Source organism: Photobacterium kagoshimensis (assembly GCF_050337045.1).
In the GTDB taxonomy this organism is placed as follows: domain Bacteria; phylum Pseudomonadota; class Gammaproteobacteria; order Enterobacterales; family Vibrionaceae; genus Photobacterium; species Photobacterium kagoshimensis.
The window spans coordinates 1-55,822 of sequence record NZ_JAKJSO010000027.1 but is presented as its reverse complement, the minus strand read 5'-3'; the positions used below and the strand labels follow the sequence as shown (position 1 = coordinate 55,822).

Genomic DNA, 55,822 nt, shown 5'->3' with positions numbered 1-55,822 from the left:
CAATAGTTGTTACCGTACTTAACGGTGAATATAAATCGGACGCGGGATGGAGCAGCATGGTAGCTCGTCGGGCTCATAACCCGAAGGTCGTAGGTTCAAATCCTGCTCCCGCAACCAATTTACTTGTTGAAATACAAGCATGCGACACTAGCTCAGCTGGTAGAGCGCAACCTTGCCAAGGTTGAGGTCACGAGTTCGAACCTCGTGTGTCGCTCCAAATTGAATCTCATGACGAAAGTGATGAGATAGTGAAACACAGGTAAAGCTGGTAGAGCGCAACCTTACCAAGGTTGAGGTCACGCCTAGCTCCTCGAAGATCGGGAACCTCGTGTGTCGCTCCAAATTGAATCTCATGACGGAAGTGGTGAGAAAGTGAAACACAGGTAAAGCTGGTAGAGCACAACCTTACCAAGGTTGAGGTCACGCCTAGCTCCTCGAAGATCGGGAACCTCGTGTGTCGCTCCAATTTGAATCTCATGATGAAAGTGATGAGATAGTGAAACACAGGTAAAGCTGGTAGAGCGCAACCTTACCAAGGTTGAGGTCACGCCTAGCTCCTCGAAGATCGGGAACCTCGTGTGTCGCTCCACTCTTTCTCTTTATGAAAGAGCGTTTTTTCAGTCACGGACTGAGAGAATAATAGTTATTACCGTACTCAACGGTATCCTACTACTGTGAAGTAATAGTCCCTAGCTGCATCAGGTTTCCAAGTGTGAAAACCACCTGCATGTTGCTCCAAAAATTCCTAACGTTGGTTAGGATGCATAGAAGTGATCAGCTTCAAACATCATTAAAAATTCACATTGCAACCTCTATGAGGTTGTTCTTGTTATCTGTTGATTTTAATGCTCTGTGACGATTAATGGCTGTGTAGCGTTACCCTAGTGAATGCTCATACAACGAGCTAGACGGGTAAACTAAGCTTCAAACATACCTGCTCTCTTATCCAGCACTGTTTTTCATCTAAGGGCTTATATTACTTGGCCTCACAGTGATATTAACAGGGGATCTCCGATCTTAATTAACAGAGTTATCCACATTATGGTTTCTGTGGGTAAGTTAGTTGATTACGTGTGCTGATGCCGTGTGAATAACTTTTATACCTTTCTTTTTATACCCCACCACAGATCTATCTTAATAACTTTACTCACAGTTTAAGCTTATGTTTTTTATTGCTTTATGTGTTTTACTCCCAACTTTATATACAGCTTGATCAGTATCTATTCTTGTGGAAAAAAAGCATTGATGCTGATTAAACGCATCTGTGTTTAATTGTTTGGTCTATAGGCGAAAAGTCACAAACTGCAAATGTTTTCCACATATACACGGAATGCTGACCTAGCTCGCATTTTGTATAGGAATAAACGTTTAACTAAAGCTGAAGCGATAGTGCCGTCATACCACCGATGATAGCAGTATAGCTAGGCATCACGTGGTAAGCCTTTTTCTATAATGCGTACTAAGCGTTTTGTTTTAGTAGGGATAACATCGATGCTGGTGTCATTACGTTTTTTACTTTGCATCTCAAGTGCCCAGTGAAGGTGGATATCCAGTACCTCATCATTAAGTGCTAACTTATCGTTAAGTGCATCAATGATTTCTGGTTGATATGGGGCGTTCCCGAGTGCGATAGCAAGATTGCGGAGCCATTGAATATGACCAATTCGTCGGATTGCCGATCCTTCAGTGTTCTTCAGGAACGTAGCCTCGTCCCATGCAAAGAGCGTGAGAATATCTTGTTGATAGAGACTATTACGGCAATGGTAGTCTTCTTCCTCTGTGATATCAGAGAAGCGATTAAATGGGCAAACTAATTGGCAGTCATCGCAACCATAAATACGATTGCCAATCTTTTCACGAAACTCTTCTGGGATCACTCCATCAAATTCAATAGTGAGATAAGAGATGCAACGCCTTGCATCAATGACGCCTTCCTCAACGATTGCTCCTGTTGGGCAGCTTGTTATGCAAGCGACACATTTACCACATTGATTTGTCTCTGGGATATCGACAGGGAGTGGCAGGTCAATCAGCAGTTCACCTAAGAAAAACCATGACCCTGCATCTTGATTCAAGATCAGAGAATGTTTTCCTGTCCAGCCCAGACCTGATTTTTCAGCCAATGGGCGTTCTAATATCGGCGCGGAATCGACAAAAGGGCGATGGCCAAATTGACCAACGACTTGTTCGATATTTTGCCCAAGCTTCTTGAGTCGATTACGGATCAGTTTGTGGTAGTCGCGACCTAATGAGTAGCGGCTTATATAGGCTTTATCTGGATTTTTTAATGTTTGAGCGAACTCGGCATTCGGAGGTAAATAGTTCATACGCACGCTAATGACTCGAACAGTGCCGGGCAGAAGTTCATGCGGGCGTGCGCGCATCATGCCATGACGTGCCATCCAGTCCATATCACCATGGTATCCAGCATCTAGCCAACGCTGTAGCTGTGCTTCGTGTTGGCTTAGATCAACATCGCAAATTCCAACATGCTGGAAGCCTAGCTCTTTTCCCCACTGTTTAATTTGTAGGGCTAGGGCGTTGTAGTCGATGCTCATGGTGTTGCTCGCTCAAAATTGGGGGGCGAAGTGTAGCATAGAATAATGCAGTTATTTCGTGAAAGTATTCGGCTTCCATGTATTGATGCGTTAGGTGTAAGGGGATTAAAAGGGGGAAGAGGTAAGATAACAAGAAGAAGCATGTCGGCACCTTCTTGTTATTCATAGGCTTGCTATAAGAACCAGGCGGAAAACTACGGCTAGGCTGCCCCATCTTTTTCTTTACGGCGATAGCCCATAGCACCAAACATTAACAATCCTGTCCCGAAGATTGCCATGATTGATGGCTCAGGTACGATACCCCATGAGTCGATGCGAATATCAATGGCATCCCCATCACCAATAAAGCCCCATGACATTGCACTTATCTTGGTGAAATCTACGCCCGCGAAGTTTTCAAAGCCAAGGAGAACTTGTCCAACGCTCCCCATGTTGCTTCCCGTAAACATCGCCATGCCTCCCATTGTGTCGTAGAGACTAAAGTAATAATCAAAGTTATTTGCCCCATCATTACTGGTGACATTAAAGAAGAAGTCGGTGAATGTTGAGATATCAGTGGCACCTAATCCATCTTTATCAATATTATTGGTTAAGCCTTCAGTGGTGGAATATGGACCTTTAGTATCATGCGCATTGGTGGTGCCATCGTAAACCATTTCAACCCAAGATACGGCACCACTGGCATTACTCCAGCTCAGTTGTGAAGCCATTGGATTTGCGCCCGCTTCAGCAAGTGCATCGGAGGAAACACCAGATGAGGTGACAATATGTAAGCGAATATCCCTTTCACCACCTAAAATATTGCCATCTTGCACTGCTGCATCTTTGGTTTGTTGGCTATCGTATTTCCCTAAGCTCAGTGGGCCATGATCAACATTAAAATCATCGAAAATCACGGATGTCGCATTGGCATTAAATGCAAAGCCAAGTAATGCAGTTGCGAGAACTAACTTATTCATATGTATCTCCCTGGACTTCTGATGGCGTTAGTCAACGTGCTAGCGCTTTGTTATGTAGTGAATAAAGCAAAGGGAGTGCCAATTAATTAAAGGCATTTTTATTATAAGGTTATGAAAGCGAGTGTTTGTCCGCATGCAGAGAATGTAAATAAAGCTGACACTTTGTTTGTTGTTTCTTGGTTTGGCGTCTAGGTGGATTACAGCGCGGTATTTTATTTATATAGTGATATTACACTGTGAAGTGTGTACTCGCTGTCGGGGGGCGCTTCTTTCATCACCATAATAAGGATAACGAGATGGTGACTTCAATATTACCGCTTACACTTTATCAAGCTGATACGGTAAGGAGGGGTGAACAATTAGCGGCTGAGGCTGTGCCGGTTTCGATGTATAGCTTGATGGAGCGCGCAGGAGCGGCTGTTTTTGAGTGTCTTCAGATAGCGCCTTTTACTACGCAATCCGTACTTATTTGTTGTGGTGGTGGAAATAATGGTGGTGACGGCTACGTTGTTGCAAGGTTAGCGCTAGCGGCTGGGATCGCTGTTGAAGTTTGGCATCTAGGTAATAGTCATCAATTAATGGGTGATGCCGCAGCCGCCCGTGATGCTTGGCTGGCGGCTGGAGGGGAAATTATCGCCCCTAAAGCGGAGATCCCTCATGGTATTGATGTTGTTATTGATGCGCTATTAGGAACGGGGTTGTCAGGTATGGTGCGCGATGACGCCAGCAAGCTGATTAATATTATTAATCAAGCGCATAAGCCTGTTATTGCGGTCGATATACCTTCTGGTTTGTGTGCAGACACTGGACGAATACTTGGCTGCGCGATACAAGCGGATAGAACGGTGACGTTTATTGGTGTGAAGCAAGGGTTAGTGACGGGGCAAGCGCACAATGTTGTGGGGGAGCTTTATTTTGCAGGCCTTGGCGTTGACGATATTTTTGATAGTCAGCAGCAACCGAATGCCACAGCACTTACTGATGCAATCATTCCTGCCTTGCTATCACAGCGCAAGCGAACAGCACATAAAGGCGATCATGGTCGGGTGACTTGTTTTGGTGGCAACTTGGGTATGGCTGGGGCGATTCGGTTAGCCGCAGAGGCCTGCTTACGGACTGGTGCAGGCTTAACCGCGGTTGTGACGCAACCTGACAATGTCATGTCAATTGTTGCTGCTCGCCCTGAGATAATGGTGCAAGGCTGGCAAGAAAAAGCACATGAAATCAGACAACAACGTGATTGGAGTGATGTTATTGTTCTGGGGCCTGGTTTAGGCACCAATGACTGGGGGCAGGCGCTTTATTTCCATTTGGCCGATAGCGAAAAAAAGATGGTGTTAGATGCAGATGGATTGAACTTATTAGCCCTTTCCCCTGACTATAGAAATAATCGTATAATCACCCCTCACCCAGGTGAAGCTGCTCGATTACTTGCGTGTAGTGTTGCAGAAATAGAAGCAAATCGCTTTCTAGCTGTGCAACGTTTGCAAAATAAGTATGGCGGTGTGGCAATACTTAAAGGTGCAGGAACATTAGTTTTTGATGGTGTGCAGCTTTATGTATGCCGAGCTGGTAACCCAGGAATGGCAACTGGCGGTATGGGTGATGTGTTATCTGGTATTATTGGTAGCCTATTAGGGCAAAATTTATCATTATCAGATGCCGCGATACTGGGAGTGTTTATTCACAGTAAAGCTGCCGATCTTTGCGCTCAAGAGGGAGAGCGTGGGATGATAGCCAGTGATTTATTCCCGTATATTCGACAATTAGTCAATTCAAGATAATAAGACCATGCAAACAATTGAAATTCAACTTGCTGATGAGCAAGCGACGGTAGAATTAGGCCTGCAACTAGCACAAGCCTGCGAGCGTCAAACAACGATTTACCTTCATGGTGATTTAGGAGCAGGAAAAACAACGTTTAGTCGTGGTTTTATTCGAGCGCTCGGTCATCAAGGGAATGTCAAAAGTCCAACTTACACTTTGGTTGAACCGTACGAGTTACCACCTTGGCAGGTCTATCACTTTGATCTGTACCGCTTAGCTGATCCTGAAGAGCTTGAGTTTATGGGGATCCGTGATTATTTTTCAGCCGATGCAATTTGTTTAGTTGAGTGGCCTGAAAAAGGACACGGCTTATTGCCTCAACCCGACCTAGAATTAGATATGCGCTACCATGGCGAACAACGTACAGCCACTTTAACGGCGAACAATGAGTACGGTATGGCGTTAGTTAAACATTTGGAGTTGTGTCGATAGGATGTCTGTGCGGACTTTTTTTCAGATTGTAATTTTAGGGGCTGGGTTATTTAGCACTATGGCGGCATGGGCCAATGAGCTAAAGAGTATTCGTGTATGGCCAGCGCCAGACGAAACCCGCGTTGTTCTCGACATGCAAAGCGAGGCGGTATATTCCTACTTTACCCTAACTAAACCTAACCGTTTGGTGGTGGATTTAAAGAAGACAACTTTAAAAACTAAGCTGCCAGTTGTGGTGAAAGATAGTGAGGTTTTGAAAAAAATTCGCAGCAGCGGAGCGCCAGATAAAGGTTCCTTCCGTTTGGTGTTTGAAATTAAAACCGGCATGACACCTAAATTGTTTACGCTGGCTCCAACACATGATGGACATTATGGTCATCGTTTAGTGCTGGACTTGCCTCATGGTAAAAAAGCCACAGTAGTCAAACCGAGCAAGCCGAAACCTGCGGTTGAAAATCAGGCGGCGCAGCTCCCTTCGGGTAATGACGATATCATTATTGCCATTGACCCAGGTCACGGTGGTGAAGACCCTGGCTCGATTGGTCCGACTCGAAAATATGAGAAAAATGTCACCTTAGATGTGTCGAAGCGTGTTGCGGCAAAAATTAATGCAACGCCGGGTATGAAAGCAGTATTAACCCGCGGTGGTGATTATTTCGTTAATTTGAATAAACGCTCTGAAATTGCCCGTAAAAATAAAGCGCACTTACTGGTGTCGATTCATGCGGATGGCTTCCATAAACCGCAGCCGCGTGGTGCATCAGTCTGGGTACTGAATACGCGTCGAGCGAACTCTGAGATTGGTCGCTGGATCGAACAAACCGAGAAGCAGTCGCAGTTGCTCGGCGGTGGAGATGTATTGTCGGGTGACAACGATGACCAGTATCTGAGTATGGCCGTCCTTGATTTGCAATTTAGCCACTCACAGAAAGAAGGCTACGATGTGGCATCTCGGGTATTAAAAGAATTAGGCCGAGTGACCACGTTACATAAAAGTCGTCCTGAACATGCGAGTTTAGCAGTATTAAAATCGCCAGATATTCCATCCTTGTTGGTTGAAACTGGCTTTATTACCAACCCGAGAGAAGAGCGTTTACTTAACTCCGCATCGCACCAGAATAAAATCGCCAATGCGGTCTACAAAGGTGTGTTGCAATACTTCAACGAAAAGCCACCCGAAGGCACCTTGTTTGCGTCGCGTAAGCACGGTATCAAACACAAGGTAACCTCAGGGCAATCGCTGAGTATCATTGCTAAGCGTTACAACACCTCGGTCAGTGCGATTAAGCAAGCTAATAACTTAAAATCTAACACGGTTAGGATCGGGCAGGTTCTGTCGATTCCAGGCGGTAAAGCGCCGTCATCAACGACAGTTGCTGTGAATAAACCTGCGCCAGCAAAGGCGAAAATCGTGACGCACACAGTGCAGCGCGGTGAGTTTCTTGGCAAGATTGCGGATAAGTACAGTGTGACTGTGGCGAGTATCCGAAGTGAGAACAAGTTACGTTCGGATTCATTGGCCGTTGGCCAAAAGTTGAAAATTAACTTAAGTAATCGTAAAGCATTGAATCACACCGTTAAACGCGGTGAGTTTTTAGGAAAAATAGCCAGCCAATATGGTGTCAGTGTCGATAGTATTCGAAGTGCGAATAAGCTAAGCTCTGATAACTTGGCCGTCGGTCAGAAATTAGTCATACCTAGAAGTTAATTATGCCCATTCAGATATTACCTGCCAGACTGGCAAACCAGATTGCAGCAGGTGAGGTAGTGGAACGCCCCGCTTCAGTGGTTAAGGAGTTGGTCGAAAACAGCCTCGATGCTGGCGCAACCCGAATTGATATTGATATCGATAAAGGGGGGAGTCGGACAATCCGAATTCGGGATAATGGCAAAGGGATCGTGAAAGATGAGTTGGGTTTGGCGCTAAGTCGTCATGCCACCTCGAAGATCTCTTCGTTAGACGATCTAGAGGCCATTGTAAGTTTGGGTTTTCGTGGTGAAGCACTGGCGAGTATTAGCTCGGTGTCGAGACTAACCATTACTTCGCGTACCCAAGACCAAGAGGAAGCTTGGTCGGCGTATGCCGAGGGGCGTGATATGGATGTGCAGCTTAAACCTGCTGCGCACCCAGTGGGAACGACACTGGAAGTGTTGGATCTGTTTTTCAATACGCCTGCGCGTCGTAAGTTCTTACGTACCGAGAAAACCGAATTTAACCATATTGATGAATTGCTTAAGCGTATTGCGCTGAGCCGTTTTGATGTCGCGATTAATCTTCGTCATAACGGTAAGCTCATTCGCCAGTACCGCGCCTCAGAAACACAGGTGCAGAAAGAACGTCGTTTAGCCGCGGTGTGTGGTGGGCCATTTTTGAAGCATGCATTGGCCGTTGAACTTGAACATGGCGACCTAAAACTGTCTGGTTGGATTTGTAATCCGCATGGTGCGAGGGCGCAAAACGATATTCAGTACTGCTATGTGAATGGCAGGATGATGAAAGATAAACTCATCAACCATGCGATTCGTCAGGCTTATGAAAGCAGTTTACCGTCTGATCAGTATGCTGCCTATGTCTTGTTTATTGAAGTGGACCCGCATCAGGTCGATGTGAATGTGCACCCTGCAAAGCATGAAGTGCGTTTTCATCAAGGACGCTGGGTGCATGATTTTATTTATCAGGCTGTGCAAAGTGCCTTGCAGCAGAGCATGGCGGAAGGTGAGGTGATGTATCAAACGCCTCAACGTGCCAGTGCCTCGGCTCAACATTACGCAGAACCTAGCGTTCACTCTGACCAGTCAACGCATCAGATTGCTGAAGCGGCCCCCTCATCTGCAGCGATCGCTAATACGCCAGATTACCCCAATAAAGCCGATGCCAATGATTGGCTTCATGCGGACGCGAGAACATCGGTAGAATCAAAGCACAGTGATGGCCGAGGCTGCTCGCAGGATGCGTATTATAGTGCTCCTCGATCATCGTCATCTCGATCTTCGACTGGGGGGGTGTCATCTCATTCTGGAAATGGGCGACAATTTGGTGGTGATACGCCTTCAAAACAAGAGGTTGCTGCGTATCAACAGTTAATGCAAACCACGACGAGTGATCATCTTCACTTAGGCGATCGCAATGATGATCAATGTGCTGCGCAAGATAAATCTGTGTTATCGCCGGTGTTACCGCAAGGGACCCAAGGTGTCTCATCACCAGCGGGACTAAACTCGCGTAATGAATGGCAGCAAAGCGCCGCCATCGCGCCTACGCCTCGCTCAGCGAATATGCCTGTTGGGGGCGCAAGCTCTATTGGGTTAGGTAAGGCGTTATCGCTTATTGCCCAGCGTTATTTATTATTAAGCCGAGAAGATGGGATTTATTTGCTGTCTTTAGATGTGGCGCAGCGTTTGCGCCATAAAGGTCAGCTTAAACTAGCGCAAAGCGAAGGCTTGAAAGCACAGCCATTATTGATCCCACATTCAGTGCCCGTTGAGCCTGAATTGATCGCATGTGCAGAACAACATGCGTTGCTGTTAAAACAGCTGGGTATTCAGTTGAAAAAGAAAAACAATACTGGCCTGATTATTTTGTCGGTGTGTATGCCGCTACGGCAACAAAATTTACAGCAACTGATCCCGAATTTATTAACGTATTTACTTTCGGTTGCAGAGGATCAACAAGCCCAAGGTTGGGATAAATTATTAGATTGGCTGGCAACACAATGTGTGATGCCAACAGACGCTTTTAGTCTGTCCCAAGCGATTCAGTTAGTGGCTGAGCTTGAGCATTTATGGGCCAATGATCTTGAACTTTATTATCAGAGTTTGCTGCGTCCGGTGAATACTGACGAAGCAATAGAAGCATTTAATCATGAGTAAGCCATTACCACAGGCCATTTTTTTAATGGGCCCAACCGCATCAGGTAAAACTGATTTAGCAATTCGTTTACGAGAACAGCTACCTGTAGAGTTGATTAGTGTCGATTCAGCCCTTATCTATAAAGGTATGGACATTGGTACGGCGAAGCCAGATGAGCGAGAACTCGCCTTAGCGCCGCATCGACTGATCGATATTCGTGATCCAGCGCAAAGTTATTCGGCTGCAGACTTCAGAGCCGATGCGTTAAAAGAAATGGCTGATATAGTTGCAGCAGGGCGTATCCCACTTCTAGTGGGCGGCACCATGTTGTATTTTAAAGCATTACTGGAAGGGCTATCACCATTACCGGCTGCAGACTACGATGTGCGAGCGCAGATCGAACGTGATGCTGCTGAGCAAGGTTGGCAAGCGCTCCATGATGAATTAGTGCGTATTGACCCTGTTGCAGGTGCTCGAATTCACCCAAACGATCCACAGCGTCTTTCTCGTGCATTGGAAGTTTTTCGTATTTCGGGTAAAACTTTAACAGAGTTAACACAAACTCAAGGTGAACCTCTGCCATATAAGGTTCACCAATTTGCAATAGCTCCCATGGATAGGGCTGTACTGCATCAACGGATCGAACAACGTTTTGGCAAAATGATGGAAGCGGGTTTTGAACAAGAAGTTCAAGCGCTGTATGAGCGTGAAGACCTGACGCCGGATTTACCCTCTATTCGTTGTGTTGGTTACCGTCAGATGTGGGACTATTTGGACGGGCAGTGTGATAAGGACGAAGCAATTTTTCGCGGAGTCTGTGCTACTCGTCAATTAGCGAAGCGTCAAATTACTTGGCTGAGAGGCTGGGAAAATTTGACCTGGTTGGATAGCAGTAACGTAGATATAGCGTTACAAACAGTCACAAACTCAGTTAGATGTGATGTTTGATAAACGTGTATACTCATTACTGTTTTGCGTATTTTTAATTTTTGTTCGTTGCTAATACAACTACAAACTAATAAGGAAAAGAAATAATGGCTAAGGGGCAATCTTTGCAAGACCCGTTTTTGAATGCGCTACGTCGTGAACGAATCCCGGTTTCAATTTACCTGGTAAACGGCATTAAATTGCAAGGTCAGATCGAATCATTTGACCAGTTTGTGATCCTACTTAAAAACACTGTAAACCAAATGGTATACAAGCACGCAATTTCTACTGTTGTTCCTGCTCGCCCAGTGAATCATCATCACACAGGTGAGCGTCCAGCAGGTGACCGTCCTCAAGAGAAAACAGAAGAATAATATTCTTTGTTAAGGAGTTGGTTGCTTGTTTGACCGTTATGAAGCCGGTGAGCAGGCAATTCTTGTTCATATCAACTTCACGCAAGAAGGGGAATGGGAAGATCTAAGCGAATGTGAAATGCTGGTCTCCTCTGCGGGAGTCAATACACTGCGTGTGGTAACAGGCAGCCGTAAGACTCCCCACCCTAAATATTACGTTGGAGAAGGTAAGGCGCAAGAAATTGCTGATGCGGTACGAATGGAAGGGGCTGAAATAGTCATCTTCAATCATGCCCTCTCTCCCGCGCAAGAGCGCAATTTGGAATACCTTTGTAAATGTCGGGTATTAGACCGTACTGGCCTGATATTGGATATTTTCGCCCAACGTGCGCGTACTCACGAAGGTAAGCTGCAAGTTGAGTTGGCGCAATTGCGTCATATCTCTACGCGTTTGATCCGAGGCTGGACGCACCTTGAACGCCAAAAGGGTGGGATAGGTTTACGTGGTCCTGGTGAAACTCAGTTGGAAACCGACCGTCGCTTATTACGGGATCGTATTAAGGCGATTTTACGTCGTTTAGAGAAAGTCTCGAAACAACGTGATCAAGGTCGTCGAGCGCGTAATCGTGCTGAAATTCCAACAATCTCACTTGTTGGCTATACCAATGCGGGTAAATCAACACTATTTAACCGTATTACCGATGCTGGGGTGTATGCAGCGGATCAGCTGTTTGCAACCCTCGATCCAACACTTCGCAAAATTGAAGTTGCCGATGTTGGTACTTCTATTCTTGCGGATACCGTTGGCTTTATTCGTCATTTGCCCCACGACTTAGTGGCAGCATTCAAAGCCACACTGAAAGAAACCCAAGAAGCGAGCTTGCTACTTCATGTGGTCGACGCCAGTGATGATCGTTTCCGTGAAAATATTGAAGCGGTTGACGATGTGCTTGAAGAGATCGATGCCGGTGAGGTACCGATGCTGATAGTGATGAATAAAATCGATAACCTAGAAAATGCTGAGCCACGCATTGAACGTGATGACGAGGGCGTTCCTCGCCGCGTGTGGGTATCAGCAATGGAAGGGATCGGTATCGATTTACTATTCCAAGCGCTAACAGAGCGTTTAGCTGGCACTATGATTTGCCATACCTTGCGGTTACCACCGCAACATATTGGTCGTATTCGTAGTAAGTTTTGTCAGCTGGACTGTATCTTGCGTGAAGAATATGAACCGGATGGCAGCCTGACGATTGACATTCGCTTACCGCAGGCTGATTGGTCGCGGTTAGAAAAAAGAGACAGTGCATCACTGGATGACTTTGTTGTCAGTTGAGGATGTATTGTTAAGAAAACTGTCGTCATATCACATTGATGGAGTTCTATAATGGCGTGGAATGAGCCTGGAAACAACGGCGGCCGTGATAAAGACCCTTGGGGTAATAATAATCGCGGTGGACGTGAACAAGGCCCGCCCGATCTAGATGAGGTTTTTTCAAAACTGAGTCGTAAGGTTGGCGGTATTTTTGGGAATAAGAAAGGTGGTTCTTCAACGGGTGGCGGTGGTGCTGCTGGTTTAGGAGCTATTGCGGTGCTGGCTGTTGCTGTGTGGGGCTTCTCGGGTTTCTACACTATCGGTGAAGCAGAGCGCGGTGTGGTACTTCGTTTCGGTAAGTTTTATGAAATGGTCGATCCAGGTCTGAACTGGAAACCCACTTTCATTGATGAAGTGGAAGCTGTCAACATTCAAGCAATTCGTTCACTACGTAGCTCTGGTCTTATGCTGACCAAAGATGAAAACGTACTGAAAGTAGAAATGGATGTTCAGTACCGTGTCTCTGATGCACAAAAATATCTGTTTAGCGTGACTAACGCTGACGATAGTTTGCGCCAAGCAACTGATTCAGCATTACGTGCTGTTATCGGTGACTCAAAGATGGATGAAGCACTAACAACAGGTCGTCAAACGATTCGTGCCAATACTCAAGAAGCAATTGATAAGATCATTGCGAAGTACGACATGGGTATTTTGGTTGTTGATGTGAACTTCCAATCAGCGCGTCCACCTGAAGCGGTGAAAGATGCATTCGATGATGCAATCGCAGCGCGAGAAGATGAAGAGCGTTTTGTTCGTGAAGCTGAAGCCTACAGCAATGATATTTTGCCAAAAGCGACAGGCCGTGCAGAACGTCTGAAGAAAGAAGCGGAAGGTTATTCGGAAAAAGTGGTTAACGGTGCATTGGGTGAAGTTGCTCAATTCGAAAAACTACTGCCTGAATATCTAGCAGCACCAGAAGTAACACGTAACCGTCTGTACCTAGATACGATGGAACGTGTTTACTCAAGTACAAGTAAGGTGATGATCGATTCTGAATCGAGCGGTAACTTACTGTATTTACCACTGGATAAGCTGATGAACCAAGGTGATGCTCAAGCTAAACCGAAGAAATCATCAAGCAGCTCTTACGGTATCGAGCTAGAGAAAGTGGCAACACCGACTCCAGCGACAACACCACGTAATGACACTGGTCGTCAGGGGAGATATTAATAATGCGTAAGTTAATTATCCCAGTAGTAGTGATTTTTATTGCTTTACTACTGATGTCGATCTTTGTGGTTAAAGAAGGTGACCGCGGTATTGTGGTACGTTTCGGTCGTATTATTAAAGATAATAATACCGAAGTCGCACGTATCTATGAGCCAGGCCTGCACTTTAAAGTGCCAGTGTTTGACCGTGTTCGTACGTTAGATGCGCGTATCCAAACTATGGATGATCAAGCTGACCGTTTCGTAACAGCAGAGAAAAAAGACGTAATCATTGATACTTACGTTAAGTGGCGCATCAAAGACTTTGGTGCTTACTACCTAACAACAGGTGGCGGTGATAAGTCGACAGCTGAAGCGCTATTGAAACGTAAAGTGGTTGATAGTTTACGTGCCGAAATCGGTGCGAAAGAGATCAAGCAAATCGTTTCAGGTCCTGATCGTGGCGAGAAAGTTGATCCAGGTGCCGTCATCGCTGATGACACAGCGCCAGCAACCAATATCGTTGCAGAAGTTGTGCCGCGTAAAGAAGTTGAAGGCCAACGTGATCAAATCATGGCTGATGTATTGGTTGAAGCGCAAGAAAGTGCAAAAGACCTAGGCATTGAAGTGGTTGATTTCCGTATGAAGAAAATCAACCTGCCGGATGAGATCAGCGAATCTATCTACCGTCGTATGCGTGCTGAGCGTGAATCTGTTGCACGTAAGCACCGCTCTCAAGGTCGTGAGAAAGCCGAAGTGATTCGTGCTCAATCTGAGCTAGAAGTCGCGAAGATCCTGGCTGAGGCAGATCGTGAAGCGCGTGTGGTTCGTGGTTCGGCGGATGCGACATCAGCGAAGATTTACGCTGATGCATTCAAAGGCCATGCCGAGTTCTATAACTTTGTACGTTCTCTTAAAGCGTACGAAAATAGCTTTAACTCGAAGAACGACATGTTGGTTGTTGACCCGAACTCCGATTTCTTCCGTTACATGAAGCAGTCAGACGGTATCAACTAAGTTAGCGATGCTAGTGATAATAAAGACAAGGCTCAGGCCTTGTCTTTTTTTTGGGAGTAACACAGTGAGTAATGCAATTTGGTTAGCCTTAGGGCTGGTTTTGGTATTTGAAGGGTTAGGGCCATTATTCGCCCCAAAAGGTTGGCGCGAGATGGTGGGGCAACTGGCCCAGCAAGATGATAATACTTTACGTCGGATTGGTGGGTGTTTGGTGGTTGCAGGTTGTACGATTGCCTATATGATGTATCGAAACCTGTAAATTATGCTAGCAGCTGCTTGTGACAATCTTCTTGCAAAAATAATTGCTATGGTCAAAAAATGACTGCAACCCGCACGCTAAGGTGCTAGAATCCTTTTTTAACTACTGATAGACGAAGAAAGATGGCAAATAATGTAGTCGTTCTTGGCACCCAATGGGGTGACGAAGGTAAAGGTAAGATCGTTGATCTATTAACCGAAGATGCAAAGTATGTAGTACGCTACCAAGGTGGCCACAATGCAGGTCATACCCTTGTCATTGACGGTGAGAAAACTGTCCTTCACCTGATCCCATCAGGTATCCTGCGTGACAACGTTAAATGTATCATCGGTAACGGTGTTGTACTTTCTCCAGATGCTCTGATGAAAGAAATGGGCCCACTAGAAGAACGTGGTATCCCTGTTCGTGAACGTCTGTTCCTGTCAGAAGCTTGTCCGCTAATTCTTCCATACCACATTGCACTTGACCAAGCGCGTGAGCTTGCTCGCGGTAAGAAAGCGATTGGTACAACAGGTCGTGGTATCGGTCCTGCGTACGAAGATAAAGTTGCTCGTCGCGGTCTACGCGTTGGTGACCTATTCGATAAAGCAGCATTCGCTGAGAAGCTAAAAGAAGTCATGGCTTACCATAACTTCCAGCTTGAGCACTACTACAATGCTGAACCTGTAAGCTACGAAGATGTACTAGCGGGTGTAATGGCACAAGCTGATATCCTAACTTCTATGGTTATCGACGTAACTAAAGAGCTTGATGACGCGCGTCTACGTGGCGACAAAATCATGTTCGAAGGTGCGCAAGGTACGCTGCTAGATATCGACCACGGTACTTACCCGTACGTAACTTCTTCTAACACGACTGCTGGTGGTGTTGCTGCAGGTTCTGGTTTTGGTCCTCGTCACTTAGGTTACATCCTAGGTATCGCGAAAGCATACTGCACACGTGTAGGTGCGGGTCCATTCCCAACAGAGCTATACGACGGTCTAGACAAACAAGACCCAGTTGGTAAGCATCTTGGTGAAGTGGGTAACGAGTTCGGCGCAACAACTGGCCGTCTACGTCGTACAGGTTGGTTCGATGCAGTGGCTATGCGCCGTGCTGTACAAATCAACTCAATCTCAGGTTTCTGCCTAACTAAGCTAGACGTTTTAGATGGCTTAAAAGAACTTAAGATTTGTACGGGCTACAAAACTAAAGATGGTGAAATTCTAGAAGTATCTCCAATGGCGGCTGACGCTTACGAAGATCTAGAGCTAATCTATGAAACGATGCCTGGCTGGTCTGAAAATACTTTCGGTGCTAAGTCTCTAGACGCGCTTCCACAAGCGGCACTAGATTACATCGCTCGCATCGAAGAGCTAACGGGTGTGCCAATTGATATCGTATCAACAGGTCCAGACCGTAACGAAACTATCATCAAGGTTCACCCATACGGTGAATAATTGCTGATGTTTTGTCAAAAGCCAACCTAAGGGTTGGCTTTTTTATGCCTGCTATATACCGTTATATAAAATATAAATCTGGCATTTCTCTTAGTGTCAAAAAAGAGGAATTGTTTTTGTGATACTGCGGCAAAAAAATGCCGTTTTCACGAAAAGTTATTAAAGAGTTTGCCGCGGTCGCCGATACGTTTTGTACTGCCAGAAATTTATCTGGTAAAACGGTACAGCGCTTTGGTGGCGTTGTGATTTAGGGAATACGAGCTAGTGTGATGAAACTGCGTACGTTACTTCTTTCAACAGTGTTGGTTGCAACCCCCGTACACGCCCTTGAAAGCGTGGGTGAAGCGGTAGAAGTGTACACAGAATCTGAGCTATTTCGCTTATTCGACACCAATAGCCACCTTGAACGTGTAAAAGCAGACGATTGTCAGCTAGTACAAGATATTGAAGCGCGTGCCCAGCGTGTAGAATCACCCGCCTATGAGTTTTTGTACGGCGATATGCTCGCATGGGGGGTGTGTGTTGATCGCGATGTTGAGCTGGGGATTGATTACATGCAATCTGCTGCGCATCAGGGGTCGCCAGCAGCACTCGAACAATTAGGGCGTTATTTCGCACGCGGTATCTTAGTTCAGCAAGACAGAGAACGTGCAATTCCTTATTTGCGTGAAGCTGCCGCTATGGGAAATGTGGCTGCTCGTATTCAACTGGCCGAATTGCTACTTAGCAATTATGGTAGCCCGCTTGATTTTGAAGATGCTTACCGCTGGCTGTATAACACAGTCGTCGCCAATAAATCGACCCACCGTAAAATCACCACATTAAGGCGCAATCTTGAAACGCATATGCCAGCCAATGTGATCGCACGGGCGAAACGCCGCGATACGTTTTGGTGAGCCTTTAAGCGAACCTTTAGCTAAAATTGCAGACATAAAAAAGAGCGCCGATGCGCTCTTTTTCAGTATTTGGGGCTCTAATTGTTCACTAGAGTACTTTATGCGGACCAAAGCATTCGTAATGAATACGATCTTCGCTTACGCCTAGTGCGATAAGCTGCTTCGCAACATGCTGCATGAAGCCTATAGGGCCACAGAAGTAGTACTCCATTTCTGGGTGCATGATGGTTTCTTTTACTTTATTGAGATCAATTAAGCCTGAAAAATCAAAATCTTCAGCTGGACGATCTGTTGCCAATGGTTCACGGTACCAGGTTGTGGCTGCGATATGATCATATTGATCAACTAACGCGTTAACATGATCCTTGAAAGCATGGTGATCGCCATTTTCTGCCGCGTGTAACCAGTTAACCGCAGCTTGGTGCGAGGTTAGCGTTTCTAGCATGGATAGAGTTGGAGTTAAACCTACCCCCGCAGACACTAAAGTAACCGGTGTTGTCGGTGCGGCTGCTAAGAAAAAATCACCCGCAGGGGCTGCTAGTTGGACCTTATCACCCACTTGTAATTGAGTGTGTAGGTAGCTAGACACTTTGCCACCTTGCTCGCGTTTTACTGAAATTCGGTAGGTATCAGCCTGAGGCGAAGAAGATAAACTGTACTGGCGAATTTCTTGGTTATCAAACTCTTCTGGTGTGAGGTAAATGCCTAAATATTGCCCCGGCTTAAAACTTGATACGGGGTTACCATCGGTTGGCTTGAAGGTGAAGCTAGTGATCACGCTAGACTCTTGCTGTTTCGCAATCACTTCAAATTCACGGGTACCACGCCAGCCGCCATCTTTCGCTGCATTTTCTTGGTAAATCGCTTCTTCACGTTGAATAAAGACATTTGCAAGCACACCATACGCTTCGCCCCATGCATCCAGCACAGCCTGTCCTGGTGATAAAAGTTCATCGATAGTTGCTAGTAGGTGACCGCCGACAATTGCGTATTGCTCGGCAGTGATCATAAAACTGGTGTGTTTATGGGCTATTTTTTCAACCGCAGGCAACAAGGCGGCAAGGTTATCGATATTATTTGCGTATGCACAAATAGCATTAAACAACGCCTCACGTTGATCGCCATTGCGCTGGTTACTCATGTTAAAAATATCTTTTAGCTCAGGGTTATGACTAAACATACGGTCATAGAAGTGAGCGGTCAGAGCAGGACCTGTTTGAGCGATAACAGGCGCTGTTGCTTTGACGGTATCAATGGTTTGTTGGCTAATCATTACGACTTTCTCTTGAAGTTGTATTTATAATGTATGTTATAAGTTGTATCTGATCTGTATCTTTTAGTCAATAACAAGATTAGAATACTTGCTAGGAGGAGCTATTGTGCAGTTAACCAGTTTTACCGATTTTGGCTTAAGGGCGTTGATCTATCTTGCCACCTTGCCTGAAGGCGAATTAGCCAGCATTACGAAAGTGACAGACGTTTACAGCGTATCGCGTAACCACATGGTCAAGATTATTAATAAGCTTGGTCAATTAGGCTACGTTGAAACTGTGCGCGGTAAAAATGGTGGTATTCGATTAGGTATGGCAGCGAAAGACATTGTTGTCGGCGATGTTGTACGTGCCATTGAGCCACTTCAAATTGTCAATTGCAGTGAAGATTTTTGTCACATCACCCCTGCTTGCCGTTTGAAAGGCATTTTGTCGACAGCACGCGAGGCGTTTTTGCATGAGCTTGATCAGCATACGTTGGAAAGTTTAATTGATGATAACCCACCCCTGCGTGTGTTATTAGATGTGCCAACCGAGCCGCTGAACTAATTGTTGTACAATCTCTCTTAAAGGCACGTTTCTGTGCCATCCTCAAATTCTGTGGAGTGGAGTACTTAGGTTGATGACCTTAAATTTGTACTTGGCTCCCATCTGTTCACCTATGGTCTGGATATACTAATGTTATGTCCTCGCCAATATGGATCTATTTATGCCTAAAGGTACTACCGATTTACCGGTCGATCCTTTCCGCGATCGCGAAGCGTCAAACTACGAAAATCCTATCCCAAGCCGTGAAATGTTGCTTGAAGTTATCCGTGGTTTCAGTACGCCTGTGAGCCGCGATCAACTGTTTGCTGAGTTGAAATTGGAAGGAGATGACCACTACGAAGGTCTTCGTCGCCGCTTACGCGCGATGGAGCGAGATGGTCAGCTTATATTTACACGTCGCCAGTGCTACGCCTTGCCTGAGCGTCTTGATTTGATCAAAGGCTATGTTATCGGCCACCGCGATGGCTTCGGGTTTATTCGCCCAGAAGGCAGCGTAGGTAAAGATAACGACTTAATGTTACCGAACCACCAGATGCGTGGTGTTTTACATGGTGACTACATTCTTGCTCAAGCTGATGGCGTTGATAAGCGTGGCCGTCGTGAAGGCCGCGTGGTACGTGTACTACAAGAACGTACCGGCCAAATTGTGGGTCGCTTCTTTGTTGAAGACGGTATGGGCTATGTGGTACCTGATGATTCGCGCATTGCACAAGATATCGTGATCCCACAAGACCATCGTATGGGTGCCCGTATGGGTAATGTCGTGGTTGTCGAGATCAGTCAGCGTGCTACCCGTCAATACAATGCTATTGGCAAAGTGGTTGAAGTACTTGGTGAGAATATGGCACCAGGTATGGAAATTGAAATTGCACTGCGAACCCATGACATTCCGCATGAATGGCCAGCTGAAGTAGAAAAGCAGATTAAAGGTCTCGGCGAGCATGTGCCAGAAGAAGCCAAGCAAGGCCGTGTTGATTTACGTGATTTACCGTTAGTGACCATTGATGGTGAAGATGCACGTGACTTCGATGATGCGGTTTTCTGTGAGCGTAAAAAGTCTGGTGGCTGGCGTTTATGGGTCGCGATCGCTGATGTGAGTCACTATGTTCGTCAAGGAACAGCACTGGATAAAGAAGCGGTTAACCGTGGTAACTCGGTGTACTTCCCATCGCAAGTGATCCCAATGCTGCCGGAAGTGTTGTCGAACGGTCTATGTTCGCTTAACCCGCAAGTTGATCGCTTGTGTATGGTGTGTGAAATGACGATTTCAGACACAGGTAAGCTATCAGGTTACAAGCATTACGAAGCCGTAATGAACTCACATGCGCGTCTGACTTACACCAAAGTGAGTAAGATGTTGGATGGTGATGAAGTGCTACGTGAGCGTTATCAGCCGCTTGTTCCTCATCTTGAAGAGCTGTTTGCGATGTACAAAACGATCAAAAAATCACGTGAAGAACGTGGTGCGATCGAATTTGAAACTATCGAGACTCAGTTTATCTTCAATGCTGATCGTAAGATCGACCGCATTGTACCGGCAGAGCGAAACGAAGCGCATAAGATCATCGAAGAATGTATGATCATGGCGAACGTTGCTTCGGCCCGCTTTGTTGAAAAAGCCAAAGAGCCAGCACTGTATCGTGTCCACGATAGCCCTGGTGAAGAGCGCCTAACAGGTTTCCGTGATTTCTTGGGTGAGCTGAGCTTAAATCTATCGGGTGGTTTAGCGCCGTCGCCAAGTGATTACGCAGCGTTAGCGGCGATGATCCAGGATCGTCCAGATAAAGAACTGATCCAAACCATGCTGCTACGCTCAATGAAGCAGGCGGTTTATCAGGGCGATAATATTGGTCACTTTGGTTTGGCGCTTAAGCAGTATGCGCACTTTACCTCGCCAATTCGTCGCTACCCAGATTTAACGCTGCACCGTGCACTTAAATATTTAATTGCTAAGCAGAACGGTACCAATACCGATCGTTGGACACCAACAGGTGGCTATCATTACTCGTTTGATGATATTGATGCACTGGGCGAGCAATGTTCGACGACCGAACGTCGTGCAGATGATGCAACCCGTGATGTAGCAGATTGGCTCAAGTGTGAGTACATGCAAGATCACCTAGGGGATGAGTTTGAAGGTGTGATTGCCAATGTCACAGGCTTTGGTTTCTTTGTTCGTTTAACGGAACTGAATATCGATGGCTTAGTGCATATCTCGAACCTAGCGAATGACTATTATCAGTTTGATCCTGTCGGCCAGCGTTTAGTGGGTGATAGCTCAGGTCAAATTTATCGTTTAGGCGATAGCGTGAAAGTAAAAGTTGCGGCAATTAATCTTAATGATCGCCAGATTGATTTTGATATTGTGGGCACGTCACGCAAAGCACGTGGTGCGGGTAAAACAGCGAAAACCCGAGAAAAGCAACAGCGCATGCGTAAAGCGCAAGGCTTACAGCGTCAAAACCTGAAATCTTACCGCGTGGAAGGTGGTGAAGCGCAGGCGGATGCTGAGCAAGAACACCGTGCTAAATCGAAGAAAGATCGTTCGTCGGTTCGTCAGAAGCTAAAAGCTGGCGCGATCCCTAAAGAAGGTGATGATAAAAAGCCTAAGGGACGCCGCAACGACGATACCAAACCGAAAACGAAAAGCAGAAAGAAACCATCGGCTGCTGCTCGTAAAAAGAAAAAGCAACGCGCGGGCAAAGCTGAACGCGCCGCAAAGAAGAATTAAGTAATGAGTAATGAAATGATTTTCGGCATTCATGCCGTCAAAGCTGTATTAGCGTCAGATCCTGCACGCTTTATTGAAGTCTTCGTCCTGAAAGGCCGCGAAGACGACCGCCTTCAGCCTGTGCTGGACGAGCTCAACATGCTAGGCATTACTGTCCAGCAAGCGGGCCGTAAAGCATTGGATGACAAAGCGAAAGGTGCTTCTCACCAAGGTGTCATTGCACGTGTTAAAGCGGGTAAGCAGTACAACGAAAATGACCTCGATACGATCCTCGCGGGTAAAGAAAATCCGCTATTGTTGGTGCTAGATGGTGTGACGGATCCGCACAACCTTGGCGCGTGTCTGCGTAATGCTGATGCTGCCGGTGCGGTTGCTGTTATCGTTCCTAAAGACCGTTCAGCACAACTAAATGGTACGGCTTCTAAAGTGGCGTGTGGTGCTGCTGAAGTTGTGCCATTGGTACGTGTGACCAACCTTGCTCGTACGCTACGTGCGCTACAAGAGCACGGGGTATGGGTGGTAGGCACCGCAGGTGAAGCCACGCATGATGTGTACCAAAGTAAGCTAACAGGGCCATTAGCGATTGTGATGGGTGCGGAAGGCGATGGTATGCGCCGTCTAACGCGTGAAACCTGTGATGACTTAATTAAAATCCCAATGGCGGGTACGGTTTCAAGCTTGAATGTCTCGGTTGCGACCGGTATTTGCTTGTTTGAAGCTGTGCGTCAACGTCAAAGCTAATCGTGAGTGATTAAGGCTGGTTTCAGCCATAATTCTCAGTAAAAATGCTAATGAGAGGGTTGCTATTACGGCAACCCTTTTTATTTGGTGGTATTTACAGGAATGGACGTAAAAAGCCTTGCGAAAATTGCCCATTCTCTATACTATTCTGCCTCCAAATTCTCGGTTCTTTTTTAGTTCCTTGCTTCCTCTGGATAACCGAGCCAATTCAGGAAGCTGATTAATCCGTAAGGAGCAACCAATGCGTCATTACGAAATCGTATTCATGGTGCACCCTGATCAAAGCGAACAGGTTGCTGGCATGATCGAACGTTACACTGGTTCAATCAAAGATTCTGGTGGTCAAATTCACCGTCTAGAAGATTGGGGTCGCCGTCAAATGGCTTACCCAATCAACAAACTGCACAAAGCACACTACGTTCTTATGAACGTTGAAGCTGAGCAGTCTGTAATTGACGAGCTTGAGTCTAGCTTCCGTTTCAACGATGCAGTGATCCGTAACATGATCATGCGTGCGAAAAACGCTGTTACTGAGCCATCTCCAATGATGAAGGCTAAAGAAGAGCGTACAGAGCGTTTCTCTAAGCGTGACGAGCGTTCAGAAGCTCCAGCAGAAGCTCCAGCGAAAGCTGAAGGTGAAGCAGCAGCTGAGTAATTTGTAAATGACCAATCGTCTGGTGTTATCTGGCGTTATCGCCAAAGAGCCCAAACGAAGCCAATCCCCGGCAGGCGTACCTCATTGTCACTTTGTGCTTGAGCATCGTTCCTACCAACGGGAAGCTGATTTACCACGGCAAGTGTATTGTTACATTAACGTGGTAGTTAGCGGCAAAGGTTTACAAGTACTCACTCAAGATTTAGCTGTTGGCAGTTCTATTAAGGCTTCGGGATTTATCTCGTACCAAACCGGCCGTAATGGTATCGGTAAATTAGTATTACATGCTGACCACATTGAAATAAATTGTTCAGGAGATTAGCCCATGGCACGTTTCTTCCGTCGTCGTAAATTCTGCCGTTTCACTGCAGAAGACGTACAAGAGATCGACTACAAAGACGTAGTTACTCTAAAAAACTACATTACTGAAGCTGGTAAAATTGTACCTAGCCGTATCACTGGTACTCGCGCTAAATACCAACGTCAGCTAGCTCGCGCTATCAAGCGTTCTCGTTACCTAGCACTTCTACCATACACAGATAAGCATCTGTAATCGGTAGCGGCTAAATTAAGTTTAAGAGGACATAGATAATGCAAGTTATTCTACTTGATAAAATCGGTAACCTAGGTGGCCTTGGCGACCAAGTTAACGTTAAATCTGGCTACGCTCGTAACTTCCTTATCCCACAGGGTAAAGCAGTTATGGCAACTAAAGCTAACGTTGAAATGTTTGAAACTCGCCGTGCTGAACTAGAAGCTAAAGTTGCTGAGCAACTAGCTGCTTCTCAAGCTCGTGCAGACAAACTAAGCGCTCTAGAAGCAGTTGTTATTGCTTCTAAAGCTGGTGACGAAGGTAAACTATTCGGTTCTATCGGTACTCGTGACATCGCTGACGCTATTACAGCGGCAGGTGTTGCAGTAGCGAAGAGCGAAGTTCGTCTACCTGAAGGCGCGCTACGTACTACTGGTGAATTCGAAGTTAGCATCCAGCTACACTCTGAAGTATTCGCTACAATTAACCTAAACGTTGTAGCTGAAGCTTAATAACGTTTTGTGTTAATTAAAAAACCAGCCTTAGGGCTGGTTTTTTTATGCCTGTAATTTAGGAGTTGATAAAGCTGGCGGGCAATAAGGGAGAGATTTAAATCTTAAACAGCAATGTCATCGTGAGCGTGGAGTCGCGCTTCTTTAGACCTTCAGGTACCCAAGTATTGTACTTTTGAGTATTACTGACCTTAATCGCAATGTGCTCGGTGATCGAACTGGTTAAGTTCACTTCGGCCTCTAAAGTACTATTACTATTCCCCCCGATCCCTGTAATACGGGTATTCACTTCCACCGCTTTGGTTGGCTTCCATGTAAACTTGGTGCTACCACGAATAATGATTTCTTGTACCGTTTCTGGCACCACAATGTCATCGTCATCGATCTCATCAAAGTTTGGGTCTTGAAAACGATAGCCAGGGCCTGCTTCGATTTCCATCTGAAATGTTTCTCGACGGATTAACTGGTAACCCAAACCGGTTGCGAGCGTGAAATCATTAAAATATGGGCCGTAGCGATCGTTGGTGTAATTCGCATTACCCAAGATATAGGTACGCTCATTGATCTTCATATCGCTTTGCAATTCAAGCTGGCCTTTACGCTTATCTTCTTTTTCGTTTTTGGTGGCCAGTAAGTACTTGGCTTCCGCGGTATTACGAAATTGATTTTTTACGTAGGTTAGCCCGAGGCGGCTATTCAATGATTGAGAATCCGAGTTACCTGATAGCGATTGATAACCCAATTCGATTTCGGTTTTTAGCGGTGAAGGAGGCGCTTGTACTTCTTCTTCCTCAGCATAGGCGGTGCTGGTGGCGAGCAGTAGTGCAGCAAAGAGATATTTAGCCAAGCATCCTCCTACAAGTGTATAAATGGAAAGAAAGCGCTCAGTGTACCGTAATATTGTCAACTTTTGGTCAGGAATTCTGTGGTGAATATCGATTAGAATTAAAAAGCGCATAATAGACAACAGATACCGAGTTCCAATGAGTTTTTCACTACTAAACCGTGAATGAGGTATACTATCAGGCTACGTTTTTAGTAAGTGCGCGATCCCTATGGCAGAGAAAAGTAAACCGAATAATCAACGAGATACCCAAGTGGATGCCATTAAAATGCCTCCACATTCATTGGAAGCCGAGCAATCCGTTTTAGGTGGTTTGTTGCTTGATAATGAAAAATGGGACTCCGTTGCCGAAAAAATCTTGGCGAGTGACTTTTACAGTCGCCCTCATCGTATTATTTTCGAGTCGGTCACGGCTTTGCTGGAAGGTGGTAAGCCGCTGGATTTGATCACCTTATCCGAGCAGCTGGAACAAGCGGATAAACTTGAAGATGTGGGTGGTTTTGCGTACTTAGCCGAATTGGCAAAAAATACGCCATCGGCTGCTAATATTGCAGCTTACACTGACATCGTACGTGAGCGGGCGATGATCCGAGGCATGATCGGGGTGGCAAATGAAATCGCCGACGCCGGTTATGATCCGCAAGGCCGCACCAGTGAAGATTTGCTGGATATGGCGGAAAGTAAAGTTTTCGCGATTGCCGAGCAACGTACCTCAGAAAATGAAGGCCCACAGAATGTGGATACGATTCTAGAAAAAACGCTAGAACGTATCGAGCTGTTATACCAATCCCCACAAGATGGTGTAACGGGTGTGACCACGGGCTTTACCGACCTCAATAAAAAAACGGCAGGCTTACAAGGGTCTGACTTGATTATTGTGGCGGCACGTCCATCCATGGGTAAAACGACCTTCGCGATGAACTTGTGTGAAAACGCAGCCATGGATCAAGAGAAACCCGTGCTGATTTTCTCACTAGAGATGCCCGCGGAACAAATCATGATGCGTATGTTGGCCTCGCTTTCACGCGTGGACCAAACCAAGATCCGTACCGGTCAGCTTGATGATGAAGATTGGGCGCGTATTTCTTCAACCATGGGAATCCTCATGGAGAAGAAAAACATGTACATCGATGATAGCTCAGGCCTAACACCAACAGATGTGCGTTCGCGTGCTCGCCGTATTGCCCGTGACCACGGTGGCCTGAGTATGATCATGGTCGATTACTTGCAGCTCATGCGAGTACCAGGTTTACAAGATAACCGTACGTTAGAGATTTCAGAGATTTCACGCTCATTGAAAGCCTTGGCAAAAGAACTGAACGTTCCTGTTGTTGCCTTGTCTCAGCTTAACCGTTCCTTGGAGCAACGTGCAGATAAACGTCCGATTAACTCGGACTTACGTGAATCTGGAGCGATCGAGCAGGATGCCGATTTGATCATGTTTATCTATCGTGATGAGGTCTATCACGAAGAGAGTGCGCTGAAAGGTATTGCCGAAATTATTATTGGTAAGCAACGTAACGGTCCGATCGGCTCAGTACGTTTAACTTTCCAAGGTCAATTTTCACGATTTGATAATTACGCAGGCCCTGCGTTTGACGAAGAATAATAACCACATCACTAGGAACTCGCGATGAAAGCGGCTACCGCCTATATCAGTACCGATGCGCTGCAGCACAATATTGCTCAACTGCGCCAAAAAGCCCCGACCAGCAAAATGCTAGCGGTGGTTAAAGCGAATGCTTATGGCCATGGCCTTTTGCCTGTCGCACAACACCTAACGGATGTTGATGGTTTTGGCGTTGCCCGTATTGAAGAGGCGCTAACGTTGCGAGCCGGTGGGATTGTTAAGCCGATTTTATTGTTGGAAGGCTTTTACAGTGCTGCTGACTTGCCAGTATTAGTTACCAATAATATTCATACCGTAGTACATAGCGTTGAACAGCTTGCTGCACTTGAAGAGGCTGAACTTGAAACCCCTGTTGTGGTATGGCTAAAAATTGACAGTGGCATGCACCGTCTAGGTGTACGCCCTGAGCAATTTACTGATTTTGTGACGCGTTTACATACCTGTAAGAACGTCGCAAAGCCACTGCGTTATATGAGCCACTTTGGCTGTGCGGACGATTTTGCAAGCTCGGTGACTGCAGAGCAGTTGGACACCTTTTTAAGCCTAACGGCAGGTTGTGCGGGTGAGCGCTCACTCGCGGCTTCTGCGGGTACATTAGCCTGGCCTGACAGTCAACTTGAGTGGATCCGCCCTGGGATCATTATGTACGGTGTATCGCCGTTTACTGAACCTGAGCGTAACGCCAATGCCTTCTCGATGAAGCCTGTTATGACCCTGACTTCATCACTGATTGCAGTGCGTGATGTGAAAAAAGGCGAAGCGGTTGGTTATGGTGGAACCTGGGTGAGTCAGCGAGACACTAAAGTTGGTGTTATTGCGATAGGCTATGGTGATGGCTATCCGCGTTCAGCGCCCAATGGCACCCCAGTGCTAGTGAATGGCCGTGTGGTACCTATGGCTGGGCGAGTATCAATGGACATGCTAACCGTAGATCTTGGCCCTGACTGTAATGATAAAGTCGGAGACGAAGCGATTTTGTGGGGGCAAGGATTACCTGCCGAAATCGTCGCGCAATATGTGGGGACGATTGCGTATGAACTCGTCACCAAGTTAACGCCGCGTGTGGCTATGGCCTATACCTAGGCTGTTATACCTACAATAAAATGGATGACTTTTGAAAAAGCTACCTATCCCTTTCAGTCTTTTACTGGCCGCTAGTGTAAGTGTGCCTGTAGCTGCCGAGCAGGCATGGCCAGAATACGAACCTGATATTAATGTTGTGCCTTTTGCTTTTTCTACCGACTCCATGGGGCTATCTGTCGGTGTGGCGGGCCTGATCAAAGGGGCAGGTCAACCTCAGTCGTCAGTGATTGGTGCTGGCTTAATGAGTGATAAAGGCACTTGGATTTCTTATTTTGGCGCCTACAACTATTCATTTTCAATGGATAGCCGCTGGTTATTTGGACTTGAGTTGTACTCTGCATCGTATAAACAGTTTGAATACTTTGTTGGTGAGGGCACCTCGAATGATTCCTCGCTTGAAGATGCCATTATTGCTGATGCGCGTGAAGACGATTACCGCCTAACCGCACGTTACATCTTGCCGTTTGGCGCCGCTAAATCCCAAGGATTAATGGCCGCATTACGCCCTAACCGTGAAATAACCGGTAGCGTGCCATGGGAGAGCGGGGTGACATCGATTGAGTTTCGCCCTTTCTATAAAAGTCGGCAGTTTGCCAATGCTTCACTCTTTCCCAAGCAGGCAAAGGCCAATAATAGCGATGAAGTCTATGGGTTAGAAACCCGTCTTGATTGGGATAATCGCAATAATAGCCGTAACCCAACGGATGGTAGCCGTAGTCAATTTACGTTAACCCTAGATCCTGGCAGCTCCGATCGTGCAAGCTGGGTAACTTGGGCGGCGAGCCAGAGTTGGTTCTGGGACATGGGGCCACTGGGTGATCTCCTCGACCAGCAAGTCTTTGCCTTTAATATCTACACCGCTGATACCCCGACCTGGAATCAAACCGAGACAGTGAATGGCGAAGAAACTTATAACCGCCCCCCTGAGTTTGCCGGGAATGATCTGGGTGGGTTGTACCGTCTGCGTAGCTTCCAAAGTAATCGCTATGTTGGTCGCTCAGCGATGAGCTATAGCATGGAATACCGTGTGTTACCGGATTGGCAGCCACTAAGTGATTGGCCTATTTTCAATTGGTACGATGTACCTTGGTGGCAGTGGGTGGCTTTTGCCGATGTTGGTCGGGTTGCCGATGAGTATAATTTGGTTGAGCTACACAAAGACATGAAGTGGAGTGCGGGCGGGGCGGTGCGTTTCCAAGTTGAAGGTATTGTGGTTAGGACCGAAATGGCATGGGGCAGCGAAGAAAGCATGTTCCGCGTAATGGTTAACCAGCCTTTTTAGCCGTACTAACCAAATTGAAAGCGAGCCTTAGTGCTCGCTTTTTTATTGCCCTTGGATCGTAACAACGAGCGTACGTTTGCCGCCATGGTCTCGATGTTCGCCTAAGTAAATACCTTGCCATGTACCTAAAGCAAGACGCCCTCGAGTAATAGGAAGAGTAATACTATTACCCAGTAAAGAGGCTTTAATATGTGCTGGCATATCATCATCGCCTTCATAGGTATGTTGATAATACGGTGCGCGTTCAGGAACAAAACGACAGAAGTGGGCTTCCATATCGGTACGGACCGTGGGATCGGCATTTTCATTAATCGTCAGGCTGGCTGAGGTGTGTTGAATAAATATATGCGCTAAGCCGACGGATATTGATGATAACTCTGTAAGTTGTTGTTCAATTTCAGCGGTGACTAAATGGAAACCACGTGGCTGAGCGGAAAGATGGATAATTTTTTGGAACCACATAATACTTGCCTTCCTTGTTAAGCTTTGGTGCAATCAGCGCTAGATTAATGATCAACTTGTTTCATTTGATGGCATTGATAAGTCTTAAATTTCGTGACCTGACGCAATGCAGCTAGCTATACCTTAGCGTCATAATTGACGAAACGTTGTAATATTACATAAAGATAGTCACGAACAAGACTACAGATTTATAACATTCTACTTTATCGGGGGTCCATTAGTGAGTCACACTGAATAACTAATGGATTAAACATAAAAAAATCAGGAATTTTCACCATGTTGAAAAACATCAATCCAACTAAAACGCCAGCGTGGCAAGCACTGACCGCGCATTTTGAACAAGCACAAGATTTACAACTGAGTGAGCTGTTTGCCAATGATAGCGAGCGTTTTACTAAGTTTTCTGCTGAATTTGGTTCAGACATTCTACTGGATTACTCAAAAAACCTTATTACAGAAGAGACGCTAGCGAAGCTGTTTGATCTTGCTGAGCAAACGGAACTAAAAGCGGCGATTACTGAGCTGTTTAGCGGTGAAAAGATTAACCAAACTGAAGATCGTGCAGTATTACACGCTGCGCTACGTAACCGTAGCAACACACCGATCATGGTTGATGGCCAAGACGTAATGCCAGGCGTAAATGCGGTACTGGATAAGATGCAAGCTTTCACTGCGCGTATCGTTGATGGTGAATGGAAAGGCTACACAGGTAAAGAAATTACTGATGTCGTGAACATTGGTATCGGTGGTTCAGACCTTGGCCCATACATGGTGGCAGAAGCGCTTGCGCCATACAAAACACGTTTGAACATGCACTTTGTTTCTAACGTAGATGGCACACACATTGCTGAAACGCTAAAAGGTTTAGACCCAGAAACCACATTATTCCTAATTGCGTCTAAAACATTTACGACGCAAGAAACCATGACCAATGCACACTCAGCACGTGATTGGTTCCTAGCAACGGCGCAAGATTCAGCACACGTAGCTAAGCACTTTGCAGCACTATCAACCAATGCGACCTCGGTAGCTGAGTTCGGTATCGATACCGATAACATGTTCGAATTCTGGGATTGGGTTGGCGGTCGTTACTCGCTATGTTCAGCAATCGGCTTATCTATTTCGCTAGCGGTGGGCTTCGATAACTTTGTTGAGCTCCTAGAAGGTGCTCATGCAATGGATAAACACTTTGCAGAAACACCGGCAGAGCAAAATATCCCAGTGATCTTGGCGTTAATCGGCATTTGGTACAACAACTTCCACGGCGCAGAGTCAGAAGCCATTCTACCTTACGATCAGTACATGCACCGTTTCGCAGCGTACTTCCAACAAGGTAACATGGAATCGAATGGTAAGTGTGTCGATCGTGGCGGTAACCCTGTTGATTACCAAACTGGCCCTATCATTTGGGGTGAGCCGGGTACGAACGGCCAGCATGCTTTCTACCAGCTTATTCACCAAGGTACTAAGCTTATTCCTTGCGACTTTATTGCGCCTGCTATCAGCCACAACCCGATCAGCGATCACCATCCGAAACTAATGGCAAACTTCTTTGCGCAAACCGAAGCACTTGCATTTGGTAAGAGCAAAGCGCAAGTGGAAGCTGAATTTGTTGCTGCAGGTAAATCATTAGATGACGTGAAAGATCTTGTGTCTTTCAAGGTGTTTGAAGGTAACCGTCCAACAAACTCAATTCTTGTTAAGCAAGTAACGCCACGCGTATTGGGCTCATTGATTGCAATGTACGAGCACAAAATCTTCGCGCAAGGCGTTATCTGGAATATCTTTAGCTTCGATCAGTGGGGGGTTGAACTTGGTAAGCAACTGGCAAACCAAATCCTACCTGAGCTAACCAGCGATGAGGCTGTTGCAAGCCACGATAGCTCAACCAATGGTTTGATTAACCAATTTAAGTCATGGGCTAAATAAATAGTCTGACTTAAATTCGAATCAGTAACGAGAACGCGGCCACCATGGTCGCGTTTTTTTATGCCTACCACTTTTCTTTACTGTGCTAATTATCAATTGAACGTCATTTTATTTATGGTGTTGTACGAGCTTAAAATTGCTTATAATCGCAATTTACAAACACAATAAGAAATGGAATGTACGCTAATGCATTGGTGGTCAATGGTTTTTCGAGTTGCCTCCCATGTTTTACCTGCCTTTATCGGGACGGTAATCGTGCATCGTAAACTAGTAGGTAATCATGGATATAAAGGACGATACGATGGATATGAAAACGCAGGTTGCAGGTAACCTGAAAAAGAAAGTTTCAGTACCTTTAGTGGCTGGCATATTAGGAACGGCAGCTGTTCTGGGGTTACTGAATAATTCGGTACTGATGACAGATGCTGGTTATACCTATGTACACCAGAACAACCTGACCGGTGAGCTCGATGTGTTTAGTGAACCTGGTATTCATTTTCGTATGCCGTTTTTATCGAAAATCACTAAGTATGATCAAGTGATCACAGTGTCTTACGGTAATACAACGGGCGAAGATTTTTACCAGCGCTTACCGGCAATCCAAGCGCGTTTTGCCGATACTTATATTGGGAATATTCCTGTTACTTTTCGCTTTAAGTTGTCGTTAAACCCTGAATCGGTTATTAAAATGCACCGTGAGTTTCGCAATAACAGTAACCTGATAGATGCACTTTTAGTGAAAAATGCTCGAAATGTCACGGTTATTACTGCGACGCAATACACGGGTGAAGAGTTCTTCCAAGGTGGTTTAAACCAATTTAAGACCCAACTTGGTGATCAGTTACGCGACGGTATTTATATGACAGAGCGTAAACAGGTCGAAGTTGAGCAAATCGACTTGGCACCTGTGGGCGTAAACCAAGCTAATTCCAATAAACTGCAACGTACCCAGCAGTTAGTCTGGAAAACAGTGCCTGTATTTGATGCTGATGGTAATTTGAAGCGTCAGGATAACCCGCTCCAACAATATGGCATTGCTGTCACTCAGGTGACGATTGGCGATCCATCACCAGAAGAGCAATTAAATAAATTGTTGATGGATAAAAAGCGTTTAGTCGCCGATAGGATTCGTGCTATTCAAGAGCAAGAAACGTCCAAAGCGCAGGCTGAAACCGAGCAGTTACGAAAAGAAATCCAACGTACCCGTGAAGTACAAGATGCGCAGCGTAACAAAGAGTTGGCAATCATCTCACAGCAAAAAGAAGTCGAAATTGCCCGCCAAATTGCTGAGCGTGAAATTGTGGAAGTTGAAAAGAAAAAGCGCTTAGCAGAAGTTGATAAAGAGAAAGAATTAGCCATTGCAGAGGCCAACTTAGCTATTCAAAAAGCCAATGCATTATCGGCAGAGTATGAAGCTAAAGCTATCTTGGCTAAAGGGCGCGCTGAAGCTGTGGTGCTAAAAGCCAAATATGATGCCTATGGAGCCAATCGTGATGTGTACTTGGCTGAGCTAAACCGTGATGTTTCTACCGCGCTTTATAATAATCTGAAAAATTACCAAGTTGAGATGCCAAAAAACTACTTTGGCGGCGGTAATGGTAGCAAGCTAACCACCAACTTAGACGTGATCACTGGGTTTGGTGCGCTGGGTATGCTGGATAAAACGCAAAAATTAACGGATGAAAAACAGAAATAGTCGCATCGACTTCTGTTTAATATCGACCTGAGTAAGCCAATATATTGGTTAGGGGTATAGAGAGCAAGCTTACTTGGGGAGATATGAATATATTGGTGAAATTTAGGCAGTATTAACCACCAGTCAGGGTCTGCTGACTGGTGTTATAATATCGTCACAGCGGTAGGCATAGTATTAATCGAAGCAGATCTCGATAAATGCTTTTCCGTGTTCAGAATCAAATGGCATGATAATGATAGCACCATCACACTTGTGAGTAATGGTATGGCCACGGCCTGAAACAACTGCTGGGGTTGCCATGTCAAACTCATAGCCTTTATCGGATAAAATACGTTTAGCTCCACCCGTTACCATATTGGTAATTTCACCCACCATATCAGTCACTTCTTCATTGATACCGTTAGGGCGCTCACCCAGCATTCGCTGCATGATTTCAAGAGCTAAGCCTTCATCAAAGGTAATCGACATAGAGCCCTTTGTTGTTGGGCCAACCATACCAATCAAGCCAGAGACATCACCTCTAGCAACTTCATCTTTTTTTAAACGAGGCTTTTGTGGAGCAAGCTCCATCGATGCCATTGTTTTTAATACATTTAGCAATGATGCTAAAAAAGGGTTTACGAATTCTGCGCGCATAATGACGTTATTATTCTTTAATCAAAAGTTATTGCTGTTCGCTCTGACAGTCTTTGCAAATACCATGGCTTTCTACCACATGGTGAGCGACCTTAAATCCATGGGAGTCGGCTTTAATACGTAATAATTTTGCCAGCTCTTCATCATGGCATTCTTCTACTGAACCACACTCATCACAAATCAATAGCTGTGAGCAATGCTCGGCATGACCAAGCAAGCAGCAAGCAATATAGCTATTGGTCGACTCTACTTTATGAATAAAGCCTTGAGCCATTAGAAAGTCTAAAGCTCGGTAAACTGTGGGTGGCTTCGCTTGTGGTTCCGTTACTTTCAGTAAATCTAGCAACTCATAGGCACTGATCGAGCTACGGTGCTCAACAATAAGAACGAGAACCTTTAAACGTTGAGGCGTTAAGCGTACACCTCGTTGCTCGCAAAGTTGTTGTGCTTGAAGCAACAGTTGTGCTTGGCTTGCCATATAACCTCAAATAACAGCGGTAGGACCTCTAGTTTACCACAGCTGACAATAAAGGTATCTCCGAACGAAAAGTTCCTGATTGGAAGATGACGCTTTTTTGTGCTTCTGGTCACAAATTGATATTGCGAGTTACATTTATATAGCGTCCCCCTTCTTACTTTTCTTTACCTAAGATGCAGCTTTTCACTGAAATTGCCACATAGGTGCTGCTATACGGAGATAAATTGCGCACAGTAAAAAGTGTACAGCTCTTTCGCTGTTTATCTGCTTTTTTATGATCGTAGTGTGGCTTGCTGATAGTGGTTGGTCGTAAGTTTATGATTTTTAAATGATTAATAAGGTGTGCAGCTTTTGGTGCTTTATATTCCAGTTGCTTAAAAAGCTGCACGCGTTGTTTTTTATTGTTTTATTTCAATCGATTAGTGAGTAAGTAAAAGTAACATAATGTTCTTTTTGTATGATGGGAAGATTATGACGGGGGTTATGGTTTGTACAGTAAATATGCCAATGTGTAGCGTAAAGCTGAACGTGGTGATAACTTCCAATTTTCATTTTCTATAAGTGAATGAATTTATTAGCTTATAAAGCGTGTTCAGCTTTTGGGTTGTTATGTTCCAAAAGCTATTTTTGCTGTACAGGTTTAGTGTATGTAGCGCGGCCCTCTATTAAATGTACCTACAAAACAGCAGCTTAGGTTGGGTGTTGTTTGATCTGCCATGTTACTTTTAATAAGGCTATTTTATTTGAACTTGCACGTTGGTGGTGGTTAGTTGCCTCGCAAATAAATCCAATTGGGAAACAACAATGAATAAGGTAGAATTCGTGGTCATTTTTCACTCTTAGCTCCTGCATGAGTGAGAACGTAATAATGGTGATTAACGAGGTTATCTAATGCCAAACAGTGCTGTTGCGAGTTGCGACGATTTACACACAGAATTTACACGCCAGGAGGAGTTTCCCTCTTGCCGTTTCTCTGTCGCGCCCATGTTGGATTGGACTGACCGTCATTGTCGTTACTTCCACCGTTTGATGAGTGAGCATGCGTTGCTTTATACCGAAATGGTGACAACAGGCGCGATTATTCATGGTAAAGGTGACTTTCTTGCGTATAACGAAGAAGAGCACCCATTAGCGCTGCAATTGGGTGGCTCTAACCCTGCGGATTTGGCGCGTTGTGCCCAGCTTGCACAAGAGCGTGGTTACGATGAAATTAACCTTAATGTTGGCTGCCCTTCTGATCGCGTACAAAACGGGATGTTTGGCGCTTGCTTAATGGGTGAGGCCGACTTAGTTGCTCAATGTGTCTCTGCAATGCGTGAAGTGGTTGATATTCCGGTTACGGTGAAAACACGTATCGGTATTGATGAGCAAGATTCTTATGAATTTCTGACTCAATTTATTTCGACGGTATCAGAGAAAAGCGGTTGTGATGATTTTACCATTCATGCACGAAAAGCATGGTTAAAAGGGTTAAGTCCAAAAGAAAACCGTGAAATCCCACCATTGGATTACCCGCGTGTTTACCAATTAAAACGTGATTTCCCGCATCTAAAAATGGCGATCAATGGCGGGATCAAGACGTTTGATGAAATGGACGAACACTTAAAGCACCTTGATGGCGTTATGGTCGGGCGTGAGGCATACCAGAACCCATATATTATGGCGCAAGTGGATCAACGCTTATTTGGTAGCACGAAACCTATTATTAAGCAGCGAGAGTTAGTTGAAGCGATGTTCCCATATATTGAACGTCAACTTGCGAATGGTTCATACCTTGGTCATATCTCTCGCCATATGTTGGGCTTATTCCAAGGCTTGCCAGGTGCGCGTCAGTGGCGTCGTCACATCAGTGAAAATGCACACAAGCCGGGTGCGGGCATTGAAGTGCTGCAACAAGCGGTAGCAAAGATTCCTGCAGAATTGGATGTGTAGTTGATTTAACCAAGTTATTGGCAAAATTGACCACATTAAAAAGAGCGATAGGTGAAAAACCATCGCTCTTTTTTATGTTTTGAATTTAAATTGCTGATTATATGTACTTTATTTCTTTGGCTAGAAAGTGGCGCAGTTTGTGCAGTCTATATGCTAGGTTATGAATGAGTCATATTGTCATTAAGTAGACGCTGTCCAATAGTTATGAGTCGTTGTCTGCCTAATTGGGCGTTTGAGGGGGATCTATGGTTGAGGTTTTATTTCTATTCACATTTGCGATGGTGCTGATATTTACAGGTATCAGTATGCTCGGGATGTTTTTAGCGGTTGCGGCAGGCTTTGCTGTGATGGCGGTTATTGGCATGTTAGGCGTAATGTTTAAGTTGCTACCTTGGCTTATTGTTATTGCCTTAGGCGTATGGTTTTACCGCGAACATCAGGCTGATAAATCTCATCGTGATCGCATGAATTACCGACGCTAGATTGGAGTTTTACTCAACAATAAGTTAGGTCAGGTGATTGTTATTTTTTGTATAAAAGGCAGTGTTTAACAAATCAAATGGGGTCATTTTGTACAGCATCTGGTATAGTCTCGCCCGAATTTCATACAAATAAGAGCGGAGACTCTGCATGAACAAATTTACTCTTACAGCAGCGGCAGCTGCTGTAGCATTTGCAGCAGCAATGCCAGCACAAGCAGCTACCCTTCTTGGTGTAAAAGTAGGTGCTGATGCATGGTTTACAGGCGGTAAAACAGAGATTGCTTCGCACTCTCAAGATGCTGAAAACAAAACAATGGGCACATTCCACATTGCGTTTGAGCACTTTATTCCATTGGTACCCAATGCACGTATCCGTTACAGCGATGTTGATAACGGCACTGTGTCTTTCAATCAAATTGATTACACGGCTTACTACGAAATTCTAGATAACGACGCAGTTGCGCTGGATCTAGGTGTGGTGATGTCTAAATTCAACGCTGGTAAAGTGGGTAACCAGTCATTTAGCGAATGGCAACCAGCGGTTTACGGTGCGGGTGAAATCGGTATCCCAATGACACCAGTGTCTGCATTTGGTGATCTGACTTACGGTACGTACGACGATACGAAAACGGTAGATGCACAAGTTGGTGTTAAGTGGACGATTCCACTGTTGGTTGATCTAAATCTTCGTGCGGGTTACCGCGTGATGGATCATGACTTTGCATTCATTAACGGCTACAACTCTGTAAAAGTGAAGAATGACGGTTGGTTCCTAGGTGTTGAAGTAGACATCTAACCGCGACACTTACCTTGTTAGTTGTACAAAAGCCTTAGGGGATCTCCCCAATGAATGAAAAGCCACGATTATCGTGGCTTTTTTGTTGCCTGTTTACTCGGTTTTGTACCATTTTTAATAGATGACTGAGTTATCAGGAAGTAGACTAATGACATTAACAGAACTGCAAGGGTTGTATGCACGCAGCGATTTAGTCGAAGCCGTGGTTGAACCGTCGATCCAAGAAGATGGTTGGATTGTCGAGTTTCGCCATCGCCGTGGTGGTTTTGTCCCGTTGACTGATGGTGCGGGAAGTGAACAATGCTACCAAGACGTTGATACCGCGAGCGAACGGGCATTTGAAGTCGGTTTTCACCAAGTCCGCATTGCAGATAGCTTCTAAATATTGACTCTCTGTTGCATGAGTCGATGACTTTTTACGCGTCTCATCCTTACTAAAAGTTATAAAACATTCTTATCTATTCTTTCTTGTTATTTCATTGAGTGGCTAATCTAACCTTACGCAATGTATAGGGAATGTCGTGTCATGGTACTCAAGGAACTGTCGGCCTTAGCCAGCCCACTCAATGATCAACAAATAGATCAACTTCAACAGGCTACATCAGAATTATCATCTCAGCAGATGGCATGGATCAGCGGTTATTTTTGGGGATTAAGCCAAACGCAACCCGCAGCTCAAACACAAGCAGCGAGCCAGTCTATTGCCGCGGTGGCAAGTCAGCCCGCCGATAAGCTAACTATCATTTATGCTTCACAAACCGGTAATGCCAAAGGGCTTGCGGAAGCTTTGCATGCACAAGCGGATGCTACAGGTGTGAGCGCGGAAATTTTTTCTGCGGGTGACTATAAAGGCAAACACTTAGCCAAAGCCACTCATGTCATAATTGTGGCTTCAACCCATGGTGAAGGGGAAGCACCTGATGACGCGATTGAATTACATGAATTTTTGCAGTCAAAAAAAGCCCCGAATTTATCCCACTTAAAATATGCAGTGATTGGGCTCGGCGATTCGAGCTATGAGTTTTTCTGTCAAACAGCCAAAGATTTCGATAGCTACTTAGCTAACCTAGGTGCTGAGTCGATACTGGAGCGTTTAGATTGTGATGTCGATTATGAAGTTGAAGCCGCACAATGGCGTACATCGGCATTAGAAAAAGTGAAGCTAACCTTATCAACAGGGGAAGCTGAGGTGGTGCAACTGCCTGTTGGTCAAAGCCAAGCGGCTGTGTCGACATACACTAAGCAGCATCCGTTTGAGGCTTCGTTATTAACCTGTCAGAAGATCACTGGGCGTCATTCGGGCAAAGATGTCCGTCATATCGAGATTGATCTTGAAGGTTCAGGATTAAGCTATCAGCCGGGCGATGCACTGGGGGTATGGTACGACAATGACTCTAACCTCGCCGCTAAAATCATTGCGCAAGCTGGATTGGTTGACAATGCACAGCTAGAAGTCGACGGTGAATCACTTCCGCTATTACAGGCGCTGATTAAGCATTATGAAATTACCAATGCGAACCCGCAGTTCGTCACTCAATACGCCACCTTGTCAGGCAGCAAAAAACTAGAAAAGCTGGTGGCAGATAAAGACAAGCTACGTACTTATGCGGGTAAGACGCAAATATTAGATGTATTGGCAGAAAAGAAAACCAAACTCACTGCTGAACAGTTACAAGGATTACTACGTCGCTTGACCCCTCGCCTCTATTCTATCGCTTCAAGCCAACAAGAAGTGGGTGAAGAAGTTCATCTAACCGTGGCTGTGGTTGAGTATCAACAAGGTGAGGAAACACGACAGGGCGGAGCATCAAGCTTTTTATCACATCGCCTTGAAGAGGGCGAAAGTGTTCGCGTTTTTGTTGAGGCCAATAAGCATTTCAAACTGCCCGACAGTGATGACACGCCGATCATTATGGTGGGCCCTGGCACTGGTATTGCTCCATTTCGTGCTTTTATTCAAGAGCGTGAAAACCGTGATGCGAGTGGAAAGAACTGGCTGTTCTTTGGCGATCGTACTTTCACTGAAGACTTCTTGTATCAAGTGGAATGGCAGAAGCACCTGAAAGCGGGTGTGGTGGATCAAATCGATGTGGCTTTTAGCCGTGATCAAGCTGAGAAAGTTTATGTGCAGCATCGATTGCTCGAACAAGGAGCAAAAGTATGGCAATGGTTGCAAGAGGGCGCGCATGTTTATGTGTGTGGGGATGCCAACCAGATGGCAAAAGATGTCCATCAAGCGCTACTCACTATTATTGAGCAGCATGGCCAGCAAAGCCGTGAGCAAGCCGAACATTATTTAACTGAGTTACGTAAGAGTAAGCGTTATCAAAAGGATGTGTACTAATGAGTGAGCAAAAATTAGCAGATAACGAACGCCTTAAGCGTGAAAGTAACTTCTTACGTGGCACCATAGTGGAAGATTTGGCGAACCCTGTCACAGGGGCATTTCAAGGCGACAATTTTCAACTGATCCGTTTTCATGGCATGTATCAACAAGATGATCGTGATATTCGTGCTGAACGTGCCAAGCAGAAACTCGAACCCTTGCAAAATGTGATGCTGCGAGCGCGCATGCCTGGCGGTGTGATTACACCAAGCCAATGGTTAGCGATTGATAAGTTTGCAGCAGAGCATAGCTTGTACGGCAGTATCCGTTTAACGACGCGTCAGACGTTTCAGTTTCATGGGGTGTTGAAACCCAATATTAAATTAATGCATCAAACGCTCAATAAAATTGGCATCGATTCCATTGCAACGGCGGGGGATGTGAACCGTAATGTGCTGTGTACGACAAACCCTGTTGAGTCGGAGTTACATCAGGAAGCCTATGAATGGGCGAAGAAAATCAGCGAACATTTACTCCCCAAGACTCGCGCGTATGCGGAAATTTGGCTAGATGGTGAAAAGCTTGAAACGACCGATGAAGAGCCGATTTTAGGGAGCACCTATCTGCCGCGTAAATTCAAAACTACCGTGGTGATCCCGCCGCAAAATGATGTGGATGTGCATGCAAATGATCTTAACTTTGTCGCCATTGCCGATGAAGGAAAGCTTGTGGGCTTTAATGTGTTGGTGGGCGGGGGCTTAGCCATGACACACGGTGATAAATCAACCTATCCACGCCGTGCTGATGATTTTGGTTTTATCGCTTTGGAAAACACCATTGCCGTGGCAGAAGCGGTAGTGACCACCCAGCGAGATTGGGGGAACCGCTCTAATCGTAAAAATGCTAAAACCAAGTACACTTTAGATCGTGTAGGCTCTGATGTTTTCAAGGCGGAAGTGGAAAAACGGGCTGGGGTTACTTTTGCCGCCAGCCGTCCGTATGAATTTACCGATCGTGGTGACCGCATTGGCTGGGTAGAAGGCATCGATGGTAAACACCATTTAGCCTTGTTTATCGAAAATGGCCGTTTGCTGGATTTCCCTAATAAACCACTAAAAACCGGCATGGCTGAGATTGCGAAAGTCCATAAAGGCGATTTTCGTATGACAGCAAACCAAAATATTATTGTCGCGGGTGTGCCTGCAGCTGAAAAAACGAGGATCGAAAAGATCGCCCGTGATCATGGTTTGATTGATGATGGTGTTACCGAGCAGCGTAAAAATTCGATGGCATGTGTGTCGTTGCCGACCTGTCCATTAGCCATGGCGGAAGCTGAGCGCTTTTTACCTGACTTTGTGACTGATATTGAAGGCATTCTAGCGAAACATCAGCTTGGACCCGATGAAAACATTATCACCCGCGTAACGGGATGTCCTAATGGCTGTGGCCGTGCCATGCTGGCTGAGATTGGCTTAGTGGGTAAAGCGCCGGGGCGCTATAACTTGCACCTTGGTGGTAACCGCAATGGCACCCGAGTGCCTAAAATGTACAAAGAAAATATTACTGTCGCTCAAATACTCGCGGATATTGATGAGTTAGTCGGACGTTGGGCGCTAGAGCGTGAAGAAAACGAAGGCTTTGGTGATTTTACTGTTCGTACTGGCATTATTGCGCCAGTGCTCGTCTCTAAGAGGGATTTTTATGCCTAATTCAGCGACAGTCGCGCCGACAAAACGTTGGCAATTACAGGATTTACTGGCTTTAAATAAGGTCGATCAAATTCTTCAGTTAGCACAAATTAATGCAGAGCTCGAAGTGCTATCAGCACAAGATCGTGTGCGATGGGCAATTGAACACCTTCAAGGTGATTTTGCCTTAGCGTCTAGTTTTGGCGTTCAGTCAGCGGTGATGCTGCACTTGGTGACCAAGGTGAAAGCCGATATTCCGGTGATAGTGACAGACACGGGGTATTTGTTTCCTGAAACTTACTTATTCATTGATGAGCTGAAAGCGCGTTTATCCTTGAATGTTCAAGTGTATCGTTCATCGTTGACGCCTGCGTGGCAGGAAGCACGTTACGGAAAACTATGGGAACAGGGTGTTGAAGGCATAAAGCTTTACAATAAACTTAATAAAGTTGAACCCATGCGTCGTGCACTTAATGAGCTGCAAGTCGGTACCTGGTTTTCAGGCTTACGTCGAGAACAGTCAAGTACACGGGCGTCTTTACCTGTGCTAGCGATCCAAAACGGGGTATTTAAGTTTCTTCCGTTAATTGATTGGAGCAATGAGGACGTAGAAGCTTATTTGACGAGTCATAACCTGCCTTATCACCCATTATATGAGCAAGGCTATATGTCAGTCGGTGATGTACATACCACCCAGAAATGGGAGCCCGGAATGAAAGAAGAAGAAACGCGTTTCTTTGGTTTAAAGCGTGAATGTGGTTTACATGAAGATGATGCCGAGTCGGATGGTTCTGGTATCTAGTGGGGGGCTAACGCCTTTATTTTCAATGCTTACATAACTCTGACAGGGTAGCTTTGGCTACCCTGTATGCTATGCGGCGCAAAAAATTAAGAATGCGTTTTAACTGGCTGGGTTCCAGATTTTGCCCACAGCTTCCATTAAGCCTGCGCTAGCACCTTGGTCTCCCATAAATTGCATGACGACAGGAATGAATTGGCTGACCATACTTGGGTCCATACCTAGTGTGGAAAAAACGGTATTTAAGCTCTCTGCATTGGTAATCATACTACCGAGCCCTGCGGGTAATGCGTCCATTAATCCATCGGCGCCAGGGATCATATTGGTGAGCTCACTGGCTTGATCACCGGTAAGCTGTTTACTTGCTAGCGCTAATAATGCACCAGCACCACCGGTTGCTTGTTCGTTAGTGATGCCTAGCTGGCTTGTCAGCATATCGGTAAGCGGGTTACTTAGTGCTTCACTGGCTGCTTCTGTTTTTTCGTCACTGCCACCGAACAGATCGGAAAAACTGAATGCGTTAGCGGCGGTACTTAAACTCAGGCAAGCAAGTAGTGCTAGCATGGTGCTGAAAAGACGATTTCGTGAGGCAAATAACTTCATGGCTTTCTCCTATTTAACCAAGGCTAGGAGCGTAAAAGCATTTATGTAAAATAAAATGCGCGTATGCTCAGTAACGTAATTAAGCCTAGTGGAGAATGTGGCACTCGTAGCAAATAAATTGATGAAAAAATGCTATAGCTATAGAGGGTTACAATACATATAAAAAACGGCGCAAGGGCGCCGTTTTATAACTGAAAGTTAGCGGGTAACTTACAGGATATCTAGAAGCTCAACTTCGAATACTAGTGCTGCGTATGGAGGGATAGCTGCACCCGCACCGCGCTCACCGTATGCTAGGTTTTGTGGGATGTATAGTTTCCACTTAGAGCCTACAGGCATCATTTGTAGCGCTTCAACCCAACCAGCGATAACGCCAGTTACAGGGAACTCAGCAGGTTGACCGCGAGTTACAGAGCTATCGAATACAGTACCGTCAGTTAGTTGACCGTGGTAGTGAACACGAACTTGTTTGTCTGAAGTTGGGATTTCACCGTTGCCTTCAACAAGCACTTCGAACTGAAGACCAGACTCAGTTACTGTAACTTCTTCGCGTAGTGCGTTATCTTTTAGGAAAGCTTCGCCGTCAGCAGCAGCTGCTTTAGCTTGCTCTGCACGTGCTTCTTCTGCACGAGAGTGTAGATCGCGAAGTGCGTTGTTGATGTCGTCAACTTCGATTTCTGGCATGTCGCCAGTTAGAGAAGTTGCGATACCTTTAGCGATAGCTGCAACGTTAAGGCCTTCAAGACCGCTTTGTGCTAGTTGTTGGCCCATTTGTAGACCAATACCGTAGCTTGCTTTAGTTTCAACTGTATCTAGTTTAACGTCAGACATTTTGTCATCTCTTAATTAGAGTCAATAAAGCAGGCAGGATACCAGTTTCAACCCTTGTGGGTAAACTCTTGTTAAGAATTGTCACCCTTTTTGCGTCGTAGATGTATTTTGCTGTATTCGTTATGGAGAAATAGTTATGGGACAGGCTAGACGCCGTTCAAAGAAAAAGAGCGAATTTACACTGCCGAAGTTGCAGTTTGATCGAGCGGCTCTCTCTGCGATGAAAGAAAAGTGTTTAGATGCGCTAGCGCCCCTTCGTGAACGTTGGCTAGCGCTACCTAGGCTTCACCGCCGTGCACTGACTGTTTTAGTGCCCGTTGTCACTGTATTATGGTTATTGCCAAGTAGCCCGAGTGTAACGACAGAGCCTGAGACGGACAGCGTGCGTCGTGAGGTGTCATTAGATCTGGGTAACAATGATTTACCGCCTGTTGGAGAGCGAGCTGAGCCTGTGTCGCCACAGCGTATTCAGCGTTTAGAGCCGGTATCACCAGCGATGACTAGGTCTAACGACCACACGAATACGACCACCCAAGTGGCATCGACCAGCACTAAAGCCCCTGAACTGGAATGGCAGCGTTATCAAATTCAGCAAGGTCAGACATTGGCAAATATTTTTCGTGAAAAGTCATTACCTTTGTCAGATTTGTATGCGGTGGCAGCGATTGAAGGTAAAGATAAACCTTTGAGTAAAATCAAATCGGGTCAGTGGATCCGCTATAAGCAAAATGCGTCTGGCGATCTTGACGCGATTCAGATTGAAACCACTAGTGGTAAATCTGTGATGTACTACCGTTTGTCGGATGGTAGTTTTTCTCGAGGTAAGTAGAAAGGTTCTGTATTCCTGATATAGGACGACAGAGGTTATCGATAAAATAACAAAGCCGCATCATGCGGCTTTGTTGCTTGATGAGGAAGTGAAGCTCGATTAGCGAGTAATGTTTTTTTCCAATCGCATATCAATGTGCGGAATATCATCCTCTAGGTACATCTCTGAAATAGCGCTAAAGCCGTAACCTTTATAATATTGTTGTAGGTGGTCTTGGGCGCCAATATCTATGGTTTGATCTGGCCATTGCTTCTGTGCGGCATCTAATGCCCTCGTTAATAATTGATGACCTAACCCTTTTCCGCGTGCACTGGCTGTCGTTAACACTCGTCCAATGCTTACATTGTCGTAAGTCACACCTGCAGGAAGAAGACGTAAATACGCCACTAACTGGTCATTATCGTAAGCCAATAAATGCAGTGTATTTGGGTGGCGGTCGTGCTCATCTAGTTCATGGTAAGGGCAATTTTGCTCTACCACAAAGACATCAACACGCACTTTTAGCAGATCATACAGTTGGTGAGTCGTTAGTTGTTCAAACGGTAAACAGTGCCATTGCATACGGTATTCTCATCTCTTCAAGATCGATCATTATTACAAATAGTTGCGATATTTTATTTAAAACCGTTCCACACAGATTGTCATTATCTTATGTTAATTCTACCGCTCTTTATCACTGTCTAATCGTGTTTTGATTCGACTTAAGCTGGTGGCGGTAATACCCAAATAAGAAGCAAGCTGTTTATCGGTGATCTGCGCGTCCAGTTGTGCAAAGTTGCTGGTAAATAATTGATAGCGCTCTTCTGGGCTATACATCAGCATAAAGCGCTCTTTGTTTTCTTTGAAGGTCAGCTGGCGTTCGAGCAAGGCTGTATATAAAGGGTGCTGCTGGGTGCGCCATTGTTCGAGTAAACGAATAGGCAATGCCAAGATACGACTGGCGGCAAGCGTTTCAAGTAAAAAGGGGGAATGACCATTGGTGGTTAGCGCTTCAAAACCGATAATGGTTTCTTGTTCCCAGTAGAACTCTTTACTAAAAGCGCGACCTTCTTCCGTTAAATAGCACGCGTGACATACCCCTTCCGCTAAAAAGTAGAAGTGTTCTGCGGTGTGACCTTGGTGGATCAATATGTGGCGAGTTGGTAGTTCCAGTGGGGTTGCTTGTGCGGTAATGGCTTGAGCGTCTTTATCGCTTAACCCAAATTGCAGTAAAAAATGATGCAATGCTGCTTTCATGCTGAATTCATTGAAAAGTGAGAGTGAAGCTAGCATAACAAAAAAAACCGCCGCAAAAGCGACGGTCTTTATTTATAGCACGAGAGGCTGTTATTTTGCTTGTAGATCGATGCGGTAAACTGCAAAGCCTACTTTGTCTGAACCAACGTTAGTCATCGGGTAGACGCCTTTCTCTTTAATAAACGCAGCGGCTTTATCTGTCGGTGATGTTTCGAAAGTGACGTTGAGTTTTTTGTCACTTTTCAGTGGTGCAAAGTGCCAGTTGTTGTCTGCACTTGGGATCACTTGACCTTTTTCTTTACTCACTCGGCTGATGTAGTCCGATAGAACGGTGCGGTTTTCATCTGGCGATGCAAACGCAACAAATTTCTCACCCGTGCCCGCAAACTTACCGCTGTATGCGCGGTAGTTGTTGGTCGCAATGATGAAGTCTTGTTTTGGATCTACAGGCTTACCATTAAAGGTTAATGTTTGGATACGCTCAGCATCAGCATTCACCAGTTTGCAGTCACCGTCGTAACGTGCTGGCTGAGAAATGTCGATGGCATAGTTTACGCCATCAATGACATCAAAGTTGTAAGTACGGAAACCATCCCAGTTGATCAGGCCTTGTTGTGCTGTGCTGTTGACATCAATTTGGTTAAATTGCGCCGCAGAACATTCAAGCCACTCTTTCACTTCTTTACCTGTTACTTTCATGGCAACAAGTGTATTTGGGTATAGGTAAAGGTCGGCAGCGTTACGGAACGTTAGCTGGCCTGATTCTACTTCGGTGAAGTTTGTTGGATCGTTACCACGGCCGCCCGCTTTAAATGGTGCAGCAGCAGAAAGAACAGGAATACCATCTAGGTCAGGGTCACCTTGAATAAAGCGCTCGACGTAGTCTTTTTGTGCAAGGTTAACAATTTGTACTGTTGGGTCGTCTTGCACCAATGCTAGGTAGCTGTACATCACATCGCTAGCTTTACCTATCGGTTGATTGACAAAGGTACGTGTTGCTTTGTGATCGGCTTCAACGGCTTTCACCATTTTCTTGTCAGCTTCAACAAGTGCTACGCGTTTCTCTTTATCGAAAATTGGGCGTGCTTCTGTTTTCGCATCGCTCACTTCCCAGCCAGCATCTTCTTTTTCAAGAACAAGGTCAACGACACCAAGGTGATCACCCCAGCGACCCGGCATAACAGCCGCTACGCCATTGATGGTGCCTTTTTCGATATCAGCACCAGGTACGTTGGCAAAACTCTTACTTGGGAAAACGGCATGCGAGTGACCAAAAGCAATCACATCGATATCTTTAACATCGGTGAGGTAGTAAGTAGAGTTTTCGGCTTGTACTTTGTACGGATCAGTAGAAATACCTGAGTGAGGGATAGCAACAATGATGTCTGCGCCTTCCGCTTTCATTTGTGGTACATACTTTTCAGCCGTTTGTTTGATATCTAGCGCATCAACACGGCCTTCAAGGTTCTTCTTATCCCAAATCATGATTTGTGGTGGTACAAAACCGATGTAGCCCACTTTTACTTCGTGCTCAACACCATCGGTATCTTTTAAGGTGTGTGATTTGATGATGTAAGGCGTGAAGAGGTTCTTACCTGTTTTGATATCAACAACGTTGGCATTGACGTATGGGAAATTTGCCCCCGCAATTGAGTTTTTCAAAAACTCTAAGCCATAGTTGAATTCGTGATTACCAATGTTACCCACTTCGTAATCTAGCTGATTCATGGCTTTATAAGCAGGGTGGATTTCACCCATTTTAATGCCTTTGTCAGCCATGTAGTCGCCCATTGGGCTGCCCTGAAGTAAGTCACCGTTATCAACCAATAGGCTATTGGTCACTTCTGCACGTGCTTCTTTTACCAATGTTGCAGTACGAACTAAGCCTGTTTTCAGCGTTGGCTTATCTTTGTAGTAGTCAAAGTCCATCACATTCATGTGAATGTCAGTGGTTTCAAGAATACGTAGCTTAATGGTTTCTGCTGTTGCAGGACCAGCCATTGTCAATAAACCACCTAATACCGCAATAGTTAGAGGCTTGGCAGATAATTTCATGATTTACTCCAAGAAAGTGAGTTAGGAAAAGCCGCGCTAAGGTAACAAAAAATATGTCGAGTGAAAGTTTGATTCTTACTTTAATGTGCTGTAACTCTCGCTTTAAGTGCGATAAATGTTATCTCATCAGCAGTTCTTATTTTCGGTCTAGATGACGCCCGTGCTATTTAAGAAAAAAACAGCATAACTTACATCCAAAAGAACTAGGTAAAGAGCCACATCATTCCAATTAGGCACATTTGTCGCCTTTTTTACCCGAATTAGCAGTAATTTATTGTGTGTGCTCTCTCATTTCTGATTTCTAGGTTTCATGCGAACTTTTTGGAATAAAAAATACAATTTTAGAATTTCAGGTAATATCAAGCTGTGTCTATAGTGCTCTAAATAGGAATTAAAGAGGGCGCAGGCATGGACTACTTGCCAATTTTTGCAGATTTAAAGCACCGACCGTGTGTGGTGGTGGGGGGTGATACTGTCGCATGGCGAAAAACGCAGATGCTGCTCAAAGCAGGAGCGGATGTTCGTGTGGTTGCGCCTGAACTCAATGCCGATTTCCTTTCCGCTGTCGCTAATCGTCAAGTCTCACACATTGCCAGCGAATTCACGCCAGAATTACTGGACGGCATTTTTCTCGCTATCGCTGCGACCGAGCGAAAAGCACTGAATGCATTAGTGTATCAATCCGCCAATCAACGCCAAGTATTAGTCAATGTTGTGGATGATACTCAGCGCTGCAGTTTTATTGTTCCTTCGATTATTGATCGTTCTCCGATTGTGGTTGCGATTTCCTCTTCAGGAAAAGCGCCTGTACTGGCGCGTTTACTCCGCGAAAAGATTGAAGCGCTATTGCCGCAACACTTAGGCGCAATGGCGAACATCGCTGGGCGTTTTCGTGATTGCCTTAAGCGCACCATTTCTGACTTTGCTACCCGTCGTTTGTTTTGGGAGCAAGCCTTTGATGGGCGTTTCTCGCAACTCGTAGCAGCAGGAAAAGAGCAAGATGCCCAATTAGAGTTGATCCGTTTATCACAAACGATGCAACCGCAAGGTGAGGTCTCGCTGGTTGGTGTAGGCCCTGGCGATGCTGGCTTACTGACCCTGCGGGCGTTGCAGTTGATGCAACAAGCCGATGTGGTGTTGTACGACTATTTAGTCTCAGATGAAATCATGGATTTAGTCCGCCGTGATGCAGAGTTGGTTTGTGTCGGTAAACGTGCGGGCTTTCACAGTGTGCCGCAACAAGAAACCAACCGCTTAATCGTTAAATATGCCCAGCAAGGTAAGCGGGTGGTGCGCTTAAAAGGCGGTGACCCTTTTATGTTTGGTCGCGGGGCTGAAGAGCTTGAAGTCTTGTTTGATGCCGGCATCCCTTTCCAAGTGGTTCCCGGCATTACCGCTGCTGCAGGGGCGACGGCGTATGCCGGGATCCCATTAACTCACCGCGATTACGCGCAAACTGCGATGTTTATTACTGGCCATACCAAATCTGACACAGATCCCCTCGATTGGTCGGTATTGGCACGCGGGAAACAAACCTTAGTGATTTATATGGGCTTGATGAAATCGAGCCACATCCAACAACAACTACTTCAATACGGTCGTCAGCCCGACACCCCCATCGCCATCATTGAGCGCGGTACCCAAAAGAATCAGAAAATTTTTAAAGGTCAGTTACGTGAACTGGCTGAACTCGCAAAAAATGCGGCATCACCGTCATTAATCGTGGTGGGCGAGGTCGTGACACTATCAGAAAAACTACGTTGGTTTGGCAATCAGGATATTCAACCAGAGCCACGTTCAGTGGTCAGTCTTTAGCATGGAGAGAGTGATGGACCCGAAACGATTAACTCATCTCAAGCAGCTTGAAGCGGAGAGTATACATATTATTCGCGAAGTCGCTGCTGAGTTCGATAACCCAGTAATGATGTATTCCATCGGTAAAGATTCATCGGTGATGTTGCATCTGGCGCGTAAAGCGTTTTACCCAGGCAAGATTCCATTTCCTTTGCTGCATGTTGATACCAACTGGAAATTTCGCGAAATGATTGAATTTCGTGACCGCACGGCAAAGAAATACGGTTTTGATCTATTGGTACATAAAAACCCTGAGGGGTTAGCGATGGGGATCAGCCCTTTTGAGCATGGGTCATCAAAACATACCGATATTATGAAAACCCAAGGGTTAAAGCAGGCGTTAGATAAGTATGGTTTTGATGCGGCATTTGGGGGAGCACGCCGTGATGAGGAAAAGTCGCGTGCTAAAGAACGTGTTTATTCATTTCGCGATAAAAACCACACCTGGGATCCGAAGAATCAGCGTCCTGAATTATGGAAAACCTATAACGGCCAAATTAACAAAGGCGAGAGTATTCGTGTCTTTCCGTTGTCGAATTGGACTGAGCTCGATATTTGGCAATACATCTACCTAGAGAGTATCGAAATTGTGCCTCTGTACTTGTCTGATGTCCGCCCTGTGGTAGAGCGAGATGGCATGTTGATCATGGCTGATGACGATCGGTTGAAGCTCGAACCAGGGGAAAGTATTCAGCAAAAAAGTGTCCGCTTCCGCACGTTAGGCTGCTACCCGCTAACTGGGGCGATTGAATCGCAGGCCGACACGCTGCCAGGGATCATTGAAGAGATGCTGGTCGCGACATCCAGTGAGCGTCAAGGGCGAGCGATTGATCACGACCAATCAGGCTCAATGGAATTGAAAAAGCGTCAGGGTTACTTCTAAGGAAAGAGTGATGAACAGTCTTATTGAACAACAAGTGGCTGAGCTGGGCATTGAAGCCTACCTTGACCAGCACCATAACAAGTCACTACTGCGCTTTTTAACCTGTGGCTCCGTGGATGATGGAAAGAGTACCTTAATTGGGCGTTTGCTCCACGATTCTCACCAGATTTATGAAGATCAACTTGCCGCGATTCATACCGATAGCCAAAAAGTGGGAACAACTGGTGATAAACCAGATCTCGCACTGCTGGTGGATGGATTGCAGGCAGAGCGTGAGCAAGGGATCACGATTGATGTGGCTTACCGCTACTTTTCGACCAAAAAGCGTAAGTTCATCATTGCTGACACCCCTGGCCATGAACAGTACACCCGTAATATGGCGACAGGGGCATCGACCTGTGATGTTGCTGTGATCCTGATTGATGCGCGCAAAGGGGTCTTGGATCAAACGCGTCGCCATTCTTATATCGCCAGCTTACTGGGTATTCGCCATTTTGTGGTCGCGATTAATAAGATGGACCTTGTGGGGTTCGAGCAAGCACGCTTTGAGTCGATCAAAGAGGATTACCTGGCTTTTGCTCAGAAACTCAATCGTAACATTGATATCCAGTTAGTGCCTTTGTCTGCGCTTGAAGGCGATAACGTGGTGAGCCTGAGCCGTAAAACACCATGGTATAACGGGGACTCTTTACTCACCTTGCTTGAGGATGTCGATTTTGGCCAAGAGCGAGAAAGTGAAGCCCTGCGCTTCCCCGTGCAATATGTAAATCGTCCTAATCTCGATTTTCGAGGTTTTGCGGGGACGGTCGCAACTGGAGTGATCAAAGTTGGTGATGCGGTGAAAGTCTTGCCATCGGGTAAAGCCTCGGTCGTAGAGCGTATTGTCACTTTTGACGGTGATTTGCCACAAGCTTATCCCGGCCAGGCGGTAACCCTGACATTAGCTGATGAGATTGATATCAGTCGTGGTGACACCATCGTTGCCGCAAATGATGACGTGCCCCTCAGTGATCGTATGCTAGCCGATATTGTTTGGATGGCAGAAGCGCCCTTAGAGGTGGGTCGTCAGTATGATGTAAAAATAGCCGGAAAGAAAACCGTAGGCTCGGTGCACGCTATTCGTCATCAAGTGGATATTAATAACCTCGATACCTTTTCGACTGATACATTACCGCTCAATGGTATTGGTGTTTGCGAAGTGACATTGACTGAAGCGATAGCGGTAGATGGTTATCAACACAGTACCGATACTGGCGGTTTTATCATTATTGATCGCTTAACCAATGTGACAGTTGGGGCAGGCATGATCCAACAAGCTTTAGCTCAAGATAGTGAAAGCATTGGTGCTGCAAACATCAGTGCGTTTGAGTTGGAATTTAATGCACTGGTACGTAAGCATTTCCCACATTGGGAAGCGAAAGATATTAGTAAGCTGGGGTAGCCGATGAATTGGGAACAAGGCATCGTGCTTGCCATGCTAATGGTGATAATTACTTGTTTGCTCACAACGCGGATCAAACCGGCGTTTCTGTTTGCAGGGGCTGCTTTTATTGGTTACCAAACCAATATGATTGATTTGGTAACCTTGGCCGGTAATTTTACGAATTCATCATTATTGACATTGGTATTACTGATCCTTGTTTCCATTGCCTTAGAAAAAACGCGCTTGATCAGTTGGGTGGGTCAGCAAATTTCACGAGGTGGTCAATCGAGTGTGATTGCCAAACTTGGCTTATCAACTGCGTTTCTCTCTTCTTTTACCAATAACACAGCTGTCGTCGTGTCTTTGATTGGTGCGGTAAAACGCAACCAGCGCCACGCGCCTTCTAAATTACTGATCCCGCTGTCGTATGCAGCGATATTAGGGGGAACCCTGACTTTAATTGGCACTTCAACCAATCTAATTATCAATAGCTTTGTTGAAGATGCCGGGCTGCCAAGCCTCAATTTCTTTGCGCCAACCTTGATTGGGTTAGCGGTATTGGTCGCGGGTATGCTGATCGTTATTCCTCTTAGTTACTTTTTACCAAGCCATGATGACCATCAGCAAGATGCCTTACCTTACTTTTTAGAAGCGAAAATAGAACCGCTTTCACCTTTGGCGGGGAAGTCGGTGGCTGAGAATGGGTTGCGTGCTCTGCGACGTTTATTTTTGGCGGAGGTGATCCGTGATGGACAAACTATCGCACCCGTCTGCCCTGATACAAAATTACAGGCGGGCGATCGTCTATTATTTTGCGGTGATGTGGAAAGTGTTACCACCTTACAAGAGATAGACGGGTTACAGTTGTTCGGGCAGCATCACCTTAATGGCCAATCCATGATGGAGGTGATTGTTAGTCATTCAGCAGGGATCCGAGGAAACACATTAAAGAGTGTGAAATTTCGTGAGCGTTTCGATGCTGTAGTGGTTGCCATTCGCCGGGGCCATGAACGTTTAGCGGGTGGTCTCGGGAATATTGAGTTACATGCTGGCGATACGCTGGTGGTTGTGCCAGGCAAAACCTTTCATGCCAATAAGCAGCAATTGAACCGTGAATTTGTTTTGGTCAGTGGACTCGATTCGAGTGCACGCCTTGATAGCAAGAAAAGTATCGCGGTGTTATTTGGTTTTATGGCGGTTATTGGTGGCGCATTGGTTGGGGGCTTTCCAATCATTAAAGGGTTGGCTGGCTACTTATTACTCCTAGTCGCTGTTGGCATTATTTCTTTTGCTGAGCTTCGCCGTCGCTTCCCGCTTGATATTGTCGTCATTGTTGGTTCTGCCTTGTCATTGGCGCAGTTAATGATATCGAGTGGCTTATCGGAGCGTATTGGTGATCTCTTCATGACAGCGCTCAATGGGTGGGGACTTTATGGGGCTTTAGTGGCTGTGTATTTGCTGACACTTATTCTTACAGAGTTGGTTACTAACAATGCTGCAGCGGCTTTATCTTTTCCGATTGCCTACAGCCTAGCGGTGAGTTCAGGGGCAGATCCTATGCCTTTTATTATGGCGATTTTATTTGGAGCGAGTGCGAGCTTTATTTCCCCTTATGGCTATCAAACCAATCTTTTGGTTTACACCATAGGGAATTATCAACTTAGAGATTATGTTCGGGTTGGTCTGCCGCTATCAATCGTCTATTCGGTTGTTGTCCTTGGCTTGATCCCTGTGTTATTTCCTTTTTAACGACAGATAGAATGGAGTCTTACATGTCTACGGATGTGAAAACGAAAGAATCAGTCAACATTGTGTGGCATCAGCACCATGTCGAGAAGCAGCAGCGTGCTCAACAGAAAAAACAAAAACCTTGTCTGTTATGGTTTACGGGGTTGAGTGGTGCAGGCAAATCAACGGTTGCAGGTGCATTAGAAAATCGGTTAGTTGAGTTGGGGTACCACACTTATTTACTCGATGGTGACAATGTTCGCTATGGATTGTGCCGTGACCTTGGCTTCTCAACCCAAGATCGCCGCGAAAATATCCGTCGAATTGGGGAGGTCGCTAACTTAATGGTCGACTCCGGACTCATTGTATTATCTGCGTTTATCTCTCCTCACCGTGAAGAACGTCAAATGGTCAGAGAGTTAGTCGGCAAAGATGAGTTCTTTGAAGTTTATGTTGATACTTCATTAGCTGAGTGTGAGAAGCGTGACCCTAAAGGCTTGTATAAAAAAGCACGTGCAGGTGAGATTAGACAGTTCACAGGGATTGATTCAGAGTACCAAGTGCCTCTACAGCCAGAGATCCACTTGAATGCTGGAGAACAGACTGTGTCTGAATCCGTGGAGTTGTGCATTCAAGCGCTACAGCGCCATAACGTTATTAGCTAACTATAAAGGAGAGCGTATAGGTGAAAGGATTGTTAGAACCCATCGTTGATATTGCTATCGCGGCAGGTGATGTCATTATGATGCGATATCATCGTCATATCGAAGTACAAGAAAAGGCAGATTTGAGCCCAGTGACTGAAGCTGATCTTGCCGCGAACCAGGTTATTCTGGATCAACTGTCACGCCTGACGCCTAATATCCCTATCTTATCGGAAGAGTCTGTTCATGCTGATTGGCAGCAACGCCAACATTGGGAATCATTTTGGCTAGTGGATCCTCTCGATGGTACCAAAGAATATATTCGGAGAAACGGTGAGTTTACGGTCAATATTGCGTTGATAGAGAAAGGTGTACCTGTTCTAGCTGTGGTACACGCGCCCGCCTTGGGGAAAACGTGGTTAGCCGATGGTAAAAATGCCTGGCTTCAAACAAAGGTTAGTCGCGATATTATAAAAGTTAGAACTGCCTCTATACCTACGGTCGTAGGAAGTCGTTCACATCCAAGCCCTGATTTAGCCGCTTTCTTGGAACAATTGGGAGAGCACAAGTTAGCTGAAGTGGGGTCTTCTCTGAAATTTTGTCTAGTAGCAGAAGGGCGGGCTCAGTTTTATCCGCGCTTAGGCCCAACGATGATGTGGGATACTGCGGCAGGTCATTGTGTAGCAGCAAGTGCTGGGGCGACAGTCAGTATGCTGGATGGCTCCGAGCTTACTTATCATCGAGCAAATCTCCTGAATCCTTCTTTTATTATTAAGGTCGACTAACTATTACTGCTCTTACTCAATAAGGGCACGATCAATACTCCGAGTCTGATATTTATCTACTACACTAGATCCACACTCATTCTTGCGTGTTCTTTCAAATGGGAAATGACTAGTTTGGTGTGATTTTGTGTTCTTTTAGGGCTTTTGGTGTTTAAAAGCAGCATTTGGCAATAATTATCAAGAAAAGGGTTGTGCTTTGTTCTGGGCTCCCTATAATGCCGCTCCATCGACAGGGAATACAACGGCTGAATAAGTTATTCACAAGTTGTGTATAACATGTCGGTAAGGTGTTCTTAACTTTATGTTGGTTGATTTAAGCTTTTATTGCTTATATTGATACAAGTAAATGGCGGCATCTTGATAAGATTCTAATGAGTTAGCTGAAAAGTGATTTATTGGTTTATTATCATCAGTGTTTGCGCGGTTTTAAAAGATTTAAAATAACGCTTGACTGAAAAGTTTGGTAGCGTATTATACGCAGCCTAGCCAGCACGAAGTGTTGCGCTGAATGTTCTTTAACAATTTGACCATGCAATCTGTGTGGGCACTCGTGAAATGAATAGTCAAAACTATTCATTGTTACTTTTTAAGTAAGAATGAATTTGGCATCAATGAACTGAGTGACCAATACAAATATTAAGTTTACTTATTATTTGGCACAGTCAATTCGAATATCATGACTAGCTTCTAGTTATCGATATTCAATCAGTATTCATTGAGCCATCAAAAACTTTAAATTGAAGAGTTTGATCATGGCTCAGATTGAACGCTGGCGGCAGGCCTAACACATGCAAGTCGAGCGGTAACAGGAAGTAGCTTGCTACTTCGCTGACGAGCGGCGGACGGGTGAGTAA

General features: G+C 45.5%; 50 protein-coding genes, 2 tRNA genes and 1 rRNA gene. 41 read left to right on the top strand and 12 right to left on the bottom strand.

All coding sequences use genetic code 11. The annotated features are described in order from the left end of the window. The first annotated feature begins 40 nt into the window (after positions 1-40). Positions 41-117, top strand: a tRNA-Met gene (locus L4C35_RS21410). Between the two features lie 24 nt (positions 118-141). Then, positions 142-217: transfer RNA gene (locus L4C35_RS21405), tRNA-Gly, on the top strand. 1,204 nt (positions 218-1,421) lie between these two features. Here the strand turns inward: L4C35_RS21405 and queG are convergent. Both queG and L4C35_RS21395 read right to left on the bottom strand, forming a co-directional pair. Continuing rightward, positions 1,422-2,558 carry a tRNA epoxyqueuosine(34) reductase QueG gene (queG, locus tag L4C35_RS21400; protein WP_428464797.1) on the bottom strand — a complete coding sequence of 379 codons (1,137 nt, stop codon included), beginning with the start codon at positions 2,556-2,558 and terminating at the stop codon, positions 1,422-1,424. Positions 2,559-2,758: 200 nt separating this feature from the next. Continuing rightward, positions 2,759-3,517 carry a PEP-CTERM sorting domain-containing protein gene (locus L4C35_RS21395; RefSeq protein WP_428464796.1) on the bottom strand — a complete coding sequence of 253 codons (759 nt, stop codon included), beginning with the start codon at positions 3,515-3,517 and terminating at the stop codon, positions 2,759-2,761. A gap of 296 nt (positions 3,518-3,813) precedes the next feature. Between L4C35_RS21395 and L4C35_RS21390 the strand changes: the two genes are divergently transcribed. From L4C35_RS21390 to motX, 12 genes are all read left to right on the top strand, one after another. Then, a complete protein-coding gene (locus L4C35_RS21390) occupies positions 3,814-5,301 on the top strand; it encodes an NAD(P)H-hydrate dehydratase (RefSeq protein ID WP_428464795.1) in 1,488 nt (495 codons plus the stop codon). Positions 5,302-5,308: 7 nt separating this feature from the next. Continuing rightward, on the top strand, positions 5,309-5,776 hold the full coding sequence (gene tsaE, locus L4C35_RS21385) for a tRNA (adenosine(37)-N6)-threonylcarbamoyltransferase complex ATPase subunit type 1 TsaE (RefSeq protein WP_428464794.1): 468 nt from the start codon (positions 5,309-5,311) through the stop codon (positions 5,774-5,776). Between the two features lies 1 nt (position 5,777). Next, complete coding sequence (locus L4C35_RS21380) at positions 5,778-7,484, top strand: N-acetylmuramoyl-L-alanine amidase (protein WP_428464793.1); 1,707 nt, start codon at positions 5,778-5,780, stop codon at positions 7,482-7,484. A 2-nt stretch (positions 7,485-7,486) separates the two neighbouring features. Beyond that, positions 7,487-9,646 (top strand): DNA mismatch repair endonuclease MutL, encoded by a 2,160-nt coding sequence (gene mutL, locus L4C35_RS21375; protein ID WP_428464792.1) that lies wholly within the window; start codon positions 7,487-7,489, stop codon positions 9,644-9,646. Beyond that, complete coding sequence (gene miaA, locus L4C35_RS21370) at positions 9,639-10,574, top strand: tRNA (adenosine(37)-N6)-dimethylallyltransferase MiaA (protein ID WP_428464791.1); 936 nt, start codon at positions 9,639-9,641, stop codon at positions 10,572-10,574. Before mutL ends, miaA begins: the two co-directional genes overlap by 8 nt. A gap of 86 nt (positions 10,575-10,660) precedes the next feature. Then, positions 10,661-10,927: an RNA chaperone Hfq gene (hfq, locus tag L4C35_RS21365; RefSeq protein WP_048900349.1), complete on the top strand. Its 267-nt coding sequence runs from the start codon at positions 10,661-10,663 to the stop codon at positions 10,925-10,927. Positions 10,928-10,952: 25 nt separating this feature from the next. Further along, positions 10,953-12,242, top strand: a complete 1,290-nt coding sequence (gene hflX, locus L4C35_RS21360; protein WP_428464790.1) for a ribosome rescue GTPase HflX — start codon at positions 10,953-10,955, stop codon at positions 12,240-12,242. Between the two features lie 51 nt (positions 12,243-12,293). Continuing rightward, positions 12,294-13,454 carry an FtsH protease activity modulator HflK gene (gene hflK, locus L4C35_RS21355; protein WP_428464789.1) on the top strand — a complete coding sequence of 387 codons (1,161 nt, stop codon included), beginning with the start codon at positions 12,294-12,296 and terminating at the stop codon, positions 13,452-13,454. Between the two features lie 2 nt (positions 13,455-13,456). Next, entirely contained in the window at positions 13,457-14,449 is a 993-nt protein-coding gene (gene hflC / locus L4C35_RS21350) for a protease modulator HflC (protein WP_428464788.1), read from the top strand. 64 nt (positions 14,450-14,513) lie between these two features. Continuing rightward, complete coding sequence (locus L4C35_RS21345; RefSeq protein ID WP_428464787.1) at positions 14,514-14,708, top strand: DUF2065 domain-containing protein; 195 nt, start codon at positions 14,514-14,516, stop codon at positions 14,706-14,708. A 122-nt stretch (positions 14,709-14,830) separates the two neighbouring features. Further along, complete coding sequence (locus tag L4C35_RS21340) at positions 14,831-16,147, top strand: adenylosuccinate synthase (protein ID WP_428464786.1); 1,317 nt, start codon at positions 14,831-14,833, stop codon at positions 16,145-16,147. A 269-nt stretch (positions 16,148-16,416) separates the two neighbouring features. Continuing rightward, positions 16,417-17,043, top strand: coding sequence for a flagellar protein MotX (motX, locus tag L4C35_RS21335; RefSeq protein WP_428464785.1), 627 nt, complete (start codon positions 16,417-16,419; stop codon positions 17,041-17,043). A gap of 88 nt (positions 17,044-17,131) precedes the next feature. On the opposite strand, the gene hmpA is transcribed toward motX, so the two are convergent. Next, positions 17,132-18,316: an NO-inducible flavohemoprotein gene (hmpA, locus tag L4C35_RS21330; RefSeq protein ID WP_489685851.1), complete on the bottom strand. Its 1,185-nt coding sequence runs from the start codon at positions 18,314-18,316 to the stop codon at positions 17,132-17,134. A 106-nt stretch (positions 18,317-18,422) separates the two neighbouring features. On the opposite strand from hmpA, the gene nsrR reads away from it, so the two are divergent. The 7 genes from nsrR (at position 18,423) to rplI (ending at position 24,034) form a co-directional block, all read left to right on the top strand. Beyond that, positions 18,423-18,863 (top strand): nitric oxide-sensing transcriptional repressor NsrR, encoded by a 441-nt coding sequence (nsrR, locus tag L4C35_RS21325; RefSeq protein WP_428464784.1) that lies wholly within the window; start codon positions 18,423-18,425, stop codon positions 18,861-18,863. Positions 18,864-19,023: 160 nt separating this feature from the next. Beyond that, a complete protein-coding gene (gene rnr / locus L4C35_RS21320; protein ID WP_428464783.1) occupies positions 19,024-21,594 on the top strand; it encodes a ribonuclease R in 2,571 nt (856 codons plus the stop codon). Between the two features lie 3 nt (positions 21,595-21,597). After that, a complete protein-coding gene (gene rlmB / locus L4C35_RS21315) occupies positions 21,598-22,335 on the top strand; it encodes a 23S rRNA (guanosine(2251)-2'-O)-methyltransferase RlmB (RefSeq protein ID WP_428464782.1) in 738 nt (245 codons plus the stop codon). 241 nt (positions 22,336-22,576) lie between these two features. After that, entirely contained in the window at positions 22,577-22,990 is a 414-nt protein-coding gene (gene rpsF, locus L4C35_RS21310; protein WP_048900358.1) for a 30S ribosomal protein S6, read from the top strand. A gap of 7 nt (positions 22,991-22,997) precedes the next feature. Then, positions 22,998-23,312 carry a primosomal replication protein N gene (gene priB, locus L4C35_RS21305; RefSeq protein WP_428464781.1) on the top strand — a complete coding sequence of 105 codons (315 nt, stop codon included), beginning with the start codon at positions 22,998-23,000 and terminating at the stop codon, positions 23,310-23,312. Between the two features lie 3 nt (positions 23,313-23,315). Continuing rightward, positions 23,316-23,543 (top strand): 30S ribosomal protein S18, encoded by a 228-nt coding sequence (rpsR, locus tag L4C35_RS21300; protein ID WP_006233798.1) that lies wholly within the window; start codon positions 23,316-23,318, stop codon positions 23,541-23,543. Positions 23,544-23,581: 38 nt separating this feature from the next. Beyond that, the gene (gene rplI / locus L4C35_RS21295; RefSeq protein ID WP_428464780.1) at positions 23,582-24,034 is read left to right on the top strand and encodes a 50S ribosomal protein L9; all 453 of its coding nucleotides are present in this window, start codon (positions 23,582-23,584) and stop codon (positions 24,032-24,034) included. Positions 24,035-24,131: 97 nt separating this feature from the next. Here rplI and L4C35_RS21290 read toward each other — a convergent pair whose 3' ends face one another. Continuing rightward, entirely contained in the window at positions 24,132-24,881 is a 750-nt protein-coding gene (locus L4C35_RS21290) for a DUF481 domain-containing protein (protein WP_428464779.1), read from the bottom strand. Positions 24,882-25,089: 208 nt separating this feature from the next. Between L4C35_RS21290 and L4C35_RS21285 the strand changes: the two genes are divergently transcribed. Genes L4C35_RS21285 through L4C35_RS21275 form a run of 3 tightly spaced genes read left to right on the top strand, consistent with a single transcriptional unit; the run spans position 25,090 to position 28,873 of the window. Beyond that, the gene (locus tag L4C35_RS21285) at positions 25,090-26,487 is read left to right on the top strand and encodes a replicative DNA helicase (RefSeq protein ID WP_428464778.1); all 1,398 of its coding nucleotides are present in this window, start codon (positions 25,090-25,092) and stop codon (positions 26,485-26,487) included. A gap of 24 nt (positions 26,488-26,511) precedes the next feature. Next, positions 26,512-27,591 carry an alanine racemase gene (alr, locus tag L4C35_RS21280; RefSeq protein WP_428464777.1) on the top strand — a complete coding sequence of 360 codons (1,080 nt, stop codon included), beginning with the start codon at positions 26,512-26,514 and terminating at the stop codon, positions 27,589-27,591. A gap of 31 nt (positions 27,592-27,622) precedes the next feature. Continuing rightward, on the top strand, positions 27,623-28,873 hold the full coding sequence (locus L4C35_RS21275; RefSeq protein WP_428464776.1) for a BamA/TamA family outer membrane protein: 1,251 nt from the start codon (positions 27,623-27,625) through the stop codon (positions 28,871-28,873). Between the two features lie 42 nt (positions 28,874-28,915). On the opposite strand, the gene L4C35_RS21270 is transcribed toward L4C35_RS21275, so the two are convergent. After that, entirely contained in the window at positions 28,916-29,335 is a 420-nt protein-coding gene (locus L4C35_RS21270) for a secondary thiamine-phosphate synthase enzyme YjbQ (RefSeq protein WP_428464775.1), read from the bottom strand. A 276-nt stretch (positions 29,336-29,611) separates the two neighbouring features. On the opposite strand from L4C35_RS21270, the gene pgi reads away from it, so the two are divergent. Both pgi and L4C35_RS21260 read left to right on the top strand, forming a co-directional pair. Next, entirely contained in the window at positions 29,612-31,264 is a 1,653-nt protein-coding gene (gene pgi / locus L4C35_RS21265; RefSeq protein WP_428464774.1) for a glucose-6-phosphate isomerase, read from the top strand. 301 nt (positions 31,265-31,565) lie between these two features. After that, positions 31,566-32,960 (top strand): SPFH domain-containing protein, encoded by a 1,395-nt coding sequence (locus L4C35_RS21260; RefSeq protein WP_428464773.1) that lies wholly within the window; start codon positions 31,566-31,568, stop codon positions 32,958-32,960. A 174-nt stretch (positions 32,961-33,134) separates the two neighbouring features. Here L4C35_RS21260 and L4C35_RS21255 read toward each other — a convergent pair whose 3' ends face one another. Together L4C35_RS21255 and zur are read right to left on the bottom strand one after the other, a co-directional pair. Further along, entirely contained in the window at positions 33,135-33,596 is a 462-nt protein-coding gene (locus tag L4C35_RS21255; protein WP_048900367.1) for a chemotaxis protein CheX, read from the bottom strand. A gap of 28 nt (positions 33,597-33,624) precedes the next feature. After that, positions 33,625-34,074 (bottom strand): zinc uptake transcriptional repressor Zur, encoded by a 450-nt coding sequence (gene zur, locus L4C35_RS21250; protein ID WP_428464772.1) that lies wholly within the window; start codon positions 34,072-34,074, stop codon positions 33,625-33,627. Positions 34,075-34,965: 891 nt separating this feature from the next. Between zur and dusA the strand changes: the two genes are divergently transcribed. The 7 genes from dusA to L4C35_RS21215 all read left to right on the top strand — a co-directional run bounded on the left by dusA (position 34,966) and on the right by L4C35_RS21215 (position 42,100). After that, the gene (gene dusA, locus L4C35_RS21245) at positions 34,966-36,006 is read left to right on the top strand and encodes a tRNA dihydrouridine(20/20a) synthase DusA (protein ID WP_428464771.1); all 1,041 of its coding nucleotides are present in this window, start codon (positions 34,966-34,968) and stop codon (positions 36,004-36,006) included. A 245-nt stretch (positions 36,007-36,251) separates the two neighbouring features. After that, on the top strand, positions 36,252-36,488 hold the full coding sequence (pspG, locus tag L4C35_RS21240; RefSeq protein ID WP_428464770.1) for an envelope stress response protein PspG: 237 nt from the start codon (positions 36,252-36,254) through the stop codon (positions 36,486-36,488). Between the two features lie 148 nt (positions 36,489-36,636). Next, positions 36,637-37,284 (top strand): TIGR04219 family outer membrane beta-barrel protein, encoded by a 648-nt coding sequence (locus L4C35_RS21235; protein WP_428464769.1) that lies wholly within the window; start codon positions 36,637-36,639, stop codon positions 37,282-37,284. Between the two features lie 148 nt (positions 37,285-37,432). Further along, positions 37,433-37,666 carry a hypothetical protein gene (locus L4C35_RS21230; protein ID WP_048900394.1) on the top strand — a complete coding sequence of 78 codons (234 nt, stop codon included), beginning with the start codon at positions 37,433-37,435 and terminating at the stop codon, positions 37,664-37,666. A 144-nt stretch (positions 37,667-37,810) separates the two neighbouring features. Continuing rightward, the gene (locus tag L4C35_RS21225) at positions 37,811-39,628 is read left to right on the top strand and encodes an assimilatory sulfite reductase (NADPH) flavoprotein subunit (protein WP_428464768.1); all 1,818 of its coding nucleotides are present in this window, start codon (positions 37,811-37,813) and stop codon (positions 39,626-39,628) included. Continuing rightward, positions 39,628-41,319, top strand: coding sequence for an assimilatory sulfite reductase (NADPH) hemoprotein subunit (gene cysI / locus L4C35_RS21220; protein WP_428464767.1), 1,692 nt, complete (start codon positions 39,628-39,630; stop codon positions 41,317-41,319). Before L4C35_RS21225 ends, cysI begins: the two co-directional genes overlap by 1 nt. Further along, the gene (locus tag L4C35_RS21215) at positions 41,312-42,100 is read left to right on the top strand and encodes a phosphoadenylyl-sulfate reductase (protein ID WP_428464766.1); all 789 of its coding nucleotides are present in this window, start codon (positions 41,312-41,314) and stop codon (positions 42,098-42,100) included. Before cysI ends, L4C35_RS21215 begins: the two co-directional genes overlap by 8 nt. Positions 42,101-42,199: 99 nt before the next feature. Here L4C35_RS21215 and L4C35_RS21210 read toward each other — a convergent pair whose 3' ends face one another. Both L4C35_RS21210 and bamJ read right to left on the bottom strand, forming a co-directional pair. After that, on the bottom strand, positions 42,200-42,700 hold the full coding sequence (locus tag L4C35_RS21210; protein ID WP_428464765.1) for a DUF2780 domain-containing protein: 501 nt from the start codon (positions 42,698-42,700) through the stop codon (positions 42,200-42,202). Between the two features lie 210 nt (positions 42,701-42,910). After that, complete coding sequence (gene bamJ / locus L4C35_RS21205; protein WP_428464764.1) at positions 42,911-43,531, bottom strand: BamJ family beta-barrel-assembly machinery protein; 621 nt, start codon at positions 43,529-43,531, stop codon at positions 42,911-42,913. Positions 43,532-43,667: 136 nt separating this feature from the next. On the opposite strand from bamJ, the gene L4C35_RS21200 reads away from it, so the two are divergent. Then, positions 43,668-44,360 (top strand): LysM-like peptidoglycan-binding domain-containing protein, encoded by a 693-nt coding sequence (locus tag L4C35_RS21200; protein WP_428464763.1) that lies wholly within the window; start codon positions 43,668-43,670, stop codon positions 44,358-44,360. Between the two features lie 99 nt (positions 44,361-44,459). Here L4C35_RS21200 and L4C35_RS21195 read toward each other — a convergent pair whose 3' ends face one another. The 3 genes from L4C35_RS21195 to L4C35_RS21185 form a co-directional block, all read right to left on the bottom strand. Further along, a complete protein-coding gene (locus tag L4C35_RS21195) occupies positions 44,460-44,921 on the bottom strand; it encodes a GNAT family N-acetyltransferase (protein ID WP_428464762.1) in 462 nt (153 codons plus the stop codon). Positions 44,922-45,020: 99 nt separating this feature from the next. After that, a complete protein-coding gene (locus L4C35_RS21190) occupies positions 45,021-45,596 on the bottom strand; it encodes a Crp/Fnr family transcriptional regulator (RefSeq protein WP_428464761.1) in 576 nt (191 codons plus the stop codon). Positions 45,597-45,686: 90 nt separating this feature from the next. After that, positions 45,687-47,651 carry a bifunctional 2',3'-cyclic-nucleotide 2'-phosphodiesterase/3'-nucleotidase gene (locus L4C35_RS21185; RefSeq protein ID WP_428464760.1) on the bottom strand — a complete coding sequence of 655 codons (1,965 nt, stop codon included), beginning with the start codon at positions 47,649-47,651 and terminating at the stop codon, positions 45,687-45,689. 408 nt (positions 47,652-48,059) lie between these two features. On the opposite strand from L4C35_RS21185, the gene cysG reads away from it, so the two are divergent. The 7 genes from cysG to L4C35_RS21150 all read left to right on the top strand — a co-directional run. Further along, entirely contained in the window at positions 48,060-49,466 is a 1,407-nt protein-coding gene (gene cysG / locus L4C35_RS21180; RefSeq protein WP_428464759.1) for a siroheme synthase CysG, read from the top strand. Positions 49,467-49,479: 13 nt separating this feature from the next. Beyond that, on the top strand, positions 49,480-50,388 hold the full coding sequence (cysD, locus tag L4C35_RS21175) for a sulfate adenylyltransferase subunit CysD (protein ID WP_048900403.1): 909 nt from the start codon (positions 49,480-49,482) through the stop codon (positions 50,386-50,388). Positions 50,389-50,398: 10 nt separating this feature from the next. Beyond that, positions 50,399-51,829, top strand: coding sequence for a sulfate adenylyltransferase subunit CysN (cysN, locus tag L4C35_RS21170; RefSeq protein ID WP_428464758.1), 1,431 nt, complete (start codon positions 50,399-50,401; stop codon positions 51,827-51,829). Between the two features lie 3 nt (positions 51,830-51,832). Beyond that, positions 51,833-53,560, top strand: coding sequence for an SLC13 family permease (locus tag L4C35_RS21165; protein ID WP_428464757.1), 1,728 nt, complete (start codon positions 51,833-51,835; stop codon positions 53,558-53,560). Between the two features lie 23 nt (positions 53,561-53,583). Further along, on the top strand, positions 53,584-54,204 hold the full coding sequence (gene cysC / locus L4C35_RS21160; RefSeq protein WP_428464756.1) for an adenylyl-sulfate kinase: 621 nt from the start codon (positions 53,584-53,586) through the stop codon (positions 54,202-54,204). Between the two features lie 20 nt (positions 54,205-54,224). Further along, the gene (gene cysQ, locus L4C35_RS21155) at positions 54,225-54,968 is read left to right on the top strand and encodes a 3'(2'),5'-bisphosphate nucleotidase CysQ (protein ID WP_428464755.1); all 744 of its coding nucleotides are present in this window, start codon (positions 54,225-54,227) and stop codon (positions 54,966-54,968) included. A gap of 734 nt (positions 54,969-55,702) precedes the next feature. After that, positions 55,703-55,822, top strand: a 16S ribosomal RNA gene (locus L4C35_RS21150); the annotation flags it as partial.

Coding starts and splice junctions, on each gene's coding strand:
- hmpA (WP_489685851.1), bottom strand. CDS start 18,316: ATGATTAGCCAACAAACCATTGATACCGTCAAAGCAACAGCGCCTGTT.
- L4C35_RS21215 (WP_428464766.1), top strand. CDS start 41,312: ATGCCTAATTCAGCGACAGTCGCGCCGACAAAACGTTGGCAATTACAG.
- L4C35_RS21260 (WP_428464773.1), top strand. CDS start 31,566: ATGGATATGAAAACGCAGGTTGCAGGTAACCTGAAAAAGAAAGTTTCA.
- L4C35_RS21255 (WP_048900367.1), bottom strand. CDS start 33,596: ATGCGCGCAGAATTCGTAAACCCTTTTTTAGCATCATTGCTAAATGTA.
- L4C35_RS21285 (WP_428464778.1), top strand. CDS start 25,090: ATGGCAGAGAAAAGTAAACCGAATAATCAACGAGATACCCAAGTGGAT.
- L4C35_RS21395 (WP_428464796.1), bottom strand. CDS start 3,517: ATGAATAAGTTAGTTCTCGCAACTGCATTACTTGGCTTTGCATTTAAT.
- L4C35_RS21270 (WP_428464775.1), bottom strand. CDS start 29,335: ATGTGGTTCCAAAAAATTATCCATCTTTCCGCTCAGCCACGTGGTTTC.
- miaA (WP_428464791.1), top strand. CDS start 9,639: ATGAGTAAGCCATTACCACAGGCCATTTTTTTAATGGGCCCAACCGCA.
- L4C35_RS21340 (WP_428464786.1), top strand. CDS start 14,831: ATGGCAAATAATGTAGTCGTTCTTGGCACCCAATGGGGTGACGAAGGT.
- pspG (WP_428464770.1), top strand. CDS start 36,252: ATGGTTGAGGTTTTATTTCTATTCACATTTGCGATGGTGCTGATATTT.
- pgi (WP_428464774.1), top strand. CDS start 29,612: ATGTTGAAAAACATCAATCCAACTAAAACGCCAGCGTGGCAAGCACTG.
- cysC (WP_428464756.1), top strand. CDS start 53,584: ATGTCTACGGATGTGAAAACGAAAGAATCAGTCAACATTGTGTGGCAT.
- L4C35_RS21190 (WP_428464761.1), bottom strand. CDS start 45,596: ATGAAAGCAGCATTGCATCATTTTTTACTGCAATTTGGGTTAAGCGAT.
- L4C35_RS21225 (WP_428464768.1), top strand. CDS start 37,811: ATGGTACTCAAGGAACTGTCGGCCTTAGCCAGCCCACTCAATGATCAA.
- priB (WP_428464781.1), top strand. CDS start 22,998: ATGACCAATCGTCTGGTGTTATCTGGCGTTATCGCCAAAGAGCCCAAA.
- hflK (WP_428464789.1), top strand. CDS start 12,294: ATGGCGTGGAATGAGCCTGGAAACAACGGCGGCCGTGATAAAGACCCT.
- cysI (WP_428464767.1), top strand. CDS start 39,628: ATGAGTGAGCAAAAATTAGCAGATAACGAACGCCTTAAGCGTGAAAGT.
- bamJ (WP_428464764.1), bottom strand. CDS start 43,531: ATGTCTGACGTTAAACTAGATACAGTTGAAACTAAAGCAAGCTACGGT.
- queG (WP_428464797.1), bottom strand. CDS start 2,558: ATGAGCATCGACTACAACGCCCTAGCCCTACAAATTAAACAGTGGGGA.
- rnr (WP_428464783.1), top strand. CDS start 19,024: ATGCCTAAAGGTACTACCGATTTACCGGTCGATCCTTTCCGCGATCGC.
- mutL (WP_428464792.1), top strand. CDS start 7,487: ATGCCCATTCAGATATTACCTGCCAGACTGGCAAACCAGATTGCAGCA.
- alr (WP_428464777.1), top strand. CDS start 26,512: ATGAAAGCGGCTACCGCCTATATCAGTACCGATGCGCTGCAGCACAAT.
- cysD (WP_048900403.1), top strand. CDS start 49,480: ATGGACCCGAAACGATTAACTCATCTCAAGCAGCTTGAAGCGGAGAGT.
- tsaE (WP_428464794.1), top strand. CDS start 5,309: ATGCAAACAATTGAAATTCAACTTGCTGATGAGCAAGCGACGGTAGAA.
- L4C35_RS21165 (WP_428464757.1), top strand. CDS start 51,833: ATGAATTGGGAACAAGGCATCGTGCTTGCCATGCTAATGGTGATAATT.
- dusA (WP_428464771.1), top strand. CDS start 34,966: ATGCCAAACAGTGCTGTTGCGAGTTGCGACGATTTACACACAGAATTT.
- rlmB (WP_428464782.1), top strand. CDS start 21,598: ATGAGTAATGAAATGATTTTCGGCATTCATGCCGTCAAAGCTGTATTA.
- L4C35_RS21380 (WP_428464793.1), top strand. CDS start 5,778: ATGTCTGTGCGGACTTTTTTTCAGATTGTAATTTTAGGGGCTGGGTTA.
- L4C35_RS21200 (WP_428464763.1), top strand. CDS start 43,668: ATGGGACAGGCTAGACGCCGTTCAAAGAAAAAGAGCGAATTTACACTG.
- L4C35_RS21210 (WP_428464765.1), bottom strand. CDS start 42,700: ATGAAGTTATTTGCCTCACGAAATCGTCTTTTCAGCACCATGCTAGCA.
- rpsF (WP_048900358.1), top strand. CDS start 22,577: ATGCGTCATTACGAAATCGTATTCATGGTGCACCCTGATCAAAGCGAA.
- motX (WP_428464785.1), top strand. CDS start 16,417: ATGAAACTGCGTACGTTACTTCTTTCAACAGTGTTGGTTGCAACCCCC.
- rplI (WP_428464780.1), top strand. CDS start 23,582: ATGCAAGTTATTCTACTTGATAAAATCGGTAACCTAGGTGGCCTTGGC.
- hfq (WP_048900349.1), top strand. CDS start 10,661: ATGGCTAAGGGGCAATCTTTGCAAGACCCGTTTTTGAATGCGCTACGT.
- cysN (WP_428464758.1), top strand. CDS start 50,399: ATGAACAGTCTTATTGAACAACAAGTGGCTGAGCTGGGCATTGAAGCC.
- rpsR (WP_006233798.1), top strand. CDS start 23,316: ATGGCACGTTTCTTCCGTCGTCGTAAATTCTGCCGTTTCACTGCAGAA.
- L4C35_RS21235 (WP_428464769.1), top strand. CDS start 36,637: ATGAACAAATTTACTCTTACAGCAGCGGCAGCTGCTGTAGCATTTGCA.
- L4C35_RS21390 (WP_428464795.1), top strand. CDS start 3,814: ATGGTGACTTCAATATTACCGCTTACACTTTATCAAGCTGATACGGTA.
- L4C35_RS21185 (WP_428464760.1), bottom strand. CDS start 47,651: ATGAAATTATCTGCCAAGCCTCTAACTATTGCGGTATTAGGTGGTTTA.
- L4C35_RS21195 (WP_428464762.1), bottom strand. CDS start 44,921: ATGCAATGGCACTGTTTACCGTTTGAACAACTAACGACTCACCAACTG.
- hflC (WP_428464788.1), top strand. CDS start 13,457: ATGCGTAAGTTAATTATCCCAGTAGTAGTGATTTTTATTGCTTTACTA.
- zur (WP_428464772.1), bottom strand. CDS start 34,074: ATGGCAAGCCAAGCACAACTGTTGCTTCAAGCACAACAACTTTGCGAG.
- L4C35_RS21230 (WP_048900394.1), top strand. CDS start 37,433: ATGACATTAACAGAACTGCAAGGGTTGTATGCACGCAGCGATTTAGTC.
- cysG (WP_428464759.1), top strand. CDS start 48,060: ATGGACTACTTGCCAATTTTTGCAGATTTAAAGCACCGACCGTGTGTG.